Source organism: Microcoleus sp. S28C3 (genome assembly GCF_036700785.1).
In the GTDB taxonomy this organism is placed as follows: domain Bacteria; phylum Cyanobacteriota; class Cyanobacteriia; order Cyanobacteriales; family Microcoleaceae; genus Microcoleus; species Microcoleus asticus.
The window spans coordinates 1-45,670 of record NZ_JAUBPO010000065.1 but is presented as its reverse complement, the minus strand read 5'-3'; the positions used below and the strand labels follow the sequence as shown (position 1 = coordinate 45,670).

Genomic DNA, 45,670 nt, shown 5'->3' with positions numbered 1-45,670 from the left:
TGTATGACTGTACTTTAAGCCTTGGATAGCTTTCCTCGCCACTCACCCCAAAAAACTGTCCGGACTGTTGATTTATACGAAAGCCAGCTTTAATATCCCCTTTATTCTTTAGTCTCAAGCGAGAGAGACAAAAGTTTGTGTAGGATGGGTTTCAACCGCCGAGTCATATCGGGTTTTTCAAGGTTTGTCGGATCGGCTTTGAGCAAGGCCCCAAAAATGCAATTTAGATAGCGGAAAGGTTATAAATATCTTTGCCAATTGTCAATGACCTTAATCATTGTTTTCTCGCCTAACCCTGTAATGCGTTGCACCACATTCTCAAATGAGGTAAATGGCTCCAACTCTCGCTGTTTGATGATTTGGTCTATTATTGTTTTAGATTTGATGCCAGCATTTTTCAAATTTGACGCCAGTTGAGATTCCTTTTGAGTGTTGAGCGCTGACAACAGCGGAACAGGTTTGGGAATGAGGCTTTCAACTTCTTTAACCCTCTCTATCAGCGCCTGTTTTTCCTGCGTATACTCGGCTTTCAATTCATTAATTCTGTTTTCCAATCGAGTTTCAATATTTGTCAGCCGCTGTTCAAAGCTGGAGGACTGTTGGGGAACCACACTTACACTTTGATTCTCAGTGATTGCAGTTTTTCTGCTAATTTCAAGTTGTTCGAGGAGAAGTTCTTCATTTTCTTCTTCCAGGATGAATGCTCCGATTGTCTCGCCTTTGAGAGCATCTATTTCCTTTGCTCTCGCCGCCGCATAGTATTCAAAGTCTCCGTCTACTATTTCGTAGGCATCCATACCGTTTCGGCGGACAATTATCGGATTAATCAATCCTCCTGACTCTAAAATCAGTCTCGCTAATTTCTCCAAATCAGGCTCTGCAAAATTGGAACGTGGCACTGTGGAAGTAATTCTTTTCACTGCAACCAGGGACGGAAATAATTTTTTCATTAGTTTTTACCTATTTTTTCCAAAACTTCGATTGCTAGCATTTCAAATTCTTGAGAGGCGATGGAATCAGGCTTAAAGTCTAGCACTGAAATCGGATCGGCGATTTCCATATTTCCCACGATTTGCATTTGTTCTGCACACTTTGCTAAATCGTCTCTCTCGTAAATTACGCTGTCCATGATTTCCAAGCCGTAGCGTTTGGGAATTGCATCCCTCCGCTTGGGCAAACTGTACTGTACAAATTTAATATTAGTAGAGATTTTGCAAGGGAGGACGCCTAAAACTTCTAAAGGTTTCTTGCCGATGAGTTTTTTGAATCCGTTGACTGTTTTGATAAAATCCTTGACATTAACCAATCCTTGATTGGCAAAAGGTTTTAAGTCAGAAGGAATAATTAAATAATCCGCCGTAATCAGGGCCACTCTAGCGAAAAAATTCAAAGATGGCGGCGTATCGATCAGTACAATATCATATTTATCTTCTACTTTGGCTAGTTTTTGAATTAAAATCAGTCGGCTGTAATCTAGTTGATTGAATTCGGTTTCTTCGTGCATCAAATTGATGTGGGAAGGAATCACATCAATTTCGGGATGGCAAAAACTTGACTTGCGTGCTACTTTGCCTATCGAGTAATCATCTTCGGATTGCAAAACGTGAAGAATGTTACTATCTTTCAAATCGTCGTCTTCTTCATCTTCAAATTTTACTAGACCAGTCGCAAAGGTTGTATTTGCCTGACTGTCTAAGTCGATTACCAAGACTCTTTTACCTTGTTTGCTCAGCGCTGCGGCTAAATTGACTACTGTTGTAGTTTTGCCAACGCCGCCTTTATTGTGGTAAACTGCAAGGATTTTCATTGTATTTTGAGTTTTTTGGGGAACGGTTACATCGGATTTAACTTGAGGCTTAACTGGATAATTTTCAGGTATTTGTTCCGGTTCAGAGATTTGACTTGGCTCAGGTTCTGCGGTGGCGGGATTGTTGGGCTGTACTGGGACTTCGCTAATTAAATCAGGACTAACCAAATTAATTTTACTATCCTCCAGTTCGAGTTTATCGGGATTTTTTATAAATTTTAAACTATCTCTGCCAATTAAAGCGATAATTTCATCAATTCTCTTTTCAAGGTCTTGTCCAGCACACTTAAAGACTAGCTGAATATCATCGGCGACTCTTTGGTAAATTCTAATTTCTTTACCGTTAGTTATGAGTCCGTAGCGGATGCTCAAACTTGTTAAATAGCGATGGAGTTTTCGCAGGTGGCGGTCTAAATTTTCCTTGGGATGTTTAGCCTCCATAACTACACTCATCGGCGAGTCTGCATCGACAACTATGGGGATAACTTGGGTGGCAAATGAGAGGAAGTCTAGACGAATATTCCCAAAGGCTATTTCTTGGTGCCAAGTTTCCGGCGTATAGCCTAGTTTTGGTAGCAGATAGCTGACAATCAGTTTGCTTTCTACTTCGCTTTCGTTGCGACAGTTATTGGGATTGAAAGTCATTCGATTTTAGATTTTAGATTTTAGATTTTAGATTGGAATGACTGATTTAATAATGGTACGGATTGTGATATTGACAGTAGGGCGCGCATTCCGCCCCTGACAAAGGCTACGGATTGTAATATCGAAAAACCCGGTTGTGTTTTACAAACCGGGTTTTTCTAGCATTTATCGCGTTGAAAACTTACTTTGTTTTAGCGTTAAATTCCTGCAATGTTTGATAGCCGCCAGCGGGATTGTACAAGTGACAGTTGTCGGCAATCCGCTTCATTAAAGACCAAGAAAATTCTGTTTCGTAGAGATGATCTTGCCAATTTTCCTTTAAGCTGCTGTGGGCTAGGCGCAAATTGTACCAGGGAATAGCAGTTGAAAGGTGGTGGGGAACGTGCACGTTAATGTCGTGGCACAGAAACTCTACCCAGCGAGGATAATCGCAGTGAACTGTTCCCGATAGTTGCGATTGGGCTTCGTTCCATTCTTCCGGTTCTTTAAAAGAAATGTCTGGTGCTGTGTGGTGAACGATCGTAAAAGTGCTCATCCAGAAATGGTAAACCAGCCAGGGCATCAACCAAAATTTGACAAATCCCCAAATGCCTGTTGTTGCAATTAAAATCGGGAATCCGATCGCAGCACCGATTAAAACCACTAACACAGAAAACCGAACTTGTTCTTGTTTCTGTTGGCCTTTGAAGCGCCACCACATAAAGTGTACTTTTGCCCAGTGGGCGATCGAGCCGATCCACCACATCCGACCGAAAATTAAACTATAAGCTATTTGTAAAGCCTTGGGAGCAGCAGCGTAGTCTTCCGCTGTCATGGGTTGCCAAGCATTATCTTCGCCAATTTTGTTGGTGTGCTTGTGGTGATAATTGTGTCCGTGCCGCCATGCGTGAAACGGGAAAATTAACGGCAAAAAGGCGAGATGTCCGACTAAATCGTTAACCCAGCGGCGGTTAGCAAATGACCGGTGACCGCAGTCGTGACCGATCACAAAAAAACCGGTTAATCCGGTTCCTGTGAAAATCCACATCAGGGGTAGTAGAAACCAAGGAGAGACTGCTATGCCCCAATAACCGACAGCAACTAGCAAAACGTTGACAATAACTTTTGTCCAAGCTTTGCGGGGGTTTTTGACGAATACTTCCCGCGGCAGGGTTTTGAGAATATCTTTGAGGCGCAGGTTGGAAGTGTCACTTGCGGATATCAAATTTAGTGGTTTTTCGATCGATGCTGTCATAAACTGATTTCGATTCTCCGTATGCTATGAGCATGGCTTAACAAATTAGCGCAATGAAAAAGCGCAGTAAAATGTCAGCTCGTTGCCAGCTTGTGGCAGACGAGTTGAGCAGTAGGCAAGCGCGTTTTAGCAAATGCTAGCGATCGCTATCCGCAGTTAGGAATTTCTGGCACTTTCGGCAAAAAATACTGCGGGTAGCAAAACCTTTGTTTCTATAACACAGGGGCAGCACAGTTAGCATTAGCGACTGTTGTCTGCTAATTGCTGTTGCTGCCAGAAATGGGGTCGAGAGCCGACAAGCCAGCGATCGAGCGTTGCTGTTTGAGGCTTTGCACTTCCAGCAGCAAGGATTCGATTTCCGCTTGCAAGTGCAGGAACTTAACTTGCTGGTCGGCTTGGTAGGGGCACTTCACCGAATCTACTTTGCGGGCAAAAGTGGTCGATAGGGTAGAAGAACTAGCCATTTCGGGATTGCTCGCGGTAACTTGAGGCCGGGAAAGAGTGGATGAATTATTTGACATTAGTAATTGGGTAGACATATCTACACATTCACACCATTAAGTTACTTTAACCTGAACCGATCGTATTAAACATCAAATTAACCGATCGAGCTAAAATTAGTGTAAATTCCTTGGCCATTGCCTAAAACCATTGACATCGTGACCCTGATTCTACCTGCTACTGACTCTGCTGCTAACTCCGCTGCCCGCGCAGCCGAGCCGAAACGCTACGGCTGGCCCGGCTTGATCGAAGCTTATCGCCCCTACCTGCCGGTGACGGAAACCACGCCGGTAGTGACCCTCCAAGAGGGCAATACTCCCCTGATTCCAGCACCTGCGATCGCCTCTCTCATCGGTCGAGACGTGCGCGTCTTGGTCAAATACGACGGCCTCAACCCCACTGGTAGTTTCAAAGACCGGGGGATGACAATGGCGATTTCCAAGGCAAAGGAAGCTGGTGCGGAGGCAGTAATTTGTGCCAGTACCGGCAATACTTCTGCCTCCGCGGCCGCCTACGCCAGACGCGGGGGAATGCGAGCTTTCGTGTTGATTCCCGAAGGTTACGTGGCTTTGGGCAAGCTGGCGCAAGCTTTGCTTTACGGTGCGGAAGTGATTTCGATTGGCGGAAATTTCGATCGGGCTTTAGAAATTGTCCGCGAAATGGCCGTTAACTACCCCGTGACATTGGTCAACTCAGTCAATCCTTACCGTTTGGAAGGCCAGAAAACCGGCGCTTTTGAAGTGGTGGACGCTTTGGGCGATGCCCCCGACTGGCTGTGCATTCCCGTGGGAAATGCGGGAAACATCACAGCATACTGGATGGGTTTTTGTCAATACCACCAAGCCAAAAAATGTTCGCGCCTGCCGCGGATGATGGGATTTCAAGCCGCTGGGGCTGCGCCTTTGGTAACGGGCCAGCCCGTGGCGAACCCAGAAACCCTGGCGACGGCAATTCGGATCGGCAACCCGGCTAGCTGGAAACAGGCGATCGCAGCTTCCGAAGCCAGCCGCGGCAGTTTTGCAGCAGTCACCGACGCCGAAATTCTCGACGCTTACCGTTTGTTAGCATCGCAGGAAGGGATTTTCTGCGAACCAGCCAGTGCAGCTTCTGTGGCCGGTTTGCTGAAGGTGAAAGACCAAGTTCCGACGGGGGCGACGGTGGTTTGCGTGCTGACTGGTAACGGTTTAAAAGACCCGGATACCGCAATTAATCACAGCAACAATCAGTTTAAAAGCGGCATTGCTCCGACTTTGGATGCAGTAGCTGGGGCGATGGGATTTTAGAAGAAGGAAGAAGGAAGATCGAAACAGGCAAGATGCCTGTTCCACTCTTAGTTAAAATCTCTTGTGGGGCGGGCATCTTGTCCGCCAGTAAGCCCATCGAAACAGGCAAGATGCCTGTTCCACTCTTAGTTAAAATCTCTTGTGAGGTGGGCATCTTGCCCGCCCCTAAACGTATCAATAAACCCCTGTGAGATAACTTGTTCTTGCTCGACTCAGCGAGACAATTTTGTCATTATATTATGACTAAGCCTACTGCAACCCTGTTAATTGCCTGTCCCGATCGCAAAGGACTCGTCGCCTTACTTGCTAACTTTATCGCATCCCATAACGGCAATATCATCCACGCAGATCACCATACAGATTTTACCGCCGGATTATTTCTGAGCAGGCTAGAATGGCAATTAGATGATTTTGACTTAACCACCGAACAAATAATACCTGCTTTTAGTGAAATAGCCAAGGACATACAAGCCAACTGGCAATTGCATTTCTCCCATCAAATTCGGCGGATCGCGATTTTTGTAAGCCGTCAAGATCATTGTTTATTAGACTTGATTTGGCGACAACAATCTCAAGAAATTAGATGTGAAATTCCCCTGATTATCAGCAACCATCAAAATTTAAAGCCTCTTGCCGCACAATACGGTATCGACTTTGAGTATATTCCCATTACTAAAGACAATAAAGCTATTCAAGAAGCACAACAGTTAGAAATTCTTAATAAATATAAGATCGATCTAGTAGTTTTGGCGAAATATATGCAAATCGTGAGTCAAGATTTTACGATCGCATTTCCCAATCTGATTAATATTCACCATTCATTTTTACCCGCGTTTGTGGGTGCAAATCCCTACGAAAGAGCTTATGAAAGAGGAGTTAAAATTATCGGTGCAACAGCCCACTACGTTACACCCGATTTAGATGCGGGCCCGATTATCGAACAAGATGTTGTGCGCGTCAGTCACCGCGATGAAGTGTCCGATCTGGTTCGCAAAGGTAAAGATTTAGAAAGAGTTGTGTTAGCAAGAGCCGTGCGATATCATTTACAAAATCGTGTTTTAGTTTACGGCAATCGGACTGTGGTTTTTGCTTGAAAATTAGGCATCATATCAATCCTGGTTTGTTACTCTTTTAATCACTCGGGGACTGCTCTCAATTCCGGTTGCACGAGCGCAGTGCAGCGAATTCCAAAGTTTTCTCAACTTGATATTTTTCATGAATTGTGGCGCGGTTAAGATTGCCCGTTGTCGTCAAGTTGCGATCGCCCTTGGGCAACTTTTCCCACAGATCCGCCAATACTGCGAGGTTTCGGAACTTTACTTTTACCTGCAGGCCATCCTTCGCGCTGCTGGGAGCGATCGCCATCGGTTTCTTCGGTTTGGTCGTGAAACAAAATTTGTCGCGTGGGATAAGGCAAATCGATGCCGTTTTCCACAAGCTTTTTTTTAATAGCACAAATTACCTTGTCGCGCGATCGCATATCGTCAATTCGGCGCGGCGGAGAAATCCACCACCGAACGCGGATCTTGACGGTACTTTCTGCTAGCTCAAGCACCAGCACATCGGGTGCAGGATCTTTCAACACTTCATTTACGGTGTACAATGCTTCTAGCATTAACTGCTTGGCGCGGTCAATATCGTCGTTGTAACCAATACCAACATCGTATTCTGTGCGGCGTTTATCGAAAGCAGTATTCACTGTCACCGCATTCGTAAACAATTCGGCATTGGGAATGACAATCCGGCGACCATCATAAGTTTGGATTGTTGTAGCGCGCGTCTCAATATTTTCTACCGTTCCCTCAAAGTTTTTAAACACAATCTGGTCATCGATTCGGAACGGTTCAGTCAACAGAATTAGGATACCGGCTAAGAAGTTTTGCAAGATATCGCGAAAGGCAAAACCTATCGCCACCCCGCTAATTCCCAGCAATTGAATCAAATCCCCAGCTTTAAATGTGGGAATTATAATCGAAAGCGCAACAAACAGACCAACTAGAACGATCGTACCCTGCGCCAACCGTCCTAACACCAACCCCAAATTTCGTGCTTGGTGGTGGTTGCGGGTTACCCGCCTGACCGCTCTCTTAATTGCCCCGCCCACACAGAAAAAGATTGCAAAGACAATTAACGCCAGCACAATATTGGGCAACATGATAATCAAGCCGTCGATCATGCTCTCCATCTTTAACCAGACTGCGGATATCTCTGCCTTCATGAAGTTTCCTCGCGTATCAGTCGTTGTCGATATTACTAAAATTTAGCTCGGTTAAGTTCTATCTAAAGACTGTAGATTAATACGACGCGAGCAATATTTTTTAGCTGTTTTCAAAATTTTCAATGCGGATTATAGGTTAATGAACAGTACAGTTACATCGATTAGTCAACCATCTGTAGATGGGGAATAATAAAGAAGCCGATGAATTAAGGCTGCTTAATTGCAGGAAAAACAAAAACAAGGAATCGGTGACTAAATCGCACCTGCTAAGGGGATTCGCCCTGCCGACAATTCCTGAATTTTTAGCTCCTAATTCCCAAATGGCGGTAAATCGAGTAACTGATTTTTAGAAGGTGGAAGCTGGGCGGGATTTTTACCTGTTTGGGCTGAAGTTTGGCGTATTTCCAGAGCAGTTTCGCCTGGATTTGCAGTGCGAGTAGGTACTATCTCTAAAGAATATACTGTCTCTGTTTTTGCAGGAGCGGGATTTTGGGCTTTCGTGAGCAAGTCAACGGCATCTCCGAGGGCGCTAGTTAAATTTTTGCTAGTTTCGGCGTGACGGGCTTCTTCTTGTTTGAGGGCTTGAGTCAGTTGTTTAACTTGTTCGATCGCCCGATCGCGCTCTTCGAGAACTTCTGCTAACTTAGCTTTAAGTTCGCCTACTGTTTGCAGTTGTTCGACTTCCTGCTGTCGGGCAACTCCAGCATCGTCGCCTTCGGGTACAAGGGGCGAAAAATTTTGTAATTGCTCTATTTGTGCTTCCAGAGAAGCGATGCTTTGCTGAGTTAATTTGGCATCATTCCGCCGCTGTTCGGCTTCGGTATTGTAGAGTTGACGCCACTGAGCCGCACTTTCACCGGCCTCATCTCGATCGCGCGAAACTTCTGTTAACTGCTGTTGCAGCCGCTTAATTTCATCTAACCACTGTCTGACATCCTGAGCCATATTGATTTTAGATTTTAGATTTTAGATTTTAGATTTTAGATTAACAATGGCGCATTGGTAATGGCTTAATTAAGTAACGCTGCTTATTTCCAGTTGCGCGATCGTCCTGCATTCATTTTCTATTTTCTAGTTCCCCCTCTCCTGTGCGCTATGAACATTTTTTACTGGTTGCGCTACCTGATTTTAGCTTTGTTTCAGGTATTTTTGAGGCTGCTCCGAGCTCTCAAAAGAAAATTTGGTGGTTTTTGGCTGTTTTGTCGGTGTTTGACTTGGAACACGCTCAAGGAGGTCGGCGCTAAGGCAGGAGAACAGCGCTTGCCGGGGCTGTCTGCGGAAATGGCCTACAATTCTATGCTGGCGCTGTTTCCGGGGCTGTTGGCTATCTTATCTGCGATCGCTCTGTTTGAACCTTTGCAGTCAACACTTTATCAAATCGCCCGTCTTTTGGGCGAAGTTATACCCGATAACGTTCGGAATTTGATTGGCGGCTTAATCAAAGAAATTTTGTTAACTCGCAGTAAAGGGCTGTTTTCGGTGAGCTTTTTTGCGTCGGTTTGGGTATTTTCTGGAGTAATGAGCGCGGCGATGGCTGCACTCGATCGCATCCATCAAATTCCGAGGGATCGAACTCGACCATTTTGGAAAGCAAAACTTATTTCTCTGGCGCTCAGTATCGGCACAATTATACTATTAATTCTGGCATCGGGAGTAGTATTTGTCAGCGACTTAATTGTGCAAGCTATTGCCCGCCAGAGTTGCCTGCTGGAGTCCGTCGCCACTTGCGATTTAAAAGATGTTCAAAATTGCTTGCTGCTCGCCGGCAATTGCCCTTTGGAGTCGCAACTGTTAGGTGTTTGGCGGCTGTGGCGGTGGCCGATTTCTTTGGGAATTGTATCGCTGGCTTTTGCCTTTGTTTACCGCTACGGGCCGAGCCGCCGTCAACCAGATATTCCTATTTTGTCGGGAGCTGTTTTTGCTGCTATTTTGTGGGCGCTGTTTTCAGCTTTATTTCGGCTTTATGTTTGGCATTGGGGCAATTTCAGTTGGACTTACGGCACGATCGGAACTTTTATAGTGTTGCTGCTGTGGCTCGATATTTCTTCTTTGGTGATGCTGATCGGCGCTCAGTTGAATGTGACAGTGGGAAAGGCAATGAAACAATCCAAATTAAAATAATTTATTAATTGTTAATTGTTATTTGTTATTTGCCGGATGCTGGCTTACCGACGGAGTAAAGTGCTGAGGATACCCGCAACAAAAGACAACAAAATCAGTATCCAGATAACAGCACCGGGAATGAATGTCAAGATGCCAACACCTCTGAGAATCCAAACTAGGAGGGTGAAGCCCAGGATAGTCAAAAAGATGCGGGTAGATAGTCGCATTTGAAATCTAGGAGAATTAGCCATGTTGAATGTTAAAGTTTTGTCTGGATCAATGATAGCTGTTTTATTGGCGATCGGCAGTTACCTGACTTTAATTTCCGTTCCGGGTTCCGCTGCTAAGCCTGGGGCTACAAATGTCTTGGGAGAAGCGGCAAAGGCTGCTCAAAAAACGCCTGCTGCAAGTTTAACAATTTCCGATCGCACAATTGGAGCGGCGAAGGTGGGGATGACTTTCGGACAATTGAAAAAGGCTCTGGGTTCCACGGCGCAGTTTAAGGTAGAGTCTCCTTTTATGGTAGACTTTGATGCTGTGGCTGTCAGCCAGTCGGGAAAAGTGCTATATCGGATTATTTATCCTGCGGGTACAAAGCTAAAAGATACGGATGTCATTGAACTTTTGATGACTGAGAATTCTAATTATAAAACAGTTCAGGGCGTCGGGCCGGGAATGACTCTGAAACAAGCCGAGGCTATTTACGGCAAAGCTACTTTATCTTATAACGTGGATAATGAATCGAGAGAAGGGGTTGTATTTGCCAAGCAACCCACTAGAAACATTATGTTTGTTCCCAAGGCTGAAGGCAAACAATTTGCGGGGGTTTACGGGGCCGGTCAAGGGGGATTTTATCAGACTAACAAGTATCAGCCGAATGCTGTGATTCGCTCTGTGATGGTGCGGAAGTAAGTTAGTAAAGACCGCCCAACAGATAACTCGGCAATTGAAATCGCTTGTACAGAAACTATCGTCCCAGTAGAGGGGGACTCAAGAAAGGAAGGACGATCGCACTTATCAAAAAAAGTGCGATCGCCAATCTTTAGTTAACTGAAACCGCCTCAAAAATTACCATTTATAACGCGCTGGTGACGGGATTGGAAGGGCGGCAGGTCGCGGATAAACGGTGAGTGTCCCCACTGCGATCGAATACAACCTCAAACTTAACGTGAGGTATAGTTTGTCGCAAAAACTGAAAATGCCCGTCTGCATCAGAACGACTGCGGAAGCGGGCAACAATAATCCATTGCTGAGTGGGTAACAGACGGGCGATCGCCCAACAACACAAGCGGTCTTTGTATGTCAACATAGAACTCGTCTCCATTGATATTTTTGGAGCCAGAGCCAGCCCGGAACCTTGGACAGTGAGGGGCTGGCTTCTGACGTTTTAAGGCCTGAGCCTTATATACACTAATAGCATAATTTGATGCCATTAACATCAAATGACACAAAAATATATCAAATGGTGTTGGAGTGTAAAATTGAAGACAATTGAAGTAAAACCATGCCAGCCCATGCCTTCACGAATGCGAGTCACAGTTACCCTCCCAGAAGACGTTCATCAAGCCTTGTCCGAATGGGCCGAAGAAGAAGATAGAACCCTTGCAAACCTGCTATCCCATGTGGCAGCTAAAGCAGTCAGAGAGCGCCAAGAGCAGAAAAAGGAAGAATCAGAAAGCGATCGCCCTTAAGCAATGGCCACGGCGTAACATGGAGTGTGTTGAAATGTTTTGCAGCGCAACAAATGGCTTCACGAGGACGAGTTACCGCATACTTGCCAGAAGAGATTCAAAAAGCTCTGGAAGAATGGGCAGAAGAAGACAGCAGATCCGTTAGCAGTTTGGCAACGTACCTGCTGACGAAATCTGTTCGAGAACGCCAAGAACAGAAAAAAGATAAATCAGAAAGCGATCGCCCTTAAACAATCGCCCGCAATCCCATCCGCGTCCATCCGCGTCCATCCGCTTACATCTGCGGTAAAAAAAAGAACCATCGCCCCTCAAAAAATAAGGTGGGCCGCAGCCCACCCTACTCAAATTATTTCGCAGTCACCAACTGTGCCGGCAGCCGCTTAAACGCCAACCTTTCATTCTCGATATCCACAAAAATGGTATCGCCGTCAGCAAAATCTCCCCGCAAAATACCCTTCGCCATTTGCGTTTCCAACTCGCGTTGAATTCCCCGCTTCAGAGGCCGCGCACCGTACACCGGATCGTAACCAATTTCTGCTAAGAAATCGATCGCAGATTCCGACAGCTTCAGAGACATCTTGCGTTCAGCTAACCGTTTTTCCAAGCGCTTGACTTGCAACAGCACAATCTGTCGCAATTCGCGCTTGCTCAAACCGTGGAAGATAATCATCTCATCAATCCGGTTCAAGAATTCCGGGCGGAAAGTTCCCCGCATCGCTTCCATCACCCGACTGCGCATTAGTTCGTTATCTCCCGCCACATCTAAAATGTATTGAGAGCCGACATTCGATGTCATAATAATCACAGAATTCTTAAAGTCTACTGTGTGACCTTGAGCATCGGTAACGCGGCCGTCATCCAAAATTTGCAGCATGATGTTGAATACATCCGGGTGCGCTTTCTCGATTTCATCGAATAGAATCACGGAGTAAGGACGGCGGCGCACAGCCTCAGTTAATTGTCCGCCTTCATCGTAGCCAACGTATCCCGGAGGCGCACCAATTAACCGGGAAACTGCGTGTTTCTCCATGTATTCCGACATATCAATTCGGACGATCGCTTCTTCGGTGTCGAACAGATAAGCGGCTAATGCTTTCGCCAACTCGGTTTTACCAACACCCGTGGGGCCGAGGAAGATAAAACTCGCAACCGGACGATTGGGATCGGCTAAACCTGCGCGCGATCGCTGAATTGCATCTGCAACCGCAGTCACCGCTTCATCCTGTCCGATTACCCGCTTGTGCAATTCATCTTCCAAGTGCAGAAGTTTCTGCATTTCCGATTCAACTAACTTGCTGATCGGAATTCCCGTCCACTTGGAAATAATCTCGGCAATGTCACCTTCTGTAACTTCTTCCCGCAGCAAACTTTTACCTGTGGTTTGAGTTGCTGACAGTTGAGATTCAGCTTGTTGCAGTTGTTTTTGCAATTCGGTTAACTTGCTATATTTCAACTCAGCCGCGCGGTTCAGGTCATATTTTAATTCAGCTTGCTGAATTTCAATATTGACCTTATCAATCTGTTCTTTAATCTTTTGAATGCTGCCGATGACACCTTTTTCAGATTGCCACTGGGCATTCAAACCGTTTTGGTGTTCCTTGAGGTTGGCTAAGTCTTTTTCCAGTCTTTCCAAGCGTTCCATCGAAGCAGAGTTACTTTCTTTTTGCAGCGACAGTCTTTCCATTTCTAGCTGCAAAATCCTGCGGTCGATTTCGTCTAGTTCTTCCGGCTTGGAGGTAATCTCCATTTTGAGTTTAGCTGCTGCTTCGTCCACTAAGTCAATGGCTTTGTCTGGAAGGAAGCGATCGCTAATATATCGAGTAGATAAAGTAGCCGCCGCCACTAGGGCGCTGTCAGAAATTTTCACGCCGTGGTGAACTTCGTACCGTTCTTTCAAGCCCCGCAAAATCGAGACAGTATCTTCAACTGTCGGTTGGTCAACATAAACTTGTTGAAAACGGCGTTCTAGTGCCGCATCTTTTTCGAGGTATTTGCGGTATTCGTCGAGAGTTGTAGCGCCGATACAGCGCAATTCTCCCCTCGCTAACATGGGTTTGAGCAAGTTGCCGGCATCCATCGATCCTTGAGTTGCGCCAGCACCGACAACGGTGTGAATTTCATCGATAAATAAGATGACTTTGCCGTTGCTGTCGGTAACTTCTTTGAGTACAGCTTTCAAGCGTTCTTCAAATTCTCCTCGGAATTTTGCACCGGCAATTAACGCGCCCATATCTAGGCTAATTAATTGTCGGTCTTTGAGAGATTGCGGCACATCTCCGGTGATAATTCGCTGGGCGAGTCCTTCGGCGATCGCAGTTTTGCCGACTCCCGGTTCCCCAATCAATACCGGGTTATTTTTGGTGCGGCGGCTCAAAATTTGAATGGTGCGGCGGATTTCGTCATCCCGTCCGATTACTGGATCGAGTTTGCCTTGACGCGCGGCTTCAGTCAAGTCTCGGCCGTATTTTTCCAGCGCTTCGTATTTGCCTTCTGGATTTTGATCTGTCACTTTGTTGTTCCCCCGGACTTGGGCAATAATATCTTTGAGCTTGGCTTCATCTAGTTTAAATTCTTGTAGTAGATTTCTGCCGAAGCGATCGTCCTTAACGTAACCTAGTATCAAATGCTCGATCGAAATAAATTCATCGCCGTACTCTTTTCGGTAAGTGTCGGCGCGATCGAGCAAAGTGTCGAGAGAACGACCTAGATAAACGTTGCCGCCGCTTCCAGTGATTTTGGGCTGGCGACTGATAAACTCATCAGTGCGATCGCGCAACTTTGCTACAGAAACTCCCGCTTTGTTAAACAAGCTGCTAGCGAGTCCCGATTCTTGTTCCAGCAAAGCTTTCATCAAGTGTTCGCTTTCTAGCTGCTGCTGCTGAGCTGCTTTGACGAGTTCGGGAGTGCGGGCGAGGGCTTCCCAGGCTTTTTCAGTAAATTGGTTTGGATTATTTGGTTGCATAAATTTTAATTCCCTGCATTAAAAATGATGGCTGCTGTAGAGGCAATTGCTTAATTGCCCGTACAATTGTCATTGTAGGGAGTTGCGGAAGGCGATCGGATCGGTGTTCCCCTCTCTGTAGATAGGTATTTCCGTCCTATGTAGCAGTGTCGCGCAGGAAAAAGGAAAGTGTCGCGCCTAAAAGTTGCACTTTGATGAATTACCAAGCTGAGTTTAAGCCGAAAGCGATCGAAGATTTAGAATCTTTGCCAGCGGAAGTACAAAGCCGAGTTTTGACTAAAATTGAGTTGATGCAAAATAACCTGACGGGAGATGTGAAACGCTTAACAAACTATACGCCAGAATATCGGCTACGGGTAGGAGATTACCGAGTTTTATTTGAAATTGAGGAAGATATTTTGGTAATCTACCGCGTCAAACATAGAAAAGATGCTTACTCTTAAACACCTAGAGGAAATATCCATGATTCAGTTACATCCTGAGTTTATTACCAAAAACGGCAAAAAAGAATTTGCAGTGATTCCTTACGAAGAATTTGAAGCACTGCAAGCATTAATTGCTGACATAGAAGATTTGATGGACTTGAGGGCGGCGAAAGAGGAAGATGCAAATCAGCCTTCTGTGCCCTTAGCAGAGGTGAAGAGAAAGTTAGGATTATAGAGAATTGTGGTGGCGATTAGTATGCAATTTAACCGTCAATCTAACAGAATCTGTGGTCGAATTTCCATCCCTCGATCCCTTAAATCCGTTACAGAAACCGTTGCCGAACTTCCCTCATGCCTGCATCACCACCCGTTCCGGGAGACTGACAATAAAAGTTGAACCTTTGCCGTCCTGGCTTTCAACGCTAATTTCGCCGCCGAGAATTTGACACAAACGCTGGCTAATTGTCAGTCCCAAACCCGTCCCTCCGTATTTGCGGGTAGTCGAGGCATCAGCTTGGGTAAAAGGTTTGAATATCTGCTCCAATTGTTCGTCCGTCATCCCGATGCCGGTGTCGCTGACTCGAAACATTAAAACTTGAGAATTGTAGTTTGAACCTGAGTAAAAATCATTATTTTTATTTTGTTTCGCCGATCTTGATTTTTCAATTATAATTCTTTCGACGCCGATAGTAATGACCCCTTTCTCGGTAAATTTGGCAGCGTTGCTGAGCAAGTTGAGAAGAATTTGTCGCACTTTCGGTTGGTCGGCATACATTGTGCCGAGTTCGCCTTTGGTTTTCAGTGCTAAAGCATTGCCTTTTTTCTCTACTAGCGGTTGAGCCGTAGTCATCACTTCTTCAATCATGGTCGCCACGTCGAAGTTTTCTAAATAAAGGGTGACGTGACCGGCTTCTATTTTGGAAATGTCGAGGATGTCGCTGATCATGTCGAGCAGGTGTTTGCCTGCGGTTTGAATTTTTTCTAAGTCGGGGAGAAAATCTTCGGAACCGGAATCTTGAGCATCTTCTTGCAGCATTTCGCTGTAGTTAATGATGGCATTGAGGGGTGTACGGAGTTCGTGGCTCATATTGGCGAGAAATGCACTTTTGGAGCGGTTGGCAGCTTCGGCTGCTACTTTTGCTTCGTGCAAGTCTTCTGTATATTCTGCTACCCGCTGTATGAGTTCGTTGAGCGAAATTGCTAGCCTTCCCACTTCGTCGGAAGTAGTAACGGGTACTTGCAAATCAAAGTTTGATTCTTCGGTAACTCGCTGGGCGATGAGGGTGGTGGCTTCTAAGGGGCGGGCGATCGCCGCGCTGGTGTATCGTGCAAGTAAGGCTGCGATACCGGCGGATACTGCTAGAGAGCACACCAGAATCAGAGTTCCAAGTTGTTCTGCTTCCTCGTAGGTTCTAAATGCCTGATCTGCTTTCTCGCGAAAGTTGGTGGTCAGTAGGGCTGAATCCAGGGAAAACTGCTCGAGTTTCAAAGCGGTTTCGCTAGTGACAAAATTGTTTAAGTTCCGCTGAAAACCTAGTCGCTGTTTCGGGTTCAAACCAGATAATTTTGTACTCCCCAACAGATTCTGTACTTGTTGGAAGTAAGCTTCTACTGTTTTGCCGTTGACTTGACTGAATTCTTGAAGCAGTTGGTAATCTTGGGCAACTGCGGAATTTGAAGTCGGCGACTGGGTTTGAAGTTGTTCGAGCTGTCCGCTCATCTGGGCGACGCGGGTCAGGAATTCCGAGCGTTCGCGATCGAAAATTTGCGGTTGGGCCGTCAGACTCGCGAGCTCTTGCTGGTGAATTCTGACTTCCTGCACCGTGTTATTGAGGTTTGTCAGGATTTCCGCTTTATCTCGGTCGATCGCTAGTTTTTCTCTAACTTGCTGTTTGTGATAGGATTCTACTCCCCGTCCGGCCACAGCACCCAAAACGGCAATACCAATGACCAAGGCGTATCCGCAGCCGATTTTCTGCCTGATGCCCAAGCGGCCCAACAGACTTTTTAACCCTAATTGAGGAAGGTTCTGCAGTTGATTTTTCAAGGCTAAGGTTAAAGACATGGGCAATGTACTCGTCACCTTTGAGAGGCACCATCTATATTCTAATTGATGCCTGCGTGAGGGTAAATAAAGTTCTGGTTTCAGGCCCGGTTTCGGCAGTTATGGGGTCTTTGCAGGGTTCCACGGCTCGATCGGCTTGACAGTTTGGAGGAGTTATGCCTAAAAAATTCTAGCCGAAGCAAGAAGGAAGAAACAGTCAAAGGCAAGGTTTCATTAATTAAGAACATCCTCACCGTCGGGCGCGGTTGCGAGATAAGTGGCGAGTTATAAGTTGCAAGTTATGAGTTAGATTTCTGATTCAAAACTCTACTCTACTCGCAACCCACAACTCTATCGCTGTTCCTCTACTGGCAAAGTCGAAATTGTGCTATATCAGCAGGAATTCTTGAAGCATTAGGTACGTTAGCAGAGGCAGGAACGAAAATTCCCAGGCCGTAACTGCAACCCTCTGCCTTCGTGCATTCGCCCGGTTTAGCACTGATTTGATATTCGCCTTGGGATGGGGGAGTAAAAGAGATTGACGCCAGTTCGCCTGTCTTTTGACTCGCAGCTATTTCCTGACCGCTGGCATCCTTGAGAGATAAGTTTAAATCCTGGCAATTTCCGTCGCAAGTGGCAACAAAAACATACTCCACATTAGGATGCAGCGTGGCTCTAAAAGGAGATGAAACTTGCTTGCGAACTTGACCCAGCAACGGCACAAATACTAATTTTTGACCGTTGCTTTTCCGCTGGTCAACTTCTGTTTTCAAGCGACAAACAACCGTTTTTTGGTCGTCGGTCAGTTCTTGAGCAATAGCATTTCCTACGATTGCAGTACCGAGGAGCAGGGCCATGCCGGAAATAACCAGATGTTTGATATTCATTGATGTCCGGTAAAGTTAATTTTTGGGTGATTGCAATAGACCGCTTTTGTCAGCAGTATATTGATTTATCTGGAGCCTATCACATTTGTTGACTTTTCAAAAAAAAAGCTCCGATCAAAGTGCGATCGAACTCATGTCTGGTTTTAGATGAATCTGGCGTCAGCTATCGCCGAAACTCCACAGATTGCGGGCGGTACGAGCAGAACCTCGTCCTTCTTCTATTGTACTAAATTAGGACGCTCCGCATCCGCTGAGCAACCAGTTTCTCAGCAGATGCGGAGCAGCTAAACCTAAGATTTATAGTATAGACCGGGTTTAACAAGACCTGAGTGAGCCCTAGACGGTAAATCTCTGATACAGGTTCGCAGGTTCCATGTCAATAACATAATCCTGTCCCTGTCCATATACAAATAGGTTGAAACTTGTGGCTGTACTAGACGAAAAAAACTCCGAAGGCAAGAGTTAGTTCGGACTTTTACCCTCTTGCTTCTTCCGGCTTCCGTCGGGCTTCTTCCTTCTTTCCATCATGTATCACTGTTCCGAAATTTCCACGCGGGAACAAACTTAGAATCTCCCCAAACGCCGCGGCGATTTTTCTTAGCTTCAGCCTCCGCTTGTTCCAGAAGACTTGCACTCGGACAGTTTTTCAAGTAAGGACGGTAAACCATTGCTAATCCTTCGCGGATCAAAACTTCTTGGGCAAAGGTGCCGTTTGGCAAGCGAACTTCGCTAACTTTGCGGCCGTAGCGGTCAGTATCGGTGACGGTCAAAACAATGCGACCGCCCCCTTGTTTGACTAGCTGCTGCATTCTTTGGTGCGCTAGGTTTCCCCACTTAAATTGATTTTTTTTTGCTGCTGCTTTGCTATTTTTCTCAGCATTGGTGTGCGCGACTTCCGGTGCATCTACACAGGCAAAACGCACTTTTATATCTTTCCCCGCGCTATCGCTGGCGACAAGGGTGTCGCCGTCGCTGACTCGCTTTACAGGATAGTTGTTGGGCGCTAGCTTTTGCGGACACCCGAATAGTAGCAATAGCAGAGCGACTGCACTTAAGGTTTTTATTTTTGGGAAAATGGCGATTTTAGTTTGGCTCATAGTTCGGTGTGTCTCTTAGTTTACATTTATGTGGTGAGTTTAATTAACCGATCGCACTTTCAGTCTTTCCCTAACGCCAAGCGTGAAAAACCATCCGGGCGCACGTACCGCTAGCTTGGGAAATATTAACAGCTTTGATGTCGCGGAATCCTGCACTTTCCAGCATCCCTTTCACCGCCAGAGCATTTGGCCCGAACCAATTCGTCGGGTCATTATTCAGTTCGCCGCCACAGTAAAACGCCGCTGCCGGTCTTTGACAATCAAGCATATCGACGTGAGTTTCTAATATTAACTGCTTGCCGGTGACGCTGAAAACTCGATCGAGAGCCAGCAGGGGATGCCTCATGTGGTAAAGCACTCCCAAGAACAAAACCAAATCAAAAACCCCTACTTTCTCGGGTGAAAGGTCGAGCACGTCTATCTCCATATCTTCAACTTGAGACTTGAGCACTCTGCGCGCCAACTCAAATCCTCCTTTGCCAACATCGGGGGATTGCCAAACAAAGGAATCTGTAGCCAAAACGCGCTTAGCCCCGCGCCTTTCTGCGGCAAAAGAGTAAAATCCATCCCAAGCACCGACATCTAAAACAGTCATTCCTGCTAAACTTTCGGGAAGTCCAATTTTTTCTTCTGTTTGGGGAGAAGAGGTTTTACCGCCACCCGGAGTGATGACTCCGCAACCGAGGTCAATGCAGTGATGCCAAGTGGGAATTTTTGCTACTTCTGCTTTTAGCAGCAATCTTTCGATATCTTGTAAAGAAACAATCTCCCCAGGTGCGACTTGCGGGCTTGGCAATTGCTGACTTTTGGCACACAGCTTGTCAAAATCTTGGCGGTAGACGGCTAATTCTTCAACCAAGCTTTCGGATAAAGGAGTGCCGCTGTCTTGCAGTTTTTGAGCTGCTTGAGAAAAGCGCAAGTTTAAATCGGTGGCGCGTTTTTTTAAATCGTTTAACTGCTGCCACAAAGTTTGTGTTTCGGCTGTCATCATCTTGTTTTTTGTCCCAAAAGTGCGGTTGCTGCTGTCTATTTAGTTTCCATCCAATTTTGCCCGGCGTGGATGTCAACTATCAGCGGTACGCTAAGTGGCAGAGCATTTTCCATCGCAGTTCTAATTTTCGGCTGCAATTCTTCCCATTCATCGGGAGGGACTTCAAAGATTAATTCATCGTGAACTTGCAGCAGCAGCCGCGCCTGATAGTTTTGCAAAATTTTGTGTACCTCAATCATGGCAAGTTTAATGATATCAGCACTAGAGCCTTGAATGGGAGCATTGGCTGCCGCCCGCAAAGATTGGGCATCATCTCTGCTGAGAGATTTAAGTCTATCGGAGTGAATGTCTTGGGGATTGCGACCTTTTAAGTCGCGGATGCTTTCGCTCTCGAAGTTTAAGTAGCGGCGGCGGCCGAGTATTGTGGTAACGTATCCGAGGGCGATCGCCTCTTTTTTTACTTTCTCCAAATATTCAAATACTTTACTGTAACGCTGGTTAAATCGTTCAATAAACTTTTTACCGTCTGCTGAAGTTTTGCCCATCGAGCGCCCAAATTTAATCGCCCCCATACCGTAAATTACCCCAAAATTAATCGTCTTGCCAAACCGTCTTTCGTCCGGCGTTACTTCCTCCTTTTCAAACAGCAGTTGAGCCGTTACGGTATGCACATCTCGGTTATTTTGGTAAGCTTCAATTAACACAGGTTCTTGACTCAAGTGAGCCAAAATTCGCAGTTCAATTTGAGAATAGTCAGCCGACACCATCACCCAACCTGCTTCCGGCAAAAAAGCCTTGCGAATTTGCCGCGAAAACTCGGTGCGGATGGGAATATTTTGTAAATTTGGATTGGAAGAAGAAAGCCTTCCCGTACCCGTTGCAGTTTGGTTAAAATCTGTATGCACTCGCCCGGTATCAGCACGAACTAACTGCGGCAAAGCATCGACATAAGTTGATTTCAACTTGGATAATGTTCGGTGTTCTAATAAATCGTCTACAATCGGGTGGTCTCCTTGCAATTTATCTAATACGGCGGCGTCTGTAGAGTATCCCGTCTTAGTTTTGCGAGACTTTTTCTGAAACTCATCCGGGATTTTTTCTAACAAGATTTCGCTGAGTTGTTTCGGGGAACCTAAATTAAACTTTCTCCCCGCTGCTTGATAAGTCTTTTCTTCTATTTCTTTTAAGCTTTTTTCTAGCTGTTGTGACAGTTCTTGCAGGTAAGCTGAATCAATGCGAATTCCGCAGTATTCCATTTCAGCTAAAACTGGTTCTAGGGGCTGTTCTACTTCCAGCAGCAACTGGTGCAAAGACTTTCCCGGAAAGTTAGCTTCATCAGCTTTATCCAATTCTGCTCTAAGTTTATTTACTAACCCAAATGTGGTGTGAACATCCATGCCGCAGTAGTCGGCTACCGCCGGAATACTGATGTCAGCAATTGTTTTGTTTTTCGGCACTAATTCATTGTAACTTTTGGCGACAATGCCTAAGTATTTCCTTGACAATTCGCTGAGACTGTGGCTAGTTTCTGGGTTGAGTACGTAACTGGCTAGCATGGTGTCGAAGACGACTCCGGCTAGTTTGATTCCCTGACAGCGCAGGATCGATCGATCGAACTTAGCATTTTGCAGCGCCTTGGGATAATTCTCGCTTTCCAAAATCGGACGCAAAGCATTTAAAACTGTGGCTTTGTCTAAGTTTTTGCCCGTTTTATGTCCCGTGGGAATGTAAGCGAGATCCTCTTTGCCGGTTCCCCAACAGCAGCCAATTCCGACTAATTCGGCGTCTCGCGGTTCGATCGCGGTGGTTTCGGTATCCCACGCCACGGGTGAGGCTTTGTCGGTGCAGGTTTGCAGCAGTTGGACTAATTCGTTTAACTGTTCGGTTGTTTGAATTATTCTGGGTTGAATTGGCAGTTTGTTTTGCTGCTGGGCGGCTTTAGTTTCTGCGGGACTAAAAAACCACAAGTCGTCGTCTTCGTCTTCTGAACTTTCTGAAGTTTGAGGTGACTTATCTATTGTGGGGCGGGCATCTTCCCCGCCCAAAGCAACAGGCAAGATGCCTGTTCCACTCTCCATTGAATTGATTGTCTGGTGGGCATCTTCCCCGCCCAAAGCAACAGGCAAGATGCCTGTTCCACTGTCGATTGAATTGATTGTCTGGTGGGCATCTTGCCCGCCCTTTTCCAATGGTTGTTCTACACCGCCGAACCGTTTTTGAATTTGCTTTACTTTCCCTAAAAATGTTTTAAATTCCAATTTTTCCAGCATGGGAATCAAGGCGGATTCATCAAAACCTTTGAGCTGGCAATTTTCTAAATCTACTTCCAAGGGCACGTCTTGGACAATTGTCGCCATGCGTTGAGAATGATAAGCAGCTTCTTTGCCTTCTTCTAACTTTTTCTTGGTTGCGCCTTTAATTTCATCTATAGCAGCATAAATTCCGTCGAGGGAATTGTAAGCTTCCAGCAGTTGCAGGGCGGTTTTGTCGCCGATGCCTTTGACTCCGGGAATGTTGTCGGATTTGTCACCGCAGAGGGCTTTGTAATCTACTACTTGTTCTGGCACAATGCCGAGTTTGGCTTTGACTTCTTCCGGGCCGTATTCTTGGGATTTGCCTTTGCCCGATCGCCTGAGTTCATCCGTACTCAAATACAATACGCTAATTTGTTTTTCGGTTTCTACTAATTGAAACAAATCTCGATCGCCCGTGAGGATTTTGACCTGATAACCGGCCGCGCTGGCTTTGTTTGCCAAAGTTCCCAAAACATCGTCCGCCTCGTAGCCTGGAGCAGTTATGGCAGGTAAATTCAAATAGCTGAGGAGTTCTTGCAGGTTTTTGATATCGGGAATAAAATCTTCGGGAGTTTCGGCACGACCGGCTTTGTAAGTTTCGTCTGCTTCGTGGCGAAATGTGGGTGTGGCGAGGTCAAAGGCGATCGCCATGTACTGGGGGTCGTGGGCCGCCATGACTTCCAGCAGCGACTTGAGAAAGCCAAAACAGACGCTGGTGGGAATGCCCGTCGTAGTTCGCAAGCCTCCGTCTCGACTTTTGGCGAAGGCGAAGTAGGAGCGAAAGGCCAGAGAGTGACCGTCAACTAGGATGAAGGTGGGTGCTTGATTTTCCGACACAGACACAGATCCCGATCGCACGAAAGTATTTTCTCATTGTAGCTATAGCAGAAGGATGTCTGATGTTTTGAAGTAGCTCATCTTTGCACCAACTCTTGTAATGCCAAAAAACAGTGGAGTATGGAGTAGATATCTGGGTTAGTCAGACCAATTGCAACGATTCTTGCTATTGTGCGTCGATTTTACTCGATCGCCTAAAATATCTCAAAAGGTTTCTCTACAAGGTCTTTGAGATGATTGATTTTTAAAACCCCTGATTGCCGCCCCTCTCCCCCGAAATAAATCGCTCTCCTTCTAAGTCGTTTTCTGAACGGACTTGCGTAAACACGCAATATTATTTGCGCTTACTCCCCTATCAACCGAAAGACTTGAATGACAGAATAAAACTATCAACTTTACAAACAGGTCTGAATCATGAACAAGCTAATGGTTACGCTCATCTCTCTAGCTACCCTTGGGCTAGGCATTGCTGTTCCCCTCCAAGCCAATGCTCAGACTATGAAGCAAACAACAAAAGTTGCGCTTGAATCCCAACGTCACCATGAATACCGCGTCCAGTATCACCGCCCCAATCAAAAAAAATGGATAAATGCTGGAACTTTCAGAGCTCGTGTAGCTGCTAACAAAGAGGTTCAAAAACTAGAGCATAAAGGTTATAAAGCCAGAATTGTAACTCTGTAGGCTTACAGAATAGAGGGAGAAAATATTCCATTGAGAATTTGCCGCTTTGTCCAGAGTGGAGGTCGAGTTTTCTTCTTCTGAGACGGACTTGCGTAAACACGCAATATTATTTGCGCTTACTCCCCTATCAACCGGAAGACTTGAATGACAGAATAAAACTATCAACTTTACAAACAGGTCTGAATCATGAACAAGTTAATGGTTACGCTCATCTCTCTAGCTACCCTTGGGCTAGGCATTGCTGTTCCCCTCCAAGCCAATGCTCAGCCTATGAAGCAAACAACAAAAGTTGCGCTTGAATCCAAACATCGCCCTGAATACCGCGTCCAGTATCACCACCCTAATCAAAAAAAATGGATAAATGCTGGAACTTTCCGAGATCGTGCATCTGCTGACAAAGAGGTTCAAAAACTAGAGCATAAAGGTTATACAGCCCAAATTGTAACTCTGTAGGCTTACACAATAGAGGAGGGAGAGAAAAGGCGAGTAGCACTCGCCTTTTCTCTCCCTCACGATTATCATTATCAGTAACAGCTCACGTTATATAGCCAGTCTAAATAGTCGTGAAAACGAGTGTGCTGAAGAAATGATCAAATAGTTATGGCGGTCAAACAATGAGTTCTCAAACACAACGCTTTCTGGTCATTGAGGATCACCCTGAAGTCGGTCAAAATAATTGTGAATTTTTGAGGATGATAGAGCCTCAGTGTTCCTGCATTATTCAGGAAACCCCTGAAGAGGGGATTGAGCAACTCAAGCAAGAGAACATAGATTTAGTAGTAGTTGACTTACAATTTGGGACTTTGACAGGCGAGGAGTCAGCCAAGCCAGGTTTAGCGCTACTAAACCACATTTTTGAGCATCACCCTCTGTTAAATGTTCTCGTCTATACCAGCGAACCAAGTTATTTAAGGCAAGTCCTGAAGCAAATATTTGAACATCAAGGGGGATTTGCTGTCGTTAATAAAATGGAAAGACGGAATGCTTTTCTCGAAGGAGGTCGTAGTGCTTTAGCTGGACAGTGTAAGATTCCTCGTAATTTAATGAACGAAATGCCATTGACTGATAAGGATAGAACGGTACTGGACTTGTTATGCAACCAAGCCCTTACAGATCAGGCAATTGCCGATCGGATGCATATATCCCTCAAAACAGCTCAGAACTACGTCCAGAGTCTCAAAGCAAAACTGAATGTCGATCAGCTTGATGGTCAACTTACTAATACCAGAATCGCAGTTTGCATGGAGGCAATTAAACGTAGGTTAATTGGATAGTTATACCCTTCTTTGTTATCATCTTATGGGGTGTCCATCGTCCATTCAAGTGTTACCTGCATCCCACCTTCTTCTAATAGAACCCTTTGCCAAGCCCCATTTGGGATCTCAGCGGCAATAGTTTTCATCAGTTTAGTGCCATATCCACCACTACGACGTTTCTTGTGAGGAATATCTAATAAGATAGGGGTTAGGCTAGTTCCATTATTCTCGATCGCTAATCGGCACTGATGATCTTTTTGAGTAAGCGAGACTGAAACTTGCGTTGCCGATCCGTTTGGAGGTTGGGCATGACGAATCACATTAGCGATCGCTTCTCGAAAAAAGCGAAATATATCCTCTCTGGAATCAATCCAAGCACTATCAGATTTGGGTTCTCGCAAGGGTTGTAGATGCTCTTTGACACTCAAGGTTAATTCTCTTGAGTTAATCAGTTTTTGCAGCCATTGGTGTATCCCCCGATCCAGTCCAGATTGCAGCTCTGGTGTAATCTCTAGCTTTTCTGCAATTGTGCGTGTGCTGCTGAGCTGATTGCGAAGCGCAAGCCCAACTGCTTCTAATCGATCTAAGATTGAGTTAATCAGGGGAGATGGATGACTGAGGGCTAGAAGTTCAATACTATCCATAGCCAATTTGAGTTCTTGAAGTGGGCCATCATGAATGTCTGTTGCGACTCGATGCAGGAGTTTCCGCGATTGCAAAAGAACAGCCTGTCGCTCCGCTAATTTCTGCTGTTGTTGGATAGACTGCCTGAGAATTGAATAAATGGCTACACCTGAACCTGTTCCAACCCAACCTAAGATTGGGATGGATAATGGAAGAATTAACCCTTGATAGAACAAGATAAAACTTAAAGCTACATAGCTTCCTACCAAGATCGGAAGAAGCCAGCCAACCAGCAGATGAACAGGTATAAGTTTATGCTTTTTGCTTTGGCTAAGTATATATAGGCTTATGAAGTCAAGACCCAAAGTTGTGATGATGTAGTCATACCAATTCGGGATTCTTGTCAGAAATGAATGGGTCATCAAACTAGCTATTTGATTAGCTTCTACTTCTGCAACAGACATCTCCCCAAAAGGAGATAGTTCTCGATAGGTTTCAAATCCTTTCCCTTCGGGAAGATCGATTAATACAAGTTTATCATGGAGCTTCTGAAGAGATTGGGGGTCAAAGGAAGGATTACAGTGTTCTATCTCTAGCTGAGAGGAAGGACATTGAAAATGAATATCAATACTAGGAAATGTATCAGCAGAACCCCAGAAGTTCATTTGAAAAGATAAAAGATTTTGTAAATTGCTAATATTTTGAAAACCTTTGAGATTTCCTGAATTTATATAGAATTTTTCTAAGGCCATCGTTGCCACAGATTTAACCTTATGATGTATATTAATATCGGGATCATCTTCATAGCTAAAATTGGAAAAGAGCTCGGCTTTTCGAGCTGGGCTGTCTAAGCTTTGTGGATGTGCTGCATATCTGAAGTAACTTACTATCTGCTCTGGGGGAAGAGAGGGATTTATACTTTCATTATCGAAAGGAAGTAAATTATGATAATCATTTATGACTGAATTTTCTGAGGGTAAGTTACTTGGACGAGCCACCAAAACAATCTGGTTTGAATATTTACTAATCAACTCTTGAAAGGGATGTTCTAACTGAGTATCTGTATCGAGCTCAATGTACTGGCTCATTTGAGTAGGCAAATTTATAACTACAAGCTTTGCACCACTGTTGATTAAGCTTTTTCCTAAAATTGCATAGAAATTATTCAGTTTATATAAGTTATGAAAGTTATATCCTAAAATGGCAGGCTGCTTGATTTTAAGCAGTAGAATTTCATTTGGCAGAAGCCCTGGTTGATGCAGTCGTATTAGATGATCCTGAATGTCGAGCTCCATTTTATTGAGCATAGGTAAGTTGCTAGATACTGCACAGTAAAAAAAGCTCCAAGCAGTTACTAAGCCAATACCTATTGCTGGCCGATATCTGATAGTGTTCATTCGATATTTCTATTATTTATTTGTTCGGTGCAGTCAATATAAAATTGTTGGCTTGGGTCGGATTCGGTTTAAAGTTACACACAAATCTTGTGAACACTGTCTCAACCGCCAATGAGCCAATTTTGTACTAATCGTTCCATCATAGATAGTACCATTCAAATGAAACCTGTATATTGATCGGACATTATTGCCGTCAATTTATAGTTTCAGTTTAACCGAGCCTCCTTGTCCAATACCATCAGTAATTCGTCCAGCACCAATCCAGACTTAGGTTGCTGTGGCTGGGATATCTAACAGACTCAATAAAAGTAAAGTTTGGCCTACAATACGAGATGCAAAAGGAAGCATGAGCCATTTATTCTTAGTTCAATAGTACAATTCTGACATTTGCCTTTGAGGGCGAGTTTTCTTCTCCAGTATATCAATACTCCGGACAGTTTTTATATGGCCCAATGGCTTATTCTCTACGACTTTGAGCCACTGTGGACAATTAAATCAATGTCAGCTCCACCCCTGACTTACATTTAATTCGACTTTATTTATGATCCTTGCCCCGCGTAAGCTTGTAGTCTTGTTCCCAAAACTGTCCGGAGTATTGGTATATAGCACTTTACAGTTTGGTGAGGTACACCTAAATAGCTGTAAAGCTTATAGAACCCATTTGGGAGCTCTTTGATGATGAGCTAAGATCGGAAAAAAATGTCGTACTCCCGCAGCTTAACCGATAAAGAGTGGGAACTTATCGAGCCATTATTACCACGAAACAAGAAAACCAGACCGCCTACTCAGTCAAAGAGAGAAATCTTGGATGTTATCTTCTATGACTCGCCAGCGGTAAACGCACGGGTGGTGAGAAACCGGGTTTTTTGCATCATACTTCGTTACAGCTCGCAGAAACGGTAAAAAACCGGGTTTCTGAAGGTTGTGATGCGTAAGTCCCAATCTCAAATCTCAAATCTCAAATCTCAAACCTCAAATCGCTTGATTGTGCAGCTTGGCTGAGAATAGTACAAGATGTTAAGTGCGATTCCCTACGGGATAGCTTCGCTTCACGCAAATTTACAAATACCAGCCGATCGAAGCTTATGGGTGACATTAATCGATGCTACGAAATCCTCGAAATTGAGCCTGGAGCTTCCTTAGAAGAAATTAAGCGCGCTTACAGGGATTTAGCGTTTGTGTGGCATCCCGATCGGTTTGCCCACAACGATCGCCTGCAACAAAAAGCTCACCAAAGATTAACAGAAATTAATGAAGCTTACCAGCAGTTGGCGTTGTTTCTGAGTCAGCCTGAATCATCAAGGTCGATCGACAAACAGTTTCAGCAGCAGCCACCCCCTGCGCCTGAAAAGCCACTGAGAAGGCGTTCTGGAAAATCAGCCGCCAGGCCTGGTTCTGGGCGCAGTCAAACCCGCCCAAAAGCCGCCTCCAAAAAATTTCCAACTCAAAAGAATTCTTCAAGCAAGAAACGATTTACAGCTCAAAATCGCCAAGCGTGGCGGGGAAGAAAGCAAGTTGGGCGAAGCGTGGCGAGGAAAGCACGGCCATCTCAAAACTATCCAAAGCTGATGTCGAAAAGAAAAAAAGAATTTTCAACTCAATACTCAAAACCGCGGCCATCTCAAAACTATTCAAGCTTTCCTTGGGGGCCGCTGGCAATCGCCGTGGCGAGTTACGCTTTGACCGGTTGGATTTTGACGGTATCAACCGCCCCGCTGTGGATGTGGGCTTTAATCTGCGGTGCAGATTGGCTGTGGGCGGCGATTTTGGTAGCCGAGGGTTCGGCAACGCCCAGAGTGTGGCTGGCGGCGTTAGTTTTGGCTGGGGCGGTGGGGGGGTCGATCGCCGGTTTTAAGGCGGGAGGAATGGTAACAGGGGCTGCTTGGAGCGCAGTTGGGGCCGGTTTGGGGGCGATCGCCAGTTCCGAGGCTGAGTCTCGGGCTGTGGCTGTAGTTTTAGCCGTAGCGGGAGTGGTGACCGTGGTGGGATTGATGGCTGGAACGGGTTCTGGGGATTGGGTCAAGGCGTTGGTGGCGGCCGTGTGTTGGGCGATTGTCGGCTTGACGTGCGGGCTGGCGGTGGAAGTAGGCGTGAATTCTGGCGGCCCCGTCGGGTTCGGAGGTGCGATCGGGCTGGGGATTGGGGCGTGGGCGGGGGCTTGGGCTGGGGCGGGTTCGGAGGCGATCGCGCAAGCCTTGGCCATCGCTGGATCTAAGACTGTTTATGGGGCTTGGGCGGCGATCGGGATTATTGCTGGAGTTGTGGCGCGGATGGTAGCTGGAGAAAGGTCGATCCACACTGGTAGCGGGCTTTACACGTTTACCCTGTTGGTGGCTACTTCCGGTTTCGGGCTGTGGCTGGGAAGTTGGTTGGTCGATCGTATCTTTTAAATTAGTCAGTTGTCAGTTGTCAGTTGTGAGTTGTCAGTTGTCATCACTCAACGCCGTCAACAGTTAACAGTCAACAGTCAACAGTCAACAGTCAACAGTCAACAATTCCCAATTTCCAATTTCCAATTCCCAATTACCAATTCTCCATTTCCATCAATAATTAATGTAAAATCTGTGACAGAAATTTCTTTGTCCGCTCGTTAGAAGGATTGTTAAAAAACTTATCTGGAGTAGTATCTTCCACCAGCACACCCTCAGCTAGGAAGATAATGCGATCGGCGACTTCACGGGCAAAGCCTACTTCATGGGTAACGCAAACCATCGTCATGCCGCTATCCGCCAGACCTCGCATTACCTGCAACACTTCCTGCACCATTTCTGGGTCAAGGGCTGAAGTCGGCTCATCAAAAAGCATCACTTTAGGACGCATGGCTAGAGCGCGAGCGATCGCCACCCGTTGTTGTTGACCACCCGACAACTGTCCGGGGTATTTGTTTGCTTGGTGAGCAATCCCGACTCGCTCCAGCAGTTCCATGCCCAACTTGTCAGCCTCTGGTTTAGACATTCCGCGCAAGTGGAGCGGCGCTAGAGTGACATTGCCCAAAATTGTCAGGTGAGGAAACAGGTTAAATTGCTGAAACACCATCCCCACCTCGCGCCGCACCATTTCAATATTTTTAGCATCGTGCGAAATCCGCGTCCCATCAATCTCAATGCTGCCTTTTTGGTATGGTTCTAACGCATTGAAGGTACGAATAAAGGTGGATTTGCCAGAGCCCGATGGCCCCATTAACACCACCACCTCGCCTTTATTTACAGTCAAGCTGATTCCTTTGAGTACATGAAACCCATTGTCATAGGTTTTTTCGACATTTTTAGCGATGATGATTGGCTCTAAGCGATTGCTTAACCCGGTGGCTTGATTGACGGTAGATTGGGAGTCGTACATTTTAATATTTTCCTTGAGATATGTTTGGGAATTCGAGATCGATCGTTGATTCGTTTTGTTGATTTGCCGTTGACCTAAGTTGCTGGAGGAGGAGTCAAGTCTGGCAGTGGCTCGCCAAACCATTTCAACGAAAGTTCATTTAATTTGCCAGACTGCTTCATGTCATCAATAATGTTGTCAAGTTTTGCTACTAGCTTTAGGTCTCCTTTACGAACACCGACGTAGCAGGGTGAATTTTTCATGATGAACTTGTTTTCAATTTTGATATTGGGATTATCGCGAATTACTTTGGCAGCGACGACATTCCCAGTAGCAATCAGTTCTACTTGACCTGATATCAAAGCAGATGCAGTTAAACTGTTGCTAGAAAATCGTTTGACTAGAGGCGTTTGGTCTGGCGATAGCTTGGAAATTTCTAAATCTTCTAAAGAACCTTGAGCAACGCCAAGCGATCGTCCTTTTAGATCGTTGAGTGAGGGCGCTTTGATATCTGGACTGCCATACACCCCTGAAAAAAATGGCGCATAGGGCTTGGAAAAATCAATAATTTTGGCGCGAGCTGGATTTTTGCCCAAACTGGAGATCACGATATCAACGCGATCGGTCTGAAGAAACGGAATGCGATAGTTGCCGATCACAGGCACTAACTCCGATTTGACTCCCAAAGCCTTGGCGATCTCATTTGCCACATCGATGTCATAGCCTTGCGGCTGCATATCGAAACTCATCGATCCAAACGGCGTAAAGTCATTGGGAACTGCTACTTTGATCGCTCCTGCTGCCATGATTTTGTCTAAAGTTTTATCTGGATCGCCCTTAGGAGGTACAACTGCCGAAGGGTTAAACACAGCCATTGAGGTTATGGACTTAGTTGGGCTTGAGCAAGCAGCAATGCTCACAGTCAGAATCAAACTGGCGAGAAACAACGCGATCGCCCGATGCCATTTGTTGGGAATCAATTCCTTAAATATTTTCATCATCAGCAACACTCCAAATATCCCTCTGGTTGATATTTCTATGATTTGTAGTTGAGTTGCTTCTCCAACCGCTGACTCCAAAGAGATAGCGGATAGCAAAGAATAAAATAAATTAGACCAGCTATCGAAAAGACCAAGAGTGAGTTCAATGTGACATTATTGATCTCAGAAGCGACACGAGATACCTCAGAGAACCCAATTACTGATGCCAGCGAAGTCCCTTTAATTACCTGCACGAGGAAGCCGACAGTCGGTGCGATCGACATTTTAAGAGCTTGGGGCAGAACGATTAACTCTAGCTGTTTAGAATAGCCAAACCCCAACGCTGAGGCAGCTTCCCACTGTCCTGCGGGAACAGCTTCAATCGAGCCGCGCCAGATATCTGCTAGAAATGAACTCGTAAAAGCCGTCAGAGCAATGGTAGCGGCTGCAAGTGGCGATAAATTTATCCCAAAAACCACCGACATACCGAAAAAAGCCAGAAAAAGCTGTAAGAGTAATGGTGTTCCTTGAAAGAACTCGATATAGATCAGACTTAAGCCTTTAATCCACTTGTTGGGAGATATCCGCATCAGCATCAATAAAAAACCAACAATTCCGCCTACAACAAAGGCGATGATAGACAAGATAATTGTCCATTTTGCCGCCACCACCAAGTTAATGAATATCTGCGGTACTGTAAATCCATTCATTTTATCTTTCCAATTAACTATCGTCGATACTGTGCAAACTTAAAAAATCGCCGCTCAATTAGATAGGACATTCCTTTGATCGTCCAAACGATCGCTAAATAAATGAGCGATATGGCAAAGTAAACCTCAAAACTGCGAAAAGTCCGAGAATTGAGAAAATCTCCTGCAAAAGTTAAGTCCTCAGTGGCAATCTGAGACACAACACTCGTAAATAACACTGCCAAAATCACCTGTCCGATCAGGGCCGGATAAATATTCGCCAAGGCAGGCATCAGAATTATGTACCGAAAAACCGATATCTTGTTGAAGCCAAGTGCCATTCCAGCTTCCGTTTGACCTTTGCTAATGCTCTCGACTCCAGACCGCACAATTTCGGTCGAATAAGCACCAAAGTTTAAAGCAAGTGACAAGATTGATGCTTGCTCTGCCGTTAACTTGATGCCCAAATTTGGCATCCCAAAGAAGATGAAAAACAGTTGGATGATATACGGGGTATTCCGAATAACCTCCACGTAGGCTAAAGCGATCGCATTTTGGATTTTGTTGTCAGAGGTTCTACAGACTGCCCCAATAATGCCTATGACTAGACCGAATGCGATCGCGATAACTGATATCCTGAAGGTCGTTAATGCACCTGCAAATAACAAAGCAAGATTATCCCAGACAATTGAGAAATCAAACTGATAGCTCATAAGTATTTGGGTACTGAAACAGTATGAGAGTTTAGAGATAAGACGTAAGCAATCACTAAAGACTGCTCGCAGCGAGCAGAGAATCCTATCTATGAATTTCTAGGAACCTAGCCAAAGTAATTTACTCACCTAACGCCGAACGTTTAACCTTATAGCCGAGCAGATCGGAGATTAGGGGCTTTGCTCCTCTCGGGGTTTTGTGCCCGTCTGCCCGAGGGAGAAAGACTTGGGGAGAGGATTTCAGCTATTTAACGTCTCGGTTGAATAATTGCGTACAGTATGCAAGCTTTAATAAATCGCTTCTGTTACGTTCATTACATTCTTAGGTAATCCTATTATTAATGCTCTGATGAGACCCTGTGGCGTTATCGTTACCTATAATCTTGAAGAGGTTGAGCTTCTGGAATCTATAAAATATTGATAGCGAACTACTCTGCCGAATTCCAACTTACCGCTTTTTTCCATTCCGCTTCCGTCGGCAAGCGCATCCCAACAAAACAAGCATAGGCTTCTGCTTCATACCAGCTAACTCTACAGACAGGACGATCGTCTCCCACATCTCAGGCATCTCAGTATAGCAGCGGCTGCCAGCCATCTTCAGACCATCCTCAGACCTTAAGAAGTTGCGCCGCAGGTCAAGATACGATTGAAAAAAGGTCGATCGACCATTCAATGCGATGAAATCTAGTGATTTGTAGCTAACAAGGACAACAAGCAATGGATTTGGTTAGCACTGAAAGTCTTGCTTTTATTGCCTCGTGCATAACTGGCTTCAGCAATAACTGCCGAATGCTATAACTCCCAGCACTTATCGCTTTTAAGCAGCTCTTCAAACTCAGCCATTGGCAAAGCCTGACTGAAAAAATAACCTTGAATTTCGTCGCACTCGCGATCGCACAGAAAAGCAAGTTCCGATTCATTTTCTACACCCTCAGCAATCACCGTCATGTTCATGCCGTGTGCCATTTGAATAATCGCTATTGTAATCGCTGCATTTTGGCGATCCTCTGCAATATCGCGAATAAAACTCTTGTCAATTTTGATCGCATCAAACGGAAAGCGTTTCGGATAACTCAAAGAAGAATATCCCATTCCAAAATCATCAATTGCTATGCTAATCCCCATATCTCTCCACGCCGTAAAAGCTTGAACAGCAGTCTTTTCATCTTGCAAAATCAGACTTTCCGTCAATTCTAATTCCAGACATTTAGGATCGAGATTAGTTTCTGTCAATATTTGTCTGACTCTCTCCGTCAAATTTTTTTGCTCAAACTGGCGGGCTGACACGTTGACTGCTACCCGCAACGGCGGCAAACCCTGTGTTTGCCAAACTTTAGTTTGCCTGCAAGCAGTCTCTAACACCCATTCGCCCAGCGGTGCAATCAAGCCCATTTCTTCAGCCATGGGAATAAATTCTCCCGGAGAAACTCTGCCCCTTTCTGGATGATTCCAGCGCACCAAAGCTTCAGCACCAATAATTTTCCCTGTTTTAATTTCTATTTGCGGCTCATAGTAAACTTCAAATTCCGAGCGCTTTAAAGCATTGCGGAGAAAAGTTTCTTGATTGAATCTCTTGATGGAACTGTGCGCTACTTTTGCAGTGTGAAACTGATAATTATTGCCCCCTTGTTGCTGAGAATTGTACATAGCTGTATAAGCATTTTTTAGGAGCTGGTCTCCATCGCTGGCGTCGCTTGGAGATAAAGAAATGCCGATACTTGCCGTGAGGTAAAGTTCCGAGCCTTTGACAATCATAGGTTGGGCTACAATATCTAAAATGTTTTGAGCAATCTTGGCAGCATCCTGTTTTTCCGCAACTGGTTCTAGAACAATTGCAAATTGGGCCGCTTCCAAACGAGCCACAATATTAATCTTCTCCGTGCAGTTACTAAGCCGCTCGGCAAATTTGCAAAGTACCGAGTCGCCAATTTCGTGTCCCAAGGTACTGTTAATTCGGTTAATTCTATCTAAACTGAGAGTCATAACGGGAATGAGTGCTGACCATTTTTTTTGCTTGTCTAATATCTGACTTAGCAGATCTCGGAACAACGAACGATTTGGCAAGTTTGTCAAGCTATCGTATTGATGTCGGTGGAGAGCTAATTGAATAGTTGTGTGCAAGTTTTTTTCCTCAAATGGTTTGACAATATAGCCGAATGGTTTGGTCGCATTGACGCGCCATAAAGTGTTTTCGTCAGCATAAGCTGTCAGATAAACTACCGGGATTTGAAAGCGCGATAAAATTTCTGCTGCTGCTGTAATGCCGTCGATTTCTCCTTGCAGGTTAACATCCATCAAAACCAAATCTGGTCGAAATTGGGCTACAGATTCAATTGCTTCTTCTCCTGAATAGACCATACCAGTTATTCGATAACCTAGAGATATTAAACAGTCGGAAATGTCTTCCGCAATGATGCTTTCGTCTTCAACAATCAGAATTTTTTTGTTAAACACTAAATTCTCTCCTAAGAATGCAATTGGGGTTGGGAAAAGGTTATTTTAAAAGTCGTGCCAGCAGTTTCTAACAGTTCTATTTTCCCCCGGATTTGCTTGACTAAAGACCCGACCAGTCGTAAACCCAACGTTCGGGCTTTTCGATAATCTAAGTCTTGAGGAAAACCAATTCCGCTGTCGCTCACGGTTAGCACGCAAAGTCTATTATTTCCTAAAGTAAAATCTATGTTAATTTTACCTTTGATTTGTCCTGTAAAAGCATATTTCAGAGCATTTGTCACAAGCTCATTGATAATTAATCCGCAAGGAACTGCCGTATCAATATTAAGAGAACACGGCGCAATATTTGTTTGCAACTTAACGCCTTCTGCATGAATTTCATAAGCTTGGAATAAATTGTGGGCGAGATTTTGGATATATTCAGCAAAATCAATGTTAGACCAGTCTTTGGATTGATATAATTGTTCGTGAACCAGAGCCATCGATCTGACTCGGTTTTGACTTTCTTTTAACATTTCACTAACGCGGCTGTCTTGAATGTAGCGAGACTGAAGTTTTAGCAGGCTAGAAATAACTTGGAGGTTGTTTTTGACGCGGTGGTGAATTTCTTGGAGAAGGACTTCTTTTTCGGCGAGGGAGGCTTTGATTTGATCCTCATCCCGTTTGCGCTCTGTAATGTCGCGTACTACTGCTTGGAGAAATTTTTGTCCGTTAATTTCCATTGCGTTTAACAGAACTTCTGCGGAAAATTCTGAACCGTCGAGTCGTTTGTGTACCCAGTCAAATCGACAGCTACCTACGAGCATTGCTGTGTTCATTTTCTGTGAAGCTAAACTGGCTGAATCTTGTCCGTTAGGCTGAAATGGCGGGGAAAATTCGCTCGGATGCTTGCCGTAAAATTCTTTTTTGTTGCTACAGCCAAATATTTTTAAAGTAGCCTGGTTGCAGTCAAAAAAATATTGTTCGTCGAGCAGCATTACTGCGTCGCTGGTGGCTTCATAAAGGCTGCGAAATTTGTGTTCTGATTCTTGCAGCGAGCATATCAATTGGTTTTTTAGAGCTTCCGCACGCTTGCGGTCGGTAATGTCTGTCCCTACACAAACTGCTGCGGTTCCCTGAAGATATTTCTGAACTACTATCAAATAATTTCGGACTAACCCGTTAATTTGTATGTCTATTTCTTGGGAGGTTTGCTGAGATGAACTGTCAAAAAAATTGCGGATCATTTCTTCAAAAGTCGAGCCTTTGTCGAGAAAGTTGATTTCTTGACCGACAAAGCTTTCAGGAGACAGTTTGAACGAGGTTGCTAAGTGCTGGTTGACTCCGATATACCGCAAATCTGAACTGATCCAAGAAATTAGTCCGGGCACGGCATCTAACACGGCGCGAAGTTGGTCTGTAGCTTCTTGGAGTGCTTCTTCCGATCGCTTGCGATCGCTAATATCTATCGCCGTTCCGCACAAGCCTAAAATAGCGCCGTTTTCAGCTTGGTTGATGATGCTGTTGACGCGCAGATGCACGGGAGTACCGTCTTTGCGAATGTGTACTGTTTCGTAAGGAGAATTAGCGGTTTGTGGCTGAATTTTGGTTCTCGCTAAAAGTTGGGCAAATATTTCTCTTGGTCTATTTTTTGGGTCGTGAACTAAAAAATCGGTGAAGCGGCGGCCGATCATTTCTGGCGGTTCGTAACCGTAGATGCGTTTGGCGGCGGAATTGACAAAAGTCAAGAGGCCTTCAATATCGATCGACCAAATCAATTCTTGGGAGGTTTCTACGAGGTTGCGGTACTTTTTTTCGCTTTCAGCAAGTGCTGCATTGAAGACTGCCATTTGCTGCTGAAGTCTGTCTTCTAATTCTTGATTTACCGTTTCCAGAGTGGCGATGGACTGCTCGCGCTCGGTAATTTGAGTAGAAACACCCACTGCCCCGACAACTTCGCCGTTTCCATCTCGCAGGGCGGCGGATCGAATTTCGTACATAAAATGTCCCTCTCGGGCATTCCAAGTGCGATCGTTTCCTGCTAGTACCTCGGCAATATTTTCTAAGATATCTGGCTGGCTGCTGTAAACTTCAAAAATCGACAGCCCGACAGTTGCATCTGGTTTGAGTCCCAAATTTTCTAATCCTTTCCCTGCTGTAAGGGTTAACTTGCCTTCTCTGTCTGTTGCCCACAGGAAAATGGAGGCACAACTGACAGCGGCGTGAAGGGTTTCGTTGGCTTGTTTGAGCCGATCGATTTCTGCGTGAAGTCGCTCCTGGGTGCTGTTTAATTCTACCGTTAGTCGATCGGCTTTTTGCTGCCAAGTAGCAGCAGTGTCGCACATTTCTGCGATATTGGGGGAACGACAGATGGATTGGTTGCAGTGTGACATGGTTACTCTGGGATGCACTGTATATTTAACCCCAGCCTATCTTTTAAGCATAAACTTTTTAAGTCAAATATTACAGTTAGCTGCGATACTCATCCGAGCAATATGCGATAGTTTAAAGCTAGTTTCAAGGATTCAGGAATTGTGGCTCGCTCAGGGTTTCTGGCGACTGTTCAGAAATTGACAATCAAGTGAATAATGCCTGCCAATTGGTACTTTTACTGTAAGTATGTATACTATTACAAAAATAAGTTCCGCAATTATCGGCTTGCACAAGAACTGGAATTGTAAATTTATTATATTTTTTTGCGTAGATTCACGCACCGAGGAATCGGGAATCGGTAATTTGGAAATATAGCCAGCGCCTGAATTGTTAGGAGGTGCTTAATTGCTGAAACTCATGAGATCGATTGCTTCTTCTTTCTTCTCTCTTCCTTCTTCTTTCTTCCTTATTCCTTCAATTAATTCCCCAAATTTTGAGATTTTTGTCTGTACTGCCGCTAATAATAGTTTTACTATCGCTGCTAAAAGTAAGACAAGTAACAGAGGTTTGATGTCCGCTGAGAGTGTGAATATGTTCGCCGGTACTGGCATTCCAAAATTTGATATTACCATCAGCACTAGCACTGACAACAGTGAGTCCGTCGGGACTAAAGGCGATCGCATTTATCGAGTTAAAATGCCCGGCCAAAGTGATTGGACTATCTGGATTCGATAGCTGCCGCAGTTGAATATTTCTGTCCCAGCCACCGGTAGCCAACGTCTGCCCGTCTGGACTGAAAGCCAGACAATTCGCATAACCTTTAATTGTTTGGGAGCATTCTCTGCTGCGGAGGTTCCACAGCTTAATTGTACCGTCAGAACTGCTGCTAGCGAGAGTTTGTGCGATCGGGCTAAAAGCAAGACTAACAATTCCTGCTTTATGAGCTCCCCAAGTTAAAAGATTGCCAAAAGTACAGATTAACTTTCCAGTCTCTAAATTCCAAATTTTGATAGTAGTATCTGCCGAACCGCTGGCGATAACTTGACTGTCGGGACTGATGACAATTGCGCTAATTTCCGCTTCGTGTCCGAGGGAAGTATGCCGCAATTCTCCTCCTTGCCAAATTTCGATCGCACGGTGTTTCGGAGTATTTCTGCTTCTCACAAAAACTTCGCTTTCTTGGCAAAGGACAAAAGTTTCTTGAGCGCGGGGATACTTGTCAACAGTATAGAGTATTTCTCCTGTCTCTACATCGCAAATTCTAATTATTTTCCCGTGCAAACTAGCCGTGCGAGATCCTCCGGGACTAATCGCAACATTTGTCCCAGTTTTGCTCGTGCGGATGCAGTCAAAAAGCTTGTAAGGGACGAATTCTTTTAAAGCTTGGCGCACTAGAGGTTCTGTCCTCGATCGCAAAATTAAATAAGCAACTCGCTGCACTTCTGCTGCGGGGTCAAGCAGCGCCTCAATTGCTAAATTTAAACCAGCGCCTCCGTATTTAGGAGCATCTTTAACAGCGGCAATCCGCGACTCGATACTAGGACTGTTGAAGCGCTGCTTGACCCCGGCGATGCCTCCCAAAACAGCGCCGGCGATCGGGATTTGACTTTGGCCGCCGAGGACGGCATCATATTCTCTGGGTTGGTTAGAATTGTCGGCTATCATACGATTTTGGATTTTAGATTTTGGATTTTAGATTGAAGAATTGGATGAGTAAAAAAAGCGAACTCACGCACGAATAAATCGGGGCAATTGTTATCGAATACTCTGTTGTAATTTTCTGAACATAGGAATCCGGGGGCTTGTAACCTGGCTGCTTTCGGTGACGCTCAAACTGCGTTTAAGATCGCAACTTCTCACTTATTGACTGTGGCAGTTTATAGTATTATAATCAAATCAGCGTTTCACACAAAAATCCGAAAGTGATATGTCACACTTCACAACGATTAAGGTTCAGATCAAGAACGGCGAACTGCTACATCAACTGTTGGAAGAGTTGGGTTATCAAGTAGAGTCCAATGTGCAGGTACGGGGTTATCGGGGTGACAAAACTAATGCCGAGTACGTGATTCGGCAATCCAACGGTTACGATTTGGGTTTTCGCCGCAGCGGAGAGGATTACGAATTGGTGGCGGATTTTTGGGGCGCTCGAATTAATCAGCAGGAATTTGTCAATTCAATCCGTCAAAAATACGCGCGCAAAAGTTTGATGGCGGCGGTGCAGTCAGAGGGTTTTCATGTTGAAGAAGAGGAAACTTTGGCAGATGGAACGGTGAGAGTTGTAGTCGGTCGGTGGGTTTAAGAATCGCGCTTTATTAACTCGTTTTTATGTACCCAGGACTTACGCAGAATCGGGTTGAAAATCAGATTTATTCGTAAGTCCTAAACTGTCCGGCATCTTGCGTTGTACTTTTCCGGCGGGGGGGACACCCCACAAGAATTTCATCAAACTTGATTGTAAAATTTAGATGCGCCTGGGCTTAGTACCGAGAAGAGAATTACCATGAAATTCGATCGCCCTGAACAACAAATTGAACAAAGTTGGGATGCTAATGCTGACGCATGGATACAGGCGATCCAATACAACACAATCGAAAGTCGCCGGATAGCAACCGATGACGCTATTCTGCAAGCAGTGCTGCGCTATAAGCCTCGGCGAGTTTTGGATGTTGGATGCGGTGAAGGTTGGCTGACGCGCGCCCTAGCAAAGCGCGGTGTTGAGGTTGTTGGAGTTGATGGTTGCGCTGCTTTGGTCGATCGAGCTCGCGAGAAAGGAGGCGGTTGCTTTCGGGCGATCGGCTACGATGAGATTATTGCCGATCCAGCGATACTCGGTCAACCATACGATGGAATCGTCTGCAATTTCTCGCTACTGGGTGAGGAAATTGGAGATTTATTGCGATCGTTACGCAAAGCAATAGTCTCAGACGGACATCTGTCGATCCAGACAGTTCATCCATTCACAGCGTGTCAGGAACAGCCCTATGTTGATGGATGGAAAACCGAGACTTTCGACAACTGCAGCGGAGCTTTTCGAGAGCCAATGCCGTGGTATTTTCGCACAGTTAGTTCGTGGTTTCAACAAGTGTCGGAATCTGGCTGGAGGGTCTGTGAATTCGAGGAGCCGACACATCCACAGACGAAAATTCCTCTTTCTCTGCTGCTGATTTGTCAGTCACCCGGCGATTGAAATCGCTTCTTGTCAAACGAAGTGCGAGCAGAGGGGGACTGAAGCGAAGAAAGCGGATTTGGTATAATGCGATCGTCGCGATATAATTAGAGTACACAGGTAAACGGCTATTAGCAAAAAAAGTTAATTACCCATGAACATTACAGAGATAAAGACAGCAGTAAGATAACTTTCAAAAAATGAACTCGCAGAGTTTCTCCAATGGCTTGATGAGTTCCAAGCAGCTCTCGCCGATCGCCAGTGGATCGATTCTGTACGAGTTAAGATAGATGCTGCTGTTGCCATGTCCGAACATACTCCACCGATTGACGGCGAAACCTTTATTGCAGTGATTTGCGATCGTTTCCCAAAATAGCTTGTAGGCTGGGTTGTTGCTTTCATCGTAAGTGCGCGCCCAATCTTTAATTATCACTCTCTGAAACCAGCTTTCCCTTTTCAAAGGCGTCGTTGTCATTCTTGTTCTTCCTGGATTGCATCAGATTCATCCGCCTCCTTATTCTCATTATTTGACTCTTCAACTGTGCTGCTATTTTGATGGATATTTTCCAATAAACCAGCCTGTTTTAACAAGTGTCTGAGTAATCCAACTTTTAAAGATTTATTACCGTGAATTGGCACAGAAATTCGGATTTAGCTTCCAGCTTTCCCGTAGATGTGGTGACTGCCTTGAACTCTTAATAATATCCAGTAATTACGTTCTAGCAGCTTTGCTAACTCTTTGCCAGACATGGAGTTCATATAGCAATCTCCATAATTTTGTCTCGCTCATTTGTCTCGATGGATTCAATATCTACACTAAGGCAACCTTCGATTGCTTCATAGAGGTTTTGCAGCAGTTCCTCGAAGGTTTCTCCCTCTGTTGCACAGCCAGGAATAGCAGGAACTTCTGCCCAGTATCCGCCTTCTTCTGCTTCGTGAATGATAATTTTGATTTTCACTTGATTCTCCTAATTTATTTTCAAAACTTACCTCTTTATTACTGTACCAGACTTTACTCCTCCAAGTCCACCTGTTTAACCAGCTCTCAAGGTATATCTAGCGCTTCTGCAATTTGCTCGTCGCTCAAGCCCAACTGCCGTAATTTATCTATTGTTTCAATCTTAGTTTGATTTTTGCTTTCCTCCTGCAAGTCGGGAGTTTCCGGCTGACTTTGATCTGGGGTAGGAGTAGAGGGAGTAGGGCAATTGTTAATATAGCTAATACCAATAAAATTTTGATTATTTTTATTAACCAAAGTTGTTATATTCTGATTTATATGTCGTTATAGGACGGATTCAAGATTACTTTTTTTAACTTGTTCACCAAACACCTCAGATAACATTTGCAAAAGTTCGTGACAAGCATTTTTAACGTGCTGGGAGCTATAATCATAAGTTTCTGTAACGTCAGCATATCTTTGACGCTTCAGTATTCCCGCAAGTATCCCCCGCTGCAAGTTGTTTAGATGTTTGCCTGTCTTGGCGCAAACAGCTTTATCGACAAATTGCAAGATCTCAGGACTGTCCATAGGTGGGATGGTGAGATAGGATGGTTACTATACCAAACTTTTTCCAGCTTTTTCCAACTTTTTGGGCTTGACAGGTGGTGAGCAAGCTATTATATGTATTTATAGATAAAAATACATATAGCGGTTCTCACAAAGATGGAGTAAGCCTAAACCCAGTGTACTCAAGCTTTTTAAGTTGAAACCTCTACCTCATCTATCCAATAACTGCTATATACATCTGACCCATAAATACCAAGAGAAAATCGAAGTGTCTAATTTGCAAATATTTCATCTGCCCGAATGTATCACTGGAATACAATCCGATATTGACATAGCTCGCCAGATGATTCAGGCATGGAGAAGGGACGGTATCTTTCACGTGGCCACGAACAAAATACAGGAGCGAAAGAGCGAGAGAACTTTTGCCGCGAGCAGGCGGTTCTTTGGTATGCCTCTGGAGTCGAAATCCCAATTCATTAGCGATCTTACCTACAGTGGGTATATTGCTTCGGGCGAGGAAGTCACCGCTGGGGAGTCCGATTATTCCGAGATATTCACTGTTTGCAAAGATGTCCCACTAAATGATAGGCGTGTACAAGCGCAATGGCCTTGTCATGGTCCGGCGCCTTGGCCTGATGAGGACTACCAACAAAGCATGAAAGCATACATGGACGAGCTAGGCTCAATCGGCGAGAAATTGCTGAAACTGACGGCCCTGGGCTTGGAACTGGATGACATTAACGCTTTGACGGAATTGACCAAGGATGGTTGGCATCATATGCGCGTATTGCGATTCCCGGCGTTATCTCAAAAATCAACGAGAGGAATCGGTGCACATACTGATTACGGCCTATTGGTGATCGCGGCCCAGGATGATGTGGGTGGCCTCTATATACGTCCACCAGTTGAAGGGGAAAAGAGAAACAGAAATTGGCTGCCGACTGAAAGTATGGGGGGTATGTATGAAAATGAGGAACCCTGGATATTCGTGAAGCCTGTGCCAAGCGTACTAACGGTATTTCCTGGCGATATTCTGCAATTCCTCACCAATGGCTACCTCCTCTCAACACCACATAAAGTCAGGCTGAATACGAGGGAGCGATTTGCTATAGCCTACTTCCACGAGCCGAATTTCGAGGCTTGTGTCCGCCCTCTTTTCGCTCCCTCAAGCGATGAGCATATCCACTACGGCTCGCACTTTACAAATATGTTTATGAGGTGTTATCCAGACCGAATCACCACACGCCGGATTATTGACGAAAACCGCTTGTCAATTTTAGGTGTTTTGAAAAATGAGGGTCTTCGTCGTTTGACGACAGTGAAAAAAGCCATCGAATTGCAGAGATAAGAAGCAAAGTTTTTCGGTAGCAGGGATAACGATGCTTTCACCATAGCGATCGTCTTTATCCATGTATCCAGCTTCAAAATCAGTGCGCGATCGCCTAGTGAGGTATAATTGCAGTAGTTCCCTTGGGCAAATTGGATTCAGCAATATCTTCTTTTAAACTCACTTCCGAAAATATTTAAAATTGCATAATTCACGCTACTTGAAGATTAACTCCATCGGCTTGCCTCTAGAGTTTCCTGTGCAAATATCCTACGCATCAAGATTGTTTCTCCCGCCAAATCGCCTCTCTCTCGGCTTCTAAACCAGCCAATAAATCAGTCAAAGCCATATTTTCATTTTCCATAATCGTTGCAATCCGATCGATTAATTGGGGAGCTTGAGGTTGTTTGAGAGCAATCACAATCAGATTACCTATTGGGAGTAATACCAGCATATCTCCCTGATTAACATTGAGAGAATCTTGTAAAAACTGGGGAATAGTAATTTCCCCTCCCTGTCCCAGAACAATGGGAAATTATTGAATCTCTACATCCGTTTCTTGTGAAGTTATTGTCAGGACTTTAACCTCAGCCTTTAGTGTTAAGTTTTTAAGATTCTTTATTATAGCAAGGTTTGGGCATTGTACGTTTTGCCCGATCGCCCTAACCAGAAAACCCAAGTGCGATCGCCCGCAACTACCAAATCGTTTCAACGTCAGGAATATCATACGGCTGCCCGATCGCAACTAAGATGCGATCGCGCGGCAATTGCTCGATCGCCTGGATGATGCAACGATCGGTCAAACAACCCGACTCAGTATAGAGGATGTGCGGAATTTGCGATCGCAATGAGATTTCTTTGCCAACAACAATCACAACTGCAAAGCCCCAGACACCTTGGCATTTTTAACACTTGAAATCCGAATCAAAGACCCGGATTTTACAGCAATCTTAGGTTTCCATTCATAAACCCCATCGCTAGTTGTGCGGTTGGCTATGCTTTGAACCGACTTATTCTCTTGATACAGCTCAATCTTGACCTCATCCTGAATATTGTCTCTCCACAAAATCAAATAAGGTTTATTTGCTTCAACCTGCACTTTTCCTGCTGGTTGAGCCACCAATATTTTTGGTGAAGCTGTCTGAGATTTTCTATTCCTAAATCCTAAATAGTGCGGCAGTTCCCGAGTGGCAATATTATTTGATTGAGGCAACATAATCTCGCCGATTTTAGGATTGAATAGATAAGTTGAGAGTCCGCCGTCGATCGTCACTATATCTCCTTTCACTCCGAACTCTCGCATTAACTTAGCTGCTGCGTCTAATGTCGCTTCATTAACTGTGATAATGACCAGCAATTCATTACCCTTGCGACCATCTTTGTCCAGCGTACCGATGACGTGATACCTATTTGCAGGATTTTTAGATATGAGTTTAGCTGGATGGTGCTTGTATTCGTAAGTAACAACTGCATTTTGTACTTCTTTTAGATTCAATGGCGTTCCTGTTTGCGGTTCGTAATTTGTGATATATGCTTCTAGATCGTTCCAGACCAAAGCTTTCAATCGAACATTTTTATACTGCCCATATTTGGGTTTTTTGACGGGGCCGTAGAGGCCGTTACCGCCAGTAATAACTTGACCGTTGAATTTGATAGGAAAAGATAGCTGCGTGCTGCGTTGGTATTGTTCAAAAAAAGAACAGTTAATCACGGAAAAAACACCAGTACCGTAAAGTTTTTTGTATTCTCCTGTAACTTCAGAAAATAACTTGCTCTTAAAGAAAGGACTGTAATATTTTTTTTCTCCCTGATAATACAATCCTTTATTGAAAGCCATCCGATCGACCTCTCCAATTAGCTGGTCTATTTGCATTTTTTGGACGTTAATAACTTGCAAATAAGCCTGATTTCCGTTGGGTAGTTCTTTTTTGTACAACTCTGCACCATCTCTGGTATCCACTGGTTGAAAATAACTGACTGGGCTGGAAATTTGTTCGATCGCAAAATGTGCAACTGCTGCCACAACAGCAACAGCAAAAATCATCAAAAAAAACGGCAAGATTTTTTTGAGTACGTTCATAAATATTAATTTGTTTCAAGACCACCAACCAACAGTTCGGACATATTTTGGGAGAGTCAGGCTCTGAGAGAGCCGTATTCTAGGAGTTTTCGGTAGTTTGGATT

Annotated in this window: 48 protein-coding genes; 16 read left to right on the top strand and 32 right to left on the bottom strand. The window is 44.9% G+C overall.

The genetic code is table 11. From position 1 onward, the window contains the following. Positions 1-239 precede the first annotated feature (239 nt). The 4 genes from QUA13_RS19540 to QUA13_RS19525 all read right to left on the bottom strand — a co-directional run bounded on the left by QUA13_RS19540 (position 240) and on the right by QUA13_RS19525 (position 4,207). Complete coding sequence (locus QUA13_RS19540) at positions 240-950, bottom strand: ParB N-terminal domain-containing protein (protein WP_333201102.1); 711 nt, start codon at positions 948-950, stop codon at positions 240-242. Beyond that, the gene (locus QUA13_RS19535) at positions 950-2,452 is read right to left on the bottom strand and encodes an AAA family ATPase (protein WP_333201100.1); all 1,503 of its coding nucleotides are present in this window, start codon (positions 2,450-2,452) and stop codon (positions 950-952) included. The genes QUA13_RS19540 and QUA13_RS19535 overlap by 1 nt, the downstream gene beginning before the upstream one ends. Positions 2,453-2,633: 181 nt before the next feature. After that, complete coding sequence (locus QUA13_RS19530; RefSeq protein WP_333201099.1) at positions 2,634-3,686, bottom strand: fatty acid desaturase; 1,053 nt, start codon at positions 3,684-3,686, stop codon at positions 2,634-2,636. A 257-nt stretch (positions 3,687-3,943) separates the two neighbouring features. After that, positions 3,944-4,207: a hypothetical protein gene (locus tag QUA13_RS19525; RefSeq protein ID WP_246276764.1), complete on the bottom strand. Its 264-nt coding sequence runs from the start codon at positions 4,205-4,207 to the stop codon at positions 3,944-3,946. A 138-nt stretch (positions 4,208-4,345) separates the two neighbouring features. Between QUA13_RS19525 and thrC the strand changes: the two genes are divergently transcribed. Together thrC and purU are read left to right on the top strand one after the other, a co-directional pair. Next, positions 4,346-5,470 carry a threonine synthase gene (thrC, locus tag QUA13_RS19520; RefSeq protein WP_333189047.1) on the top strand — a complete coding sequence of 375 codons (1,125 nt, stop codon included), beginning with the start codon at positions 4,346-4,348 and terminating at the stop codon, positions 5,468-5,470. Between the two features lie 239 nt (positions 5,471-5,709). After that, positions 5,710-6,564, top strand: coding sequence for a formyltetrahydrofolate deformylase (gene purU, locus QUA13_RS19515; RefSeq protein ID WP_333201097.1), 855 nt, complete (start codon positions 5,710-5,712; stop codon positions 6,562-6,564). Between the two features lie 137 nt (positions 6,565-6,701). On the opposite strand, the gene QUA13_RS19510 is transcribed toward purU, so the two are convergent. Both QUA13_RS19510 and QUA13_RS19505 read right to left on the bottom strand, forming a co-directional pair. Beyond that, positions 6,702-7,688 carry a mechanosensitive ion channel family protein gene (locus tag QUA13_RS19510; RefSeq protein ID WP_333201095.1) on the bottom strand — a complete coding sequence of 329 codons (987 nt, stop codon included), beginning with the start codon at positions 7,686-7,688 and terminating at the stop codon, positions 6,702-6,704. A gap of 309 nt (positions 7,689-7,997) precedes the next feature. After that, positions 7,998-8,633: a hypothetical protein gene (locus tag QUA13_RS19505; RefSeq protein ID WP_172187768.1), complete on the bottom strand. Its 636-nt coding sequence runs from the start codon at positions 8,631-8,633 to the stop codon at positions 7,998-8,000. Between the two features lie 150 nt (positions 8,634-8,783). Here QUA13_RS19505 and QUA13_RS19500 point away from each other — a divergent pair, with 150 nt between their 5' ends. After that, entirely contained in the window at positions 8,784-9,809 is a 1,026-nt protein-coding gene (locus QUA13_RS19500; protein ID WP_333201094.1) for a YihY/virulence factor BrkB family protein, read from the top strand. 44 nt (positions 9,810-9,853) lie between these two features. Here QUA13_RS19500 and QUA13_RS19495 read toward each other — a convergent pair whose 3' ends face one another. Beyond that, a complete protein-coding gene (locus tag QUA13_RS19495; RefSeq protein ID WP_172187764.1) occupies positions 9,854-10,018 on the bottom strand; it encodes a hypothetical protein in 165 nt (54 codons plus the stop codon). 22 nt (positions 10,019-10,040) lie between these two features. Between QUA13_RS19495 and QUA13_RS19490 the strand changes: the two genes are divergently transcribed. Further along, on the top strand, positions 10,041-10,703 hold the full coding sequence (locus QUA13_RS19490; protein ID WP_333201091.1) for a hypothetical protein: 663 nt from the start codon (positions 10,041-10,043) through the stop codon (positions 10,701-10,703). Positions 10,704-10,866: 163 nt separating this feature from the next. On the opposite strand, the gene QUA13_RS19485 is transcribed toward QUA13_RS19490, so the two are convergent. Then, entirely contained in the window at positions 10,867-11,100 is a 234-nt protein-coding gene (locus QUA13_RS19485) for a hypothetical protein (protein WP_333201089.1), read from the bottom strand. Positions 11,101-11,305: 205 nt separating this feature from the next. Between QUA13_RS19485 and QUA13_RS19480 the strand changes: the two genes are divergently transcribed. Both QUA13_RS19480 and QUA13_RS19475 read left to right on the top strand, forming a co-directional pair. Continuing rightward, complete coding sequence (locus tag QUA13_RS19480; RefSeq protein ID WP_333029546.1) at positions 11,306-11,482, top strand: ribbon-helix-helix domain-containing protein; 177 nt, start codon at positions 11,306-11,308, stop codon at positions 11,480-11,482. A 53-nt stretch (positions 11,483-11,535) separates the two neighbouring features. After that, entirely contained in the window at positions 11,536-11,712 is a 177-nt protein-coding gene (locus QUA13_RS19475; protein ID WP_096829277.1) for a ribbon-helix-helix domain-containing protein, read from the top strand. A 116-nt stretch (positions 11,713-11,828) separates the two neighbouring features. Here QUA13_RS19475 and clpB read toward each other — a convergent pair whose 3' ends face one another. Next, the gene (clpB, locus tag QUA13_RS19470; RefSeq protein WP_172187756.1) at positions 11,829-14,444 is read right to left on the bottom strand and encodes an ATP-dependent chaperone ClpB; all 2,616 of its coding nucleotides are present in this window, start codon (positions 14,442-14,444) and stop codon (positions 11,829-11,831) included. Between the two features lie 194 nt (positions 14,445-14,638). Between clpB and QUA13_RS19465 the strand changes: the two genes are divergently transcribed. Continuing rightward, entirely contained in the window at positions 14,639-14,887 is a 249-nt protein-coding gene (locus QUA13_RS19465) for a type II toxin-antitoxin system RelE/ParE family toxin (RefSeq protein WP_333201087.1), read from the top strand. Between the two features lie 19 nt (positions 14,888-14,906). Beyond that, positions 14,907-15,104: a type II toxin-antitoxin system prevent-host-death family antitoxin gene (locus QUA13_RS19460; RefSeq protein WP_333201085.1), complete on the top strand. Its 198-nt coding sequence runs from the start codon at positions 14,907-14,909 to the stop codon at positions 15,102-15,104. Between the two features lie 114 nt (positions 15,105-15,218). Here the strand turns inward: QUA13_RS19460 and QUA13_RS19455 are convergent, their stop codons facing one another. The 5 genes from QUA13_RS19455 to polA form a co-directional block, all read right to left on the bottom strand. After that, the gene (locus QUA13_RS19455; protein ID WP_333201084.1) at positions 15,219-16,934 is read right to left on the bottom strand and encodes an ATP-binding protein; all 1,716 of its coding nucleotides are present in this window, start codon (positions 16,932-16,934) and stop codon (positions 15,219-15,221) included. A gap of 344 nt (positions 16,935-17,278) precedes the next feature. Next, entirely contained in the window at positions 17,279-17,800 is a 522-nt protein-coding gene (locus QUA13_RS19450; protein ID WP_172187752.1) for a hypothetical protein, read from the bottom strand. A gap of 524 nt (positions 17,801-18,324) precedes the next feature. Beyond that, positions 18,325-18,897, bottom strand: coding sequence for a thermonuclease family protein (locus tag QUA13_RS19445; RefSeq protein WP_333201082.1), 573 nt, complete (start codon positions 18,895-18,897; stop codon positions 18,325-18,327). Between the two features lie 70 nt (positions 18,898-18,967). Then, on the bottom strand, positions 18,968-19,888 hold the full coding sequence (locus tag QUA13_RS19440) for a DUF1698 domain-containing protein (RefSeq protein ID WP_333201080.1): 921 nt from the start codon (positions 19,886-19,888) through the stop codon (positions 18,968-18,970). Positions 19,889-19,923: 35 nt separating this feature from the next. Next, the gene (polA, locus tag QUA13_RS19435; RefSeq protein WP_333201078.1) at positions 19,924-23,040 is read right to left on the bottom strand and encodes a DNA polymerase I; all 3,117 of its coding nucleotides are present in this window, start codon (positions 23,038-23,040) and stop codon (positions 19,924-19,926) included. A 393-nt stretch (positions 23,041-23,433) separates the two neighbouring features. Between polA and QUA13_RS19430 the strand changes: the two genes are divergently transcribed. The 3 genes from QUA13_RS19430 (at position 23,434) to QUA13_RS19420 (ending at position 24,974) form a co-directional block, all read left to right on the top strand. Continuing rightward, positions 23,434-23,700, top strand: coding sequence for a hypothetical protein (locus QUA13_RS19430; protein WP_333201076.1), 267 nt, complete (start codon positions 23,434-23,436; stop codon positions 23,698-23,700). Positions 23,701-23,886: 186 nt separating this feature from the next. Next, positions 23,887-24,153, top strand: coding sequence for an SPOR domain-containing protein (locus QUA13_RS19425; RefSeq protein WP_333201074.1), 267 nt, complete (start codon positions 23,887-23,889; stop codon positions 24,151-24,153). 161 nt (positions 24,154-24,314) lie between these two features. Next, positions 24,315-24,974 (top strand): response regulator transcription factor, encoded by a 660-nt coding sequence (locus QUA13_RS19420; protein ID WP_015177453.1) that lies wholly within the window; start codon positions 24,315-24,317, stop codon positions 24,972-24,974. Positions 24,975-24,997: 23 nt separating this feature from the next. Here the strand turns inward: QUA13_RS19420 and QUA13_RS19415 are convergent, their stop codons facing one another. Beyond that, positions 24,998-26,977 (bottom strand): ATP-binding protein, encoded by a 1,980-nt coding sequence (locus QUA13_RS19415; protein WP_333201072.1) that lies wholly within the window; start codon positions 26,975-26,977, stop codon positions 24,998-25,000. A gap of 699 nt (positions 26,978-27,676) precedes the next feature. Between QUA13_RS19415 and QUA13_RS32825 the strand changes: the two genes are divergently transcribed. Both QUA13_RS32825 and QUA13_RS19410 read left to right on the top strand, forming a co-directional pair. Further along, a complete protein-coding gene (locus tag QUA13_RS32825; RefSeq protein ID WP_445242733.1) occupies positions 27,677-27,880 on the top strand; it encodes a transposase in 204 nt (67 codons plus the stop codon). A gap of 182 nt (positions 27,881-28,062) precedes the next feature. Next, the gene (locus QUA13_RS19410) at positions 28,063-29,367 is read left to right on the top strand and encodes a J domain-containing protein (RefSeq protein ID WP_333201070.1); all 1,305 of its coding nucleotides are present in this window, start codon (positions 28,063-28,065) and stop codon (positions 29,365-29,367) included. A 160-nt stretch (positions 29,368-29,527) separates the two neighbouring features. Here the strand turns inward: QUA13_RS19410 and QUA13_RS19405 are convergent, their stop codons facing one another. From QUA13_RS19405 to QUA13_RS19370, 8 genes are all read right to left on the bottom strand, one after another. After that, on the bottom strand, positions 29,528-30,316 hold the full coding sequence (locus tag QUA13_RS19405; RefSeq protein ID WP_333201068.1) for an amino acid ABC transporter ATP-binding protein: 789 nt from the start codon (positions 30,314-30,316) through the stop codon (positions 29,528-29,530). Between the two features lie 74 nt (positions 30,317-30,390). Continuing rightward, the gene (locus QUA13_RS19400; RefSeq protein WP_333201066.1) at positions 30,391-31,296 is read right to left on the bottom strand and encodes a transporter substrate-binding domain-containing protein; all 906 of its coding nucleotides are present in this window, start codon (positions 31,294-31,296) and stop codon (positions 30,391-30,393) included. Positions 31,297-31,331: 35 nt separating this feature from the next. Continuing rightward, positions 31,332-31,985 carry an amino acid ABC transporter permease gene (locus tag QUA13_RS19395; RefSeq protein ID WP_172187740.1) on the bottom strand — a complete coding sequence of 218 codons (654 nt, stop codon included), beginning with the start codon at positions 31,983-31,985 and terminating at the stop codon, positions 31,332-31,334. A gap of 17 nt (positions 31,986-32,002) precedes the next feature. Next, positions 32,003-32,677, bottom strand: coding sequence for an amino acid ABC transporter permease (locus tag QUA13_RS19390; protein WP_333201064.1), 675 nt, complete (start codon positions 32,675-32,677; stop codon positions 32,003-32,005). Between the two features lie 428 nt (positions 32,678-33,105). After that, a complete protein-coding gene (locus tag QUA13_RS19385) occupies positions 33,106-33,234 on the bottom strand; it encodes an SUMF1/EgtB/PvdO family nonheme iron enzyme (RefSeq protein ID WP_422614745.1) in 129 nt (42 codons plus the stop codon). Positions 33,235-33,469: 235 nt separating this feature from the next. After that, positions 33,470-35,131, bottom strand: a complete 1,662-nt coding sequence (locus QUA13_RS19380; RefSeq protein ID WP_333201062.1) for an EAL domain-containing protein — start codon at positions 35,129-35,131, stop codon at positions 33,470-33,472. Between the two features lie 11 nt (positions 35,132-35,142). Further along, positions 35,143-37,503, bottom strand: a complete 2,361-nt coding sequence (locus QUA13_RS19375; protein WP_333201060.1) for a PAS domain S-box protein — start codon at positions 37,501-37,503, stop codon at positions 35,143-35,145. Positions 37,504-37,957: 454 nt separating this feature from the next. After that, a complete protein-coding gene (locus QUA13_RS19370) occupies positions 37,958-39,148 on the bottom strand; it encodes a WD40 repeat domain-containing protein (RefSeq protein ID WP_333201058.1) in 1,191 nt (396 codons plus the stop codon). 262 nt (positions 39,149-39,410) lie between these two features. Between QUA13_RS19370 and QUA13_RS19365 the strand changes: the two genes are divergently transcribed. Then, a complete protein-coding gene (locus tag QUA13_RS19365) occupies positions 39,411-39,785 on the top strand; it encodes a DUF1257 domain-containing protein (protein WP_333201056.1) in 375 nt (124 codons plus the stop codon). 201 nt (positions 39,786-39,986) lie between these two features. After that, entirely contained in the window at positions 39,987-40,673 is a 687-nt protein-coding gene (locus QUA13_RS19360; RefSeq protein WP_333201055.1) for a class I SAM-dependent methyltransferase, read from the top strand. A 172-nt stretch (positions 40,674-40,845) separates the two neighbouring features. Here the strand turns inward: QUA13_RS19360 and QUA13_RS19355 are convergent, their stop codons facing one another. From QUA13_RS19355 to QUA13_RS19335, 6 genes are all read right to left on the bottom strand, one after another. Continuing rightward, the gene (locus tag QUA13_RS19355) at positions 40,846-41,127 is read right to left on the bottom strand and encodes a hypothetical protein (RefSeq protein ID WP_333201053.1); all 282 of its coding nucleotides are present in this window, start codon (positions 41,125-41,127) and stop codon (positions 40,846-40,848) included. Beyond that, positions 41,124-41,291, bottom strand: coding sequence for a type II toxin-antitoxin system HicA family toxin (locus tag QUA13_RS19350; protein WP_333201051.1), 168 nt, complete (start codon positions 41,289-41,291; stop codon positions 41,124-41,126). Before QUA13_RS19350 ends, QUA13_RS19355 begins: the two co-directional genes overlap by 4 nt. A gap of 12 nt (positions 41,292-41,303) precedes the next feature. Further along, positions 41,304-41,411 carry a type II toxin-antitoxin system HicA family toxin gene (locus QUA13_RS32820; protein ID WP_445242732.1) on the bottom strand — a complete coding sequence of 36 codons (108 nt, stop codon included), beginning with the start codon at positions 41,409-41,411 and terminating at the stop codon, positions 41,304-41,306. Beyond that, positions 41,408-41,611 (bottom strand): type II toxin-antitoxin system HicB family antitoxin, encoded by a 204-nt coding sequence (locus QUA13_RS19345; protein ID WP_332960085.1) that lies wholly within the window; start codon positions 41,609-41,611, stop codon positions 41,408-41,410. Before QUA13_RS19345 ends, QUA13_RS32820 begins: the two co-directional genes overlap by 4 nt. Positions 41,612-41,697: 86 nt before the next feature. After that, the gene (locus tag QUA13_RS19340; RefSeq protein WP_333201049.1) at positions 41,698-41,907 is read right to left on the bottom strand and encodes a hypothetical protein; all 210 of its coding nucleotides are present in this window, start codon (positions 41,905-41,907) and stop codon (positions 41,698-41,700) included. Positions 41,908-41,934: 27 nt separating this feature from the next. After that, positions 41,935-42,180 carry a hypothetical protein gene (locus QUA13_RS19335; RefSeq protein WP_333201047.1) on the bottom strand — a complete coding sequence of 82 codons (246 nt, stop codon included), beginning with the start codon at positions 42,178-42,180 and terminating at the stop codon, positions 41,935-41,937. A 247-nt stretch (positions 42,181-42,427) separates the two neighbouring features. On the opposite strand from QUA13_RS19335, the gene QUA13_RS19330 reads away from it, so the two are divergent. Further along, on the top strand, positions 42,428-43,507 hold the full coding sequence (locus tag QUA13_RS19330; RefSeq protein ID WP_333201045.1) for a 2-oxoglutarate and iron-dependent oxygenase domain-containing protein: 1,080 nt from the start codon (positions 42,428-42,430) through the stop codon (positions 43,505-43,507). A gap of 256 nt (positions 43,508-43,763) precedes the next feature. Here the strand turns inward: QUA13_RS19330 and QUA13_RS19325 are convergent, their stop codons facing one another. The 3 genes from QUA13_RS19325 to QUA13_RS19315 all read right to left on the bottom strand — a co-directional run bounded on the left by QUA13_RS19325 (position 43,764) and on the right by QUA13_RS19315 (position 45,566). Next, positions 43,764-43,940: a hypothetical protein gene (locus QUA13_RS19325; RefSeq protein ID WP_333201043.1), complete on the bottom strand. Its 177-nt coding sequence runs from the start codon at positions 43,938-43,940 to the stop codon at positions 43,764-43,766. Positions 43,941-44,181: 241 nt separating this feature from the next. Next, entirely contained in the window at positions 44,182-44,361 is a 180-nt protein-coding gene (locus tag QUA13_RS19320) for a hypothetical protein (protein WP_333201041.1), read from the bottom strand. Beyond that, positions 44,358-45,566, bottom strand: coding sequence for a hypothetical protein (locus QUA13_RS19315; protein ID WP_333201039.1), 1,209 nt, complete (start codon positions 45,564-45,566; stop codon positions 44,358-44,360). Before QUA13_RS19315 ends, QUA13_RS19320 begins: the two co-directional genes overlap by 4 nt. Positions 45,567-45,670 lie beyond the last annotated feature (104 nt).

Coding starts and splice junctions, on each gene's coding strand:
- QUA13_RS19425 (WP_333201074.1), top strand. CDS start 23,887: ATGAACAAGTTAATGGTTACGCTCATCTCTCTAGCTACCCTTGGGCTA.
- clpB (WP_172187756.1), bottom strand. CDS start 14,444: ATGCAACCAAATAATCCAAACCAATTTACTGAAAAAGCCTGGGAAGCC.
- QUA13_RS19405 (WP_333201068.1), bottom strand. CDS start 30,316: ATGTACGACTCCCAATCTACCGTCAATCAAGCCACCGGGTTAAGCAAT.
- QUA13_RS19440 (WP_333201080.1), bottom strand. CDS start 19,888: ATGATGACAGCCGAAACACAAACTTTGTGGCAGCAGTTAAACGATTTA.
- QUA13_RS32825 (WP_445242733.1), top strand. CDS start 27,677: ATGTCGTACTCCCGCAGCTTAACCGATAAAGAGTGGGAACTTATCGAG.
- QUA13_RS19450 (WP_172187752.1), bottom strand. CDS start 17,800: ATGAATATCAAACATCTGGTTATTTCCGGCATGGCCCTGCTCCTCGGT.
- QUA13_RS19480 (WP_333029546.1), top strand. CDS start 11,306: ATGCCTTCACGAATGCGAGTCACAGTTACCCTCCCAGAAGACGTTCAT.
- QUA13_RS19530 (WP_333201099.1), bottom strand. CDS start 3,686: ATGACAGCATCGATCGAAAAACCACTAAATTTGATATCCGCAAGTGAC.
- QUA13_RS19540 (WP_333201102.1), bottom strand. CDS start 950: ATGAAAAAATTATTTCCGTCCCTGGTTGCAGTGAAAAGAATTACTTCC.
- QUA13_RS19500 (WP_333201094.1), top strand. CDS start 8,784: ATGAACATTTTTTACTGGTTGCGCTACCTGATTTTAGCTTTGTTTCAG.
- QUA13_RS19420 (WP_015177453.1), top strand. CDS start 24,315: ATGAGTTCTCAAACACAACGCTTTCTGGTCATTGAGGATCACCCTGAA.
- QUA13_RS32820 (WP_445242732.1), bottom strand. CDS start 41,411: ATGAACTCCATGTCTGGCAAAGAGTTAGCAAAGCTGCTAGAACGTAAT.
- QUA13_RS19325 (WP_333201043.1), bottom strand. CDS start 43,940: ATGCTGGTATTACTCCCAATAGGTAATCTGATTGTGATTGCTCTCAAA.
- QUA13_RS19355 (WP_333201053.1), bottom strand. CDS start 41,127: ATGACAACGACGCCTTTGAAAAGGGAAAGCTGGTTTCAGAGAGTGATA.
- QUA13_RS19360 (WP_333201055.1), top strand. CDS start 39,987: ATGAAATTCGATCGCCCTGAACAACAAATTGAACAAAGTTGGGATGCT.
- QUA13_RS19335 (WP_333201047.1), bottom strand. CDS start 42,180: ATGGACAGTCCTGAGATCTTGCAATTTGTCGATAAAGCTGTTTGCGCC.
- QUA13_RS19490 (WP_333201091.1), top strand. CDS start 10,041: ATGTTGAATGTTAAAGTTTTGTCTGGATCAATGATAGCTGTTTTATTG.
- QUA13_RS19505 (WP_172187768.1), bottom strand. CDS start 8,633: ATGGCTCAGGATGTCAGACAGTGGTTAGATGAAATTAAGCGGCTGCAA.
- QUA13_RS19410 (WP_333201070.1), top strand. CDS start 28,063: ATGGGTGACATTAATCGATGCTACGAAATCCTCGAAATTGAGCCTGGA.
- QUA13_RS19365 (WP_333201056.1), top strand. CDS start 39,411: ATGTCACACTTCACAACGATTAAGGTTCAGATCAAGAACGGCGAACTG.
- QUA13_RS19375 (WP_333201060.1), bottom strand. CDS start 37,503: ATGTCACACTGCAACCAATCCATCTGTCGTTCCCCCAATATCGCAGAA.
- QUA13_RS19465 (WP_333201087.1), top strand. CDS start 14,639: ATGAATTACCAAGCTGAGTTTAAGCCGAAAGCGATCGAAGATTTAGAA.
- QUA13_RS19315 (WP_333201039.1), bottom strand. CDS start 45,566: ATGAACGTACTCAAAAAAATCTTGCCGTTTTTTTTGATGATTTTTGCT.
- QUA13_RS19525 (WP_246276764.1), bottom strand. CDS start 4,207: ATGTCAAATAATTCATCCACTCTTTCCCGGCCTCAAGTTACCGCGAGC.
- QUA13_RS19445 (WP_333201082.1), bottom strand. CDS start 18,897: ATGAGCCAAACTAAAATCGCCATTTTCCCAAAAATAAAAACCTTAAGT.
- QUA13_RS19535 (WP_333201100.1), bottom strand. CDS start 2,452: ATGACTTTCAATCCCAATAACTGTCGCAACGAAAGCGAAGTAGAAAGC.
- QUA13_RS19400 (WP_333201066.1), bottom strand. CDS start 31,296: ATGATGAAAATATTTAAGGAATTGATTCCCAACAAATGGCATCGGGCG.
- QUA13_RS19455 (WP_333201084.1), bottom strand. CDS start 16,934: ATGTCTTTAACCTTAGCCTTGAAAAATCAACTGCAGAACCTTCCTCAA.
- QUA13_RS19430 (WP_333201076.1), top strand. CDS start 23,434: ATGAACAAGCTAATGGTTACGCTCATCTCTCTAGCTACCCTTGGGCTA.
- QUA13_RS19510 (WP_333201095.1), bottom strand. CDS start 7,688: ATGAAGGCAGAGATATCCGCAGTCTGGTTAAAGATGGAGAGCATGATC.
- QUA13_RS19495 (WP_172187764.1), bottom strand. CDS start 10,018: ATGCGACTATCTACCCGCATCTTTTTGACTATCCTGGGCTTCACCCTC.
- QUA13_RS19475 (WP_096829277.1), top strand. CDS start 11,536: ATGGCTTCACGAGGACGAGTTACCGCATACTTGCCAGAAGAGATTCAA.
- QUA13_RS19460 (WP_333201085.1), top strand. CDS start 14,907: ATGATTCAGTTACATCCTGAGTTTATTACCAAAAACGGCAAAAAAGAA.
- purU (WP_333201097.1), top strand. CDS start 5,710: ATGACTAAGCCTACTGCAACCCTGTTAATTGCCTGTCCCGATCGCAAA.
- QUA13_RS19415 (WP_333201072.1), bottom strand. CDS start 26,977: ATGAACACTATCAGATATCGGCCAGCAATAGGTATTGGCTTAGTAACT.
- QUA13_RS19395 (WP_172187740.1), bottom strand. CDS start 31,985: ATGAATGGATTTACAGTACCGCAGATATTCATTAACTTGGTGGTGGCG.
- QUA13_RS19485 (WP_333201089.1), bottom strand. CDS start 11,100: ATGTTGACATACAAAGACCGCTTGTGTTGTTGGGCGATCGCCCGTCTG.
- QUA13_RS19390 (WP_333201064.1), bottom strand. CDS start 32,677: ATGAGCTATCAGTTTGATTTCTCAATTGTCTGGGATAATCTTGCTTTG.
- QUA13_RS19370 (WP_333201058.1), bottom strand. CDS start 39,148: ATGATAGCCGACAATTCTAACCAACCCAGAGAATATGATGCCGTCCTC.